Source organism: Plantibacter sp. RU18 (assembly GCF_050613355.1).
Taxonomy (GTDB): domain Bacteria; phylum Actinomycetota; class Actinomycetes; order Actinomycetales; family Microbacteriaceae; genus Plantibacter.
On the sequence record NZ_CP159618.1, the window covers coordinates 2548057 to 2605381 of the forward strand.

General features: G+C 67.4%; 50 protein-coding genes, 3 tRNA genes and 3 pseudogenes (1 of these 56 cut by a window edge). 29 read left to right on the forward strand and 27 right to left on the reverse strand.

Annotated features, from left to right (window positions below):
- Window positions 1-755, forward strand: partial view of a glycosyltransferase family 2 protein gene (locus tag ABMA10_RS12235; protein WP_347867192.1) — the 3' portion only. It extends 16 nt beyond the left edge of the window; 755 of the gene's 771 nt are visible here — the last part of the coding sequence; the start codon falls outside the window, past its left edge; it ends in the stop codon at window positions 753-755.
- Here ABMA10_RS12235 and ABMA10_RS12240 read toward each other — a convergent pair.
- A complete protein-coding gene (locus ABMA10_RS12240; RefSeq protein WP_347867191.1) occupies window positions 749-1975 on the reverse strand; it encodes a glycosyltransferase family 4 protein in 1227 nt (408 codons plus the stop codon). The two genes, ABMA10_RS12235 and ABMA10_RS12240, sit on opposite strands and share 7 nt — an antisense overlap.
- On the reverse strand, window positions 1972-2868 hold the full coding sequence (locus ABMA10_RS12245) for an ATP-grasp fold amidoligase family protein (RefSeq protein ID WP_347867190.1): 897 nt from the start codon (window positions 2866-2868) through the stop codon (window positions 1972-1974). The genes ABMA10_RS12240 and ABMA10_RS12245 overlap by 4 nt, the downstream gene beginning before the upstream one ends.
- 370 nt (window positions 2869-3238) lie before the next feature.
- Between ABMA10_RS12245 and ABMA10_RS12250 the strand changes: the two genes are divergently transcribed.
- On the forward strand, window positions 3239-3508 hold the full coding sequence (locus ABMA10_RS12250) for a hypothetical protein (protein ID WP_347867189.1): 270 nt from the start codon (window positions 3239-3241) through the stop codon (window positions 3506-3508).
- Between the two features lie 96 nt (window positions 3509-3604).
- Here ABMA10_RS12250 and ABMA10_RS12255 read toward each other — a convergent pair whose 3' ends face one another.
- The 7 genes from ABMA10_RS12255 to ABMA10_RS12285 form a co-directional block, all read right to left on the reverse strand.
- Window positions 3605-3832, reverse strand: a complete 228-nt coding sequence (locus tag ABMA10_RS12255; protein WP_347867188.1) for an RNA-binding S4 domain-containing protein — start codon at window positions 3830-3832, stop codon at window positions 3605-3607.
- 169 nt (window positions 3833-4001) lie between these two features.
- Window positions 4002-5018: a LacI family DNA-binding transcriptional regulator gene (locus ABMA10_RS12260; protein ID WP_347867187.1), complete on the reverse strand. Its 1017-nt coding sequence runs from the start codon at window positions 5016-5018 to the stop codon at window positions 4002-4004.
- A 47-nt stretch (window positions 5019-5065) separates the two neighbouring features.
- Complete coding sequence (locus ABMA10_RS12265) at window positions 5066-7333, reverse strand: beta-L-arabinofuranosidase domain-containing protein (RefSeq protein WP_347867186.1); 2268 nt, start codon at window positions 7331-7333, stop codon at window positions 5066-5068.
- A 4-nt stretch (window positions 7334-7337) separates the two neighbouring features.
- On the reverse strand, window positions 7338-9755 hold the full coding sequence (locus ABMA10_RS12270; RefSeq protein WP_431030595.1) for a glycoside hydrolase family 3 N-terminal domain-containing protein: 2418 nt from the start codon (window positions 9753-9755) through the stop codon (window positions 7338-7340).
- Entirely contained in the window at window positions 9752-10645 is an 894-nt protein-coding gene (locus tag ABMA10_RS12275) for a carbohydrate ABC transporter permease (protein ID WP_347867184.1), read from the reverse strand. The genes ABMA10_RS12270 and ABMA10_RS12275 overlap by 4 nt, the downstream gene beginning before the upstream one ends.
- On the reverse strand, window positions 10645-11604 hold the full coding sequence (locus ABMA10_RS12280) for a carbohydrate ABC transporter permease (RefSeq protein WP_347867183.1): 960 nt from the start codon (window positions 11602-11604) through the stop codon (window positions 10645-10647). Before ABMA10_RS12280 ends, ABMA10_RS12275 begins: the two co-directional genes overlap by 1 nt.
- Before the next feature lie 79 nt (window positions 11605-11683).
- Window positions 11684-12949 (reverse strand): ABC transporter substrate-binding protein, encoded by a 1266-nt coding sequence (locus ABMA10_RS12285; RefSeq protein ID WP_347867182.1) that lies wholly within the window; start codon window positions 12947-12949, stop codon window positions 11684-11686.
- Window positions 12950-13208: 259 nt separating this feature from the next.
- Between ABMA10_RS12285 and ABMA10_RS12290 the strand changes: the two genes are divergently transcribed.
- From ABMA10_RS12290 to ABMA10_RS12320, 7 genes and pseudogenes are all read left to right on the forward strand, one after another.
- Window positions 13209-14207 carry a LacI family DNA-binding transcriptional regulator gene (locus tag ABMA10_RS12290; RefSeq protein ID WP_347867181.1) on the forward strand — a complete coding sequence of 333 codons (999 nt, stop codon included), beginning with the start codon at window positions 13209-13211 and terminating at the stop codon, window positions 14205-14207.
- A gap of 31 nt (window positions 14208-14238) precedes the next feature.
- Window positions 14239-16004: pseudogene (locus ABMA10_RS12295) on the forward strand (alpha-galactosidase); the annotation flags it as partial.
- A 264-nt stretch (window positions 16005-16268) separates the two neighbouring features.
- Window positions 16269-16424: a hypothetical protein gene (locus ABMA10_RS12300; protein ID WP_347867178.1), complete on the forward strand. Its 156-nt coding sequence runs from the start codon at window positions 16269-16271 to the stop codon at window positions 16422-16424.
- A 27-nt stretch (window positions 16425-16451) separates the two neighbouring features.
- Complete coding sequence (locus tag ABMA10_RS12305; RefSeq protein ID WP_347867177.1) at window positions 16452-17972, forward strand: alpha-N-arabinofuranosidase; 1521 nt, start codon at window positions 16452-16454, stop codon at window positions 17970-17972.
- Window positions 17966-19243: a glycoside hydrolase family 27 protein gene (locus ABMA10_RS12310; protein ID WP_431030596.1), complete on the forward strand. Its 1278-nt coding sequence runs from the start codon at window positions 17966-17968 to the stop codon at window positions 19241-19243. The genes ABMA10_RS12305 and ABMA10_RS12310 overlap by 7 nt, the downstream gene beginning before the upstream one ends.
- The gene (locus tag ABMA10_RS12315) at window positions 19236-21566 is read left to right on the forward strand and encodes a glycoside hydrolase family 95 protein (RefSeq protein ID WP_347867175.1); all 2331 of its coding nucleotides are present in this window, start codon (window positions 19236-19238) and stop codon (window positions 21564-21566) included. Before ABMA10_RS12310 ends, ABMA10_RS12315 begins: the two co-directional genes overlap by 8 nt.
- Window positions 21567-21924: 358 nt before the next feature.
- Window positions 21925-23355: an alpha/beta hydrolase gene (locus tag ABMA10_RS12320; protein ID WP_347867174.1), complete on the forward strand. Its 1431-nt coding sequence runs from the start codon at window positions 21925-21927 to the stop codon at window positions 23353-23355.
- Window positions 23356-23565: 210 nt separating this feature from the next.
- Here the strand turns inward: ABMA10_RS12320 and ABMA10_RS12325 are convergent, their stop codons facing one another.
- Complete coding sequence (locus ABMA10_RS12325) at window positions 23566-23973, reverse strand: RidA family protein (protein WP_347867173.1); 408 nt, start codon at window positions 23971-23973, stop codon at window positions 23566-23568.
- Between the two features lie 442 nt (window positions 23974-24415).
- On the opposite strand from ABMA10_RS12325, the gene bla reads away from it, so the two are divergent.
- Entirely contained in the window at window positions 24416-25309 is an 894-nt protein-coding gene (gene bla, locus ABMA10_RS12330) for a class A beta-lactamase (RefSeq protein ID WP_347867172.1), read from the forward strand.
- Window positions 25310-25495: 186 nt separating this feature from the next.
- On the opposite strand, the gene ABMA10_RS12335 is transcribed toward bla, so the two are convergent.
- The 9 genes and pseudogenes from ABMA10_RS12335 to ABMA10_RS12375 all read right to left on the reverse strand — a co-directional run bounded on the left by ABMA10_RS12335 (window position 25496) and on the right by ABMA10_RS12375 (window position 32519).
- A complete protein-coding gene (locus ABMA10_RS12335) occupies window positions 25496-26251 on the reverse strand; it encodes a CPBP family intramembrane glutamic endopeptidase (protein ID WP_347867171.1) in 756 nt (251 codons plus the stop codon).
- A 210-nt stretch (window positions 26252-26461) separates the two neighbouring features.
- Window positions 26462-26650: pseudogene (locus ABMA10_RS12340) on the reverse strand (recombinase family protein); the annotation flags it as partial.
- Window positions 26651-26720: 70 nt separating this feature from the next.
- A complete protein-coding gene (locus tag ABMA10_RS12345; protein WP_347867170.1) occupies window positions 26721-27182 on the reverse strand; it encodes an NUDIX domain-containing protein in 462 nt (153 codons plus the stop codon).
- Window positions 27183-27245: 63 nt separating this feature from the next.
- A pseudogene (locus ABMA10_RS12350) lies at window positions 27246-27473 on the reverse strand (IS30 family transposase); the annotation flags it as partial.
- Between the two features lie 70 nt (window positions 27474-27543).
- On the reverse strand, window positions 27544-28353 hold the full coding sequence (gene istB / locus ABMA10_RS12355; RefSeq protein ID WP_347868871.1) for an IS21-like element helper ATPase IstB: 810 nt from the start codon (window positions 28351-28353) through the stop codon (window positions 27544-27546).
- Window positions 28350-29606 (reverse strand): IS21 family transposase, encoded by a 1257-nt coding sequence (gene istA, locus ABMA10_RS12360; RefSeq protein ID WP_347868913.1) that lies wholly within the window; start codon window positions 29604-29606, stop codon window positions 28350-28352. The genes istB and istA overlap by 4 nt, the downstream gene beginning before the upstream one ends.
- Before the next feature lie 64 nt (window positions 29607-29670).
- Window positions 29671-30357, reverse strand: a complete 687-nt coding sequence (locus ABMA10_RS12365) for a transposase (RefSeq protein WP_414693680.1) — start codon at window positions 30355-30357, stop codon at window positions 29671-29673.
- A 103-nt stretch (window positions 30358-30460) separates the two neighbouring features.
- The gene (locus ABMA10_RS12370) at window positions 30461-31564 is read right to left on the reverse strand and encodes an arginase family protein (RefSeq protein WP_431030597.1); all 1104 of its coding nucleotides are present in this window, start codon (window positions 31562-31564) and stop codon (window positions 30461-30463) included.
- A complete protein-coding gene (locus ABMA10_RS12375; RefSeq protein WP_347869171.1) occupies window positions 31494-32519 on the reverse strand; it encodes a LacI family DNA-binding transcriptional regulator in 1026 nt (341 codons plus the stop codon). The genes ABMA10_RS12370 and ABMA10_RS12375 overlap by 71 nt, the downstream gene beginning before the upstream one ends.
- A 180-nt stretch (window positions 32520-32699) precedes the next feature.
- Between ABMA10_RS12375 and ABMA10_RS12380 the strand changes: the two genes are divergently transcribed.
- From ABMA10_RS12380 to ABMA10_RS12420, 9 genes are all read left to right on the forward strand, one after another.
- Window positions 32700-33926, forward strand: coding sequence for a Gfo/Idh/MocA family protein (locus ABMA10_RS12380; protein WP_347869170.1), 1227 nt, complete (start codon window positions 32700-32702; stop codon window positions 33924-33926).
- A gap of 81 nt (window positions 33927-34007) precedes the next feature.
- Window positions 34008-35261 carry a sugar ABC transporter substrate-binding protein gene (locus tag ABMA10_RS12385; RefSeq protein WP_347869169.1) on the forward strand — a complete coding sequence of 418 codons (1254 nt, stop codon included), beginning with the start codon at window positions 34008-34010 and terminating at the stop codon, window positions 35259-35261.
- 5 nt (window positions 35262-35266) lie between these two features.
- Complete coding sequence (locus ABMA10_RS12390) at window positions 35267-36277, forward strand: carbohydrate ABC transporter permease (protein ID WP_347869168.1); 1011 nt, start codon at window positions 35267-35269, stop codon at window positions 36275-36277.
- Between the two features lie 9 nt (window positions 36278-36286).
- Complete coding sequence (locus ABMA10_RS12395) at window positions 36287-37171, forward strand: carbohydrate ABC transporter permease (protein WP_414693679.1); 885 nt, start codon at window positions 36287-36289, stop codon at window positions 37169-37171.
- Window positions 37172-37218: 47 nt separating this feature from the next.
- Complete coding sequence (locus tag ABMA10_RS12400; protein ID WP_347869167.1) at window positions 37219-38001, forward strand: ThuA domain-containing protein; 783 nt, start codon at window positions 37219-37221, stop codon at window positions 37999-38001.
- Complete coding sequence (locus ABMA10_RS12405; RefSeq protein WP_347869166.1) at window positions 37998-39179, forward strand: Gfo/Idh/MocA family protein; 1182 nt, start codon at window positions 37998-38000, stop codon at window positions 39177-39179. Before ABMA10_RS12400 ends, ABMA10_RS12405 begins: the two co-directional genes overlap by 4 nt.
- Window positions 39180-39369: 190 nt before the next feature.
- A complete protein-coding gene (locus ABMA10_RS12410; protein WP_347869165.1) occupies window positions 39370-39816 on the forward strand; it encodes an OsmC family protein in 447 nt (148 codons plus the stop codon).
- Window positions 39817-40182 (forward strand): hypothetical protein, encoded by a 366-nt coding sequence (locus ABMA10_RS12415; protein ID WP_347869164.1) that lies wholly within the window; start codon window positions 39817-39819, stop codon window positions 40180-40182. It begins immediately after the preceding gene.
- 4 nt (window positions 40183-40186) lie between these two features.
- Window positions 40187-40864 carry an ArsR/SmtB family transcription factor gene (locus tag ABMA10_RS12420; RefSeq protein WP_347869163.1) on the forward strand — a complete coding sequence of 226 codons (678 nt, stop codon included), beginning with the start codon at window positions 40187-40189 and terminating at the stop codon, window positions 40862-40864.
- Window positions 40865-40971: 107 nt separating this feature from the next.
- Here the strand turns inward: ABMA10_RS12420 and ABMA10_RS12425 are convergent.
- Window positions 40972-41044 (reverse strand) — tRNA-Val (locus tag ABMA10_RS12425).
- Between the two features lie 180 nt (window positions 41045-41224).
- Between ABMA10_RS12425 and ABMA10_RS12430 the strand changes: the two genes are divergently transcribed.
- Window positions 41225-42034 carry a thymidylate synthase gene (locus ABMA10_RS12430; protein WP_347869162.1) on the forward strand — a complete coding sequence of 270 codons (810 nt, stop codon included), beginning with the start codon at window positions 41225-41227 and terminating at the stop codon, window positions 42032-42034.
- Complete coding sequence (locus ABMA10_RS12435; RefSeq protein WP_347869161.1) at window positions 42031-42552, forward strand: dihydrofolate reductase; 522 nt, start codon at window positions 42031-42033, stop codon at window positions 42550-42552. The genes ABMA10_RS12430 and ABMA10_RS12435 overlap by 4 nt, the downstream gene beginning before the upstream one ends.
- Before the next feature lie 5 nt (window positions 42553-42557).
- Here ABMA10_RS12435 and ABMA10_RS12440 read toward each other — a convergent pair whose 3' ends face one another.
- Window positions 42558-43028 (reverse strand): peroxiredoxin, encoded by a 471-nt coding sequence (locus ABMA10_RS12440; RefSeq protein ID WP_347869160.1) that lies wholly within the window; start codon window positions 43026-43028, stop codon window positions 42558-42560.
- Window positions 43029-43269: 241 nt separating this feature from the next.
- Between ABMA10_RS12440 and aceE the strand changes: the two genes are divergently transcribed.
- The 6 genes from aceE (at window position 43270) to ABMA10_RS12470 (ending at window position 51026) form a co-directional block, all read left to right on the forward strand.
- Window positions 43270-45996 (forward strand): pyruvate dehydrogenase (acetyl-transferring), homodimeric type, encoded by a 2727-nt coding sequence (gene aceE, locus ABMA10_RS12445; protein WP_347869159.1) that lies wholly within the window; start codon window positions 43270-43272, stop codon window positions 45994-45996.
- A gap of 16 nt (window positions 45997-46012) precedes the next feature.
- Entirely contained in the window at window positions 46013-47269 is a 1257-nt protein-coding gene (locus tag ABMA10_RS12450) for a PucR family transcriptional regulator (protein WP_431030598.1), read from the forward strand.
- A gap of 117 nt (window positions 47270-47386) precedes the next feature.
- A complete protein-coding gene (locus ABMA10_RS12455) occupies window positions 47387-48310 on the forward strand; it encodes an ACP S-malonyltransferase (protein WP_347869157.1) in 924 nt (307 codons plus the stop codon).
- A gap of 20 nt (window positions 48311-48330) precedes the next feature.
- The gene (locus ABMA10_RS12460) at window positions 48331-49335 is read left to right on the forward strand and encodes a beta-ketoacyl-ACP synthase III (RefSeq protein ID WP_347869156.1); all 1005 of its coding nucleotides are present in this window, start codon (window positions 48331-48333) and stop codon (window positions 49333-49335) included.
- Between the two features lie 59 nt (window positions 49336-49394).
- A complete protein-coding gene (locus tag ABMA10_RS12465) occupies window positions 49395-49643 on the forward strand; it encodes an acyl carrier protein (RefSeq protein WP_056006457.1) in 249 nt (82 codons plus the stop codon).
- A 144-nt stretch (window positions 49644-49787) separates the two neighbouring features.
- Window positions 49788-51026 carry a beta-ketoacyl-[acyl-carrier-protein] synthase family protein gene (locus ABMA10_RS12470; RefSeq protein ID WP_347869155.1) on the forward strand — a complete coding sequence of 413 codons (1239 nt, stop codon included), beginning with the start codon at window positions 49788-49790 and terminating at the stop codon, window positions 51024-51026.
- 189 nt (window positions 51027-51215) lie between these two features.
- On the opposite strand, the gene ABMA10_RS12475 is transcribed toward ABMA10_RS12470, so the two are convergent.
- Window positions 51216-51719 (reverse strand): DUF3145 domain-containing protein, encoded by a 504-nt coding sequence (locus ABMA10_RS12475; protein ID WP_347869154.1) that lies wholly within the window; start codon window positions 51717-51719, stop codon window positions 51216-51218.
- 218 nt (window positions 51720-51937) lie between these two features.
- On the opposite strand from ABMA10_RS12475, the gene ABMA10_RS12480 reads away from it, so the two are divergent.
- Window positions 51938-52861, forward strand: coding sequence for an ROK family protein (locus tag ABMA10_RS12480; protein ID WP_347869181.1), 924 nt, complete (start codon window positions 51938-51940; stop codon window positions 52859-52861).
- A gap of 115 nt (window positions 52862-52976) precedes the next feature.
- Here ABMA10_RS12480 and ABMA10_RS12485 read toward each other — a convergent pair.
- From ABMA10_RS12485 to ABMA10_RS12495, 3 genes are all read right to left on the reverse strand, one after another.
- A tRNA-Ile gene (locus ABMA10_RS12485) sits at window positions 52977-53051 on the reverse strand.
- A gap of 40 nt (window positions 53052-53091) precedes the next feature.
- Entirely contained in the window at window positions 53092-54300 is a 1209-nt protein-coding gene (locus ABMA10_RS12490) for a glycosyltransferase (protein WP_431031523.1), read from the reverse strand.
- A gap of 192 nt (window positions 54301-54492) precedes the next feature.
- Window positions 54493-55473: a DMT family transporter gene (locus tag ABMA10_RS12495; RefSeq protein WP_347869153.1), complete on the reverse strand. Its 981-nt coding sequence runs from the start codon at window positions 55471-55473 to the stop codon at window positions 54493-54495.
- Between the two features lie 70 nt (window positions 55474-55543).
- Here ABMA10_RS12495 and def point away from each other — a divergent pair, with 70 nt between their 5' ends.
- On the forward strand, window positions 55544-56110 hold the full coding sequence (def, locus tag ABMA10_RS12500) for a peptide deformylase (RefSeq protein WP_347869152.1): 567 nt from the start codon (window positions 55544-55546) through the stop codon (window positions 56108-56110).
- Between the two features lie 170 nt (window positions 56111-56280).
- Here the strand turns inward: def and ABMA10_RS12505 are convergent.
- Together ABMA10_RS12505 and ABMA10_RS12510 are read right to left on the reverse strand one after the other, a co-directional pair.
- Window positions 56281-56353 (reverse strand) — tRNA-Asn (locus tag ABMA10_RS12505).
- A 94-nt stretch (window positions 56354-56447) separates the two neighbouring features.
- Complete coding sequence (locus ABMA10_RS12510) at window positions 56448-57302, reverse strand: ATP-binding cassette domain-containing protein (protein ID WP_347869151.1); 855 nt, start codon at window positions 57300-57302, stop codon at window positions 56448-56450.
- Window positions 57303-57325 lie beyond the last annotated feature (23 nt).

Sequence of the window (57325 nt, forward strand, 5' to 3'; positions counted from 1 at the left end):
ACGACGCTCCGGAAATCGACGCCGAGGCGGTCCTCCGGATCCCGCCCGGCCGACATGGACTCCGGCTCGCAGCAGCGAGAAACGCTGGAGCCGCGGCTGCACTCGCAGCGGGCGCTGAGCTGCTGGTGTTCCTCGACGCGGACTGTGTCCCGGGGCCGTCGATGCTGAGCCGATACCGCGAAGCGGCAGCGCGCCACCCCGCAGCCGTCCTCTGTGGCCCGGTCACCTACCTCGATGCCGGAGTTGACACGACCGATGCGGACACCCTCGCGGCTCGGACCGCCCCACACCCGGCACGCCCGAACCCATCGGAGGGGAGCGAGCGCGTCGCCACCGCCGACGAGTACTCCCTGTTCTGGTCGCTGTCGTTCGCTCTGACCGCTGAGACATGGCGGCACGCCCCGCGCTTCGACGAAGGCTTCGAAGGCTACGGCGGCGAGGACACCGACTTCGCGTGGTCCCTGCGGGTCGTACAGGTGCCCCTGGCCTGGGTGGGTGGAGCCCACGCGTACCACCAGTATCACGAGACGCAGTCGCCACCATGGCAGCATCTCGACGACATCCTGCGGAACGGTGCACACTTCGCGGCCAAATGGGGTCAGTGGCCGATGACAGGTTGGCTCGAGGCGTTCGCTGAGGCCGGTGCCGTGAGTTGGAACGGATCGACGTGGTTCGCCACTGGCGAAGCGGCATCGTCCTACGCCACGGAGTCGTGTCGACCGCTCGGCGGCAGTCCGGCGAAGCGTGATCAGTGAGCGGGCCAGTGCCCAGGAGGCGCGAGGAGGGTGTCGGCTGCAGCCACCAGGGACGCGGCCACGGGGTCCGGTGCAAAGCGCCCGATCTGCTCGAGTGCCCGCCGAGCCCGGGTAGCGGCCGCGCCGATATCCTCGAGCACCCGCTGGAGCGCTTCCGCCAGCCGGTCCGGGGCAGCGGGGGGCACCATCAGGCAGTCCAGCCCGTCCGTGCAGAAGTCGTCATAGCCACTCCCGTGCGTGACGACCAGCGGCGTGCCTGTCGCTTTCACCTCGAGCGCGACGTTGCCGAACCCCTCCCAGCGAGAGGGGCACATCGCGACCGTCGACGCCCGGATCCCTCGATACAGTTCGTCTCCTGCGACATGCCCGAGCCAGACCACGCGCTCCCGAGCGGACGGCGGGACCCACGAGAGCAGTTCGGCCCGGTCGGGTTCGAACCTCGCATCGCCGCTGGAACCGGCGAGCACGAGACGGGTGGTGGGAAAGCGCGCTGACAGCTGCCCGAACGCTCGCATCGCGTCCTCCACGCCCTTGCGACGCTCGAGCCGCCCGAGGAACAGGACCACCGGAGCATCGCCGGTCGGCCACCCGGCCGGGAGGTCTGACCGCTCAGCCGCGTCTCGGATGACGTCGACGTCGATGCAGTTGCGTACGACGACGGCCCTCGGGATCCGTCGGAAGTTCGTCGCTGTCCACTCGAGCATCGCTTCGGAGATCGGGACCAGGCCGGCTGAGCGCTCGATCTGCCGGGTCTCGAGCCGGTTCTGGAGCACGATCGACGCGCGACGCTGTGGCGGGAAGTCCCGGAGCCGGAAGCCGGACACCTCGTTCGACAGGCGCATGCTCGTGGCCAGGTTGGTCAGCAGCGGAGCCTTCCGTGGCAGCTCGGTTCCGAGCGCGTTCCATTCAGGCAGGAACACCCGGTCGTAGGCCGCGCGGGCGTACGCTTCGGCGACCCGCTTCGCCCGGCGTCGGAACGCCGCGATGCCGGTGCCGGACGGGACCTGCTCGGAAGCGACGAGCCGGACACCGTCGAGCCGCGCGTCCGGGTTCAGCGGGCTTTCGCTGAGGACGACCACATCGACATCGACGCCGAGACGCACAAGCGCTGGCAGCAGCGAGGCATAGTGCCGCCCGATCCCACCGGTGTAGGCGGTGACTCCTGCGTACTCGGTCGTGGCCACGAGCCACCGTTGCGAGGCCACTGCGCGCGCGCTCATCGATATCGCCTCGGGACAGTCCAGCCCGCGCCGAAGACGGCGTTGTAGGAGTCGGGTTGGAACGGACTGTCCCCTCCAGCCGGAAAGCTGGTGAGTTCGCCGAAGACGATGCGCCCGTCGACGTCGTACAGGTCGACGCGGACGAAGTCGGTCTCTGCGCCCAGGTGTTCCGAGAGCGAGATCATCTCCGCCAGTCGGGCCGGCGGTGGCGGCTCGACGCTCGCCCAGGGCGGCCCGCCGCTGAGCGGCAGATGCTCCCAGCCGGGGAGGAAGAAGTCCTGGGTCCTGCCGCCGAACCGGCCGGCGTCCACCTGGATGAAACGGCAGCGGCCGTGGAAGACGAAGAACTTCAGATCGTCGGGGATCGCTCCGCCCGGACCCTCGAGGAGTTCCTCCACGATGATGCGTCGAGGCACCTGGCCATAGACCCACTCGCGGTTCGGTCCTTGCCCGTAGAGTTGCGCAATCCAACCACTCGCGAGGTCGATGAGCTGCCGCTTGTCCGCCCGCGCGGGTCGGACGAGCGAGTACTGCCAGCTGCCCGGGTCGGCCGGCATTCGGGCGCCGTCCGGGGCGAGTGGGGACACCACGACCGCCGCACCGCTTCCGTGCGTCGGCTTCACGACGTAGCGATCCGGGAGTTCGAGGCTGGCGAGCGTTTCCGGATCATCGAGGACGGCGAACACATCGGGGAGATACTGCCGGCCGATGACCTCGGCGACATAGTCGCGGACGGCGACCTTGTCGGCGAACGCGACGATCAACGGGCGATGGTCGCGCAGCATCTTGTAGCGCACCTTGTCCCGGAAGGTCTTCGGTGCCCGCGTGCGCCATAGGCGGGTCCACCGGACCAGCCGACTCCGCTCACGCCAGCCGGTTCGCCCAGGCGTCATCCGCGACGGCCTCTACCCGAGCGAGCCGTTCCGGTCCTCTGGCCGTCGGTCTGCATCATGCTGCGCCTTCCTGATCCGCACTGTGCCCGACATCCAGAGTCCGGCTCAGCACCGAGGTTACGCAACTGACTCTCAGCCCTCACAGGCTCGTACCGTTCGGCAGACGGTGCTAACATCGCGCCCGCCCGATGGAGCGGCGCGCGACGACGGAAGCAGGTGCGTATCAGCGACTCGATGCGCCGCGGATCGTTGCACCCGCCTCACGGGTGAGGCGGGTGCAACGCGGCACCAGCACGATTGCGATCGGTTTCTCCCCGGCGCATGGCGTACGGTGGCCGTTCACGAAACATGACCTCATCGAGGACATCACATGGAAAGCAGCACCCTCACGCTCGGCGGCCTCGTCTACGATCTGGACCCGAGCACAATGATCAGCGCCCTGAAGGACACGATGGAGCGCGCGGCGCTCTCCGGGGGTGGGTTCGTCGATCTCGACGTCGTCGGCGAGGATGCTGCAAGCGTGTTCGTCAGCCCCGGTACCTCGATCTACTTCACGACCAACGCCACCGACGGACACGGATCAGATCCGCTGACCGCTGCGGACCTCCGCGCCTGGGAGATGGGCATCGTCGACCTGTAGCGTCACGTCAGCGGCGCCCGGGCCCGACGGCTCGGCCTCTGGCGACTGGAAGGTCGCGGGGCGACCAGGTCCAGCTGCCGACCGAACCGCTCATCCTCACACGGCGACGCGCACCCTGCGCCCGTCGAAGCTGACGATGTCGCCGGGCTGGAGCTGCCGTCCGCGCCGCCGATCGACCTCGCCGTTCACGAGCACCTCGCCGTCGACGATGACTTCTTTCACAGATCCACCCGTGTCGAGGAGTCCGGCGAACTTCAGGAACTGTCCGAGGCGGATGGTCTCGCCGCCGATCGAGATCTCGTCGATCGGATTCGGATTCGTCATGCCGGAATCCTAACGGACTGCGCCCCCGCCCGTGACGGAGGGTGCTGATCACTGTCACCCACCTCAACAGCCCACCGTTCACTGACTGCGCCGAAGATTCCTCTCCCGCCATCAGTCTGCAATCTGTCGATCAGCCGCTCCGATGCGGAGGCCGCAGTACCGTGAGCCGTCAGGTGGAAGCACGGACGATCAGTTCGGTCGGGAGTTCGATCCGCTCGAGCTGCCGCTCGACTGACGCCGCGCCGAGCACGAGTTGCACGGCGCGTTCCGCCATACCGCGCATCGGCTGTCGGACAGAGGTCATCGGTGGCGGCATGAGGCGCGACTGGGGAAGATCGTCGAAGCCGACGATCCGGACATCGTCTGGGATGCGGAGGTGCAACTCGTCTGCGGCACGGTACACCCCGTACGCCATCTCGTCGTTGCAGCTGAAGACTCCGATCGGCGTCCCGCCGTCCCGCAGGCGCTTGCGCATCGAGACGAACGCACTCGCCGACGACCACGGTGACGAGACCTCTTCGACGGTTCCACCGTTCGCGTGTTCGGCGACGGCCGCTCGGAAGCCCGCCTCCCGAGCTCGACCGAAACGGTACTTCGGACGACCGGTGATGATGATGAACCGCTCCGTGCCGCGGCGGGCCAGGTGCCGACCAGCGTCATAGCCGCCCTGCCAGTCCGTGGACCCCACACTCGGGATGTCCCGCGACGGCTGCGAACGCGGATCGAGCAGCACGACCGGGATGTTCGCCGACGCCAGCAGATCCAGTTGCGACACGTTGGGCCTGATGAGACAGACGATTGCGCCGGCCGAGCCCCTGGCGCGGATACGGTTCGGCCAATCGTCGACCATCGAGTCCCGCTCCGGAGTCAGCACGAGGTCGTACCCGGACGATGCCGCGGCCCGTCGAACGCTCGACACCACCGTGTTGGCCCACGGGTCGTCCCACTGGCTCATCGCCAGGTCGAGGAGACGCGGAACAGCCCGCGGCCGGCCCCGCCGCTGACTGCCGCGGTCGTACCCGAGCTCGTGTGCCGCGGCCAGGATTCGGTCCCGGGTGTCCGAGGCCGCATGACGTTGACCCGAGAGCACCCGGGACACCAGTGACACGGAACAGCCGGACCGGGCCGCGACGTCTGCCAAGGTGACCCCGGTGGGTCTGGTCTCATCCTCCGTCGACAGCGACATGAACCCATCGTGGCGCACTTGGCCGGCGACCGCACGCCGGCCCGCGGTCAGTCGGGTCCGACGGCGGACAGGATGCGCACCTCTGCGATCCGAGCCGTTGCACGGCCGACCGGTGCGACGATGTCGAAACGCCGTCGGCCCCACCCCGAGTCGGTCGGAGCCAGGTGGAACTCCGTCCACGACAGCCCATCGCCGTCTCCATGTCGGTCCCCCTCGACCGGACTACCGTCGATCTCGAGGAGGAACGCGGGGTCGGGCACAGTCGTCCCGGTGTGAGAGTGCCACGTCACCCTGACGACCGCTCCGAGCAGGTGTGGATCGATGAGGATGACGGACATGCGTTCGGTCGTCGAGCGCCACTGCGTCGGCCCCGTCGCTCCGTTCGTCGTGGCGGTACCACGGAAGCCGTGGTCGATCTCCGGCTGCTGCTCGCCGAGCGCGACCCGGTCGATCGTGCGGCCCTCGAGCGTCGCCGCGAGGCGATCTCGGGCGATCAATCGCCCACGCCTGGACGACAGCTCTTCCGGATCGGTCGAGTGCACGATCGGGAAGGTGACGGTGTACCGCGCGTCATGGAGTTCAGCGAACCGCTCGAGCTGCAGCGGTCCGCGATCGGAGTCGATGAAGAACGCCCCGTCGGCCGAACGACCTGGCACGGCGCCTCGCTCGAGGATCGGTGCCGACGCCAGGGACACCAGCGCGCCGGTCGCCGTGTGGTTCGCGTGCGGACGCGCCGCCAGCGTCGTCTCGGCGTCGAGCTCGTCCCCACGGAGTGCGAGCACCGACGGCCCCCAGCACACGGCAGCCCAGTCCGAACCGTCCGGGAGGACGTCCAGCCGGCCGCTCATCTGCAGCTCGAAGGCCATCGTGTCCCCGTCCGCCCACGCTCGATCGACGGTCACGTGCCCGACCTCGGTGGTCGTAGCGACCGTCTCACCGTTCACGCGCACCGCGGCGAGTCCTTCGCTCCAGGCCGGAACCCGGATGCGCACCCGCAGTCTGCGTGGCTCCTGCAACCCGAAGGCGAGCGTGACCGCACCGTCATCCGGGAACCGCGTCGCCTGCCGGAGGACGAGACCGAGCTCCGGCAGCTGGACGACCGACGGGGCGAAGAGTTCGACCGAGACCGTGTGCTCATCGGCGGCATACAGGGACTCCCCATGCTTCGCATGACTCTCCATCCCCGTCCCGACGCAGCACCAGAAGCTGTGTTGCGGAGACGAGTAGACGCGGTAGTGGTCCGGCCGCATCGATGTGAAGTAGACGAGACCACCGTGACCAGGATGCTGGGCGGACAGGATGTGGTTGAACAGGACCCGCTCGATCGCGTCCATGATCTGCGGATCGTCGCCCTGTTCGACCAGCCGTCGGCCGAGCTTGATCAGGTTGTAGCTGTTGCAGGTCTCCGGCCCCTCACGGTCCTCGGTCATCGGGGTGAAGTCGTCCAGCTCATGGAAGTGCTCCCGGACGCTGTTCCCACCGATGGCGACCGATCGCCTGGTCAGGATCGTCTCCCAGGCGAAGCGTGCCGCCTCGTCCAATTCGTGATCGTTGCTGCGGGCGGCGAGCGCCGCGAACCCGACGAACTGCGGGATGCGCGTGTTCGCGTGGAGTCCGGTCAGTTCGTCGGATCGCCGTGAGAGCGGTTCCATCAGTGCCACCCCGGTGAACCTCCTCGCCATGTCGAGGTGGCGAGGTTCACCGGTCAGGTCGAAGAGGTCCACGTACGCCTCGTTCATCCCGCCGATCTCGGTCTCGAGCATCAGCTGGAACCGGTCGTCGTCGATCCCCGCCGCCACCTGTTCCCACCAGTCGGCGAGACGGAGCAGGACTGACTTTGCCTGGACGCTCCCGGTCGAACGGACGGCCTCAATGAGTCCTGCGTAGAGCTTGTGGAGGTTGTACCACGGGACCCAACGGCCGTCGCGGAAGGTCGTGTCGGTGATGCCGGCGGCGACCTCATCCCACAGCTCGGCGCTTCGGGGTACACCACCCACGAATCCCGTACCGAGGTGGTCCTGCGCGCGTGCGAGTTCCGAGACGGTGTAGTCCAGACGCTCGTGCAGGATCGTGTCCCCGGTGGAGGCGACCATGAGTGCCGCAGCTGACAGGTAATGCCCTGCGGTGTGGCCGTCGAGGCCTCGGGCCTCCCAGCCGTCGTACGACGGAGCGCGCGGAGCGAGACCCGCTTCTCGGAGGATGGGGGCGAGCAACCGGTCGGGGTCGAGCGCGTGGAGGTAGGCGCGGTCTGCCTCCTGCGCTCGGTGCAGCGGTCCCCCGGTCAGAGTGATCTGCGAGATCGGGACGAATCGCATCGGATCAGGCTCCTCGAACAGTGCGTGCGGTGACAGTGGACCCGGCCTCGACGACTCGCCAGTCGGTGCGCATCTCGCGCGGACCGTCGAGCAGGCGGAGCGGGCCCTCGACCTCCACGGTCGCGGTGACCGGGAGGTCGGCCGACGAGGGGCCGGCCGCCAACACGATGGCGCCCGGCTCGACTCGGCGGCGCCCGTCTGCGCCGGTGAAGGACAAGCGGTCCGACGACAGGAAGAACCGGACCGTCTGGTACGAACCGGCCGGCACCTCGATGCGCGCGAATCCGAGGAGCTCACGGACGGGGCGGACGACCGATGCGACCGTGTCGCTCCCGTACAGCTGCACGACCTCGACGGCGTCGGTGGATCCCTGGTTCTCGACGGTGACGTCGACCTCGACGGCACCGTCGACCTCGAGTCGCAGCGGCGCGTCGATCCCGAGGTACCGCACGTCCCCGGCGGTGAGACCGAAGCCGAACGGGAACAGGGGCGTCGGGTCGAGTGCACTGATGCCGCGGGAGGAGAGTCCGAGGGGTGGTTGCAGGTAGGTGCCCGTCATCGCGGGTGAGCGCGGGATCTGCACCGGCAGACGACCACTCGGCGGCACCCGTCCGGACAGGACACCGACGACGGCCGAAGCGCCCGCTTGACCAGGGAAGAAGGACTGTACGATCGCATCGGCACGCTCGTAGGCGCCCAGCGCGTACGGGCGCCCAGAGAGCACGGTCATGACCACCGGCGTCCCCGCGTCGAGGACGGCGAGCACGAGTTCGTGCTGACCACCCGGCAGGACGAGGTCTTCGGCATCACACCCCTCTCCCGAGGTGCCGTCGCCGAACAGCCCGGCGATGTCCCCCACCGCGAGGATCACCACATCGGCTGAACGAGCCGCGGCGACGGCCTCCACGAGGTCAGAGCCTCCAGCCTCGGTGATCGATGCACCGGCCACGACGACGAACTCCGCATCGCGGTACTCCTCACGGAGCGCGTCGAGGATTGTCGGGATGCTGATCCCGAGGGCATGACCTGGGTACTTCGAGAGGACGTGGTTCGGGAAGGCATAGCAGCCGATGAGGCTGCGGAACTGATCGGCTGCGGGACCGATGACGGCGATCCGGCGAGGTGTGGTCACCGGCAGCACGTCCCGGTTGCGGAGGAGCACCACGGACTCCTCGGCGATCCGGGCGGCGATCCGGCGGTTCTCGTGCCCGTCGAGGTCGATCGTCTCGGCTCCCTCGGGCACGTGCTCGCGTCCGTCGAGCAGACCGAGTTCGATCTTGTGCCGCAGGTGCCGGAGGGCTGCCCGCTCGACGAAGGCTCCGTCGACGGCTCCCGCTCGGACGGCGTCCACGAGCCCCTGGCCGTATCCGGCGGTCTCAGGGAGTTCGACGTCTATCCCGGCCGTCAGCGCGAGGATGCCCGCTTGCGTCGTATCGGCGGCGACGCGGTGCATGGTCGCGAGGAACGGGATGGCCCAGTAGTCCGCGACCACCGTGCCCTCGAACCCCCAGTCGTCACGCAGGACACCGGTGAGCAGCGCCGCGCTCGCACCCGCGGGCACGCCGTCGAGGTCGGTGTACGCGTTCATCACGCTGCGCGCACCGCCGAGCCGCAGGGCGGTCTCGAACGGTGGCAGGACGACGTCCGCGAGCTCGCGCGGTCCGATGCTGACCGGTCCGTGGTTCTTCGCACCGCGTGAAGCCGCATACCCGGCGAAGTGTTTGAGCGTCGCGATCACCCCGACGCGTTCGAGGCCTGCGACGTAGGCGGTCGCAAGCTGCCCGACCAGGTACGGGTCCTCGCCGAGAGTCTCCTCCACGCGTCCCCACCGATAGTCCCGCACCACGTCGAGCACCGGGGCGAGGCCCTGATGGATGCCGATGGCGCGCATGTCGGCGCCGATCGACTCGGCCATCTGCCGGATCAGGTCCTCGTCGAAGGTGGCCGCCCAGGCGAGCGGCGTCGGGAACGCGGTCGCCCCGAACGCCGCGAGCCCGGTGAGGCACTCCTCGTGCGCGATCGCGGCGAGCCCGAAGCGATTGCCCGCGGCGACTCGGCTCTGCAGCTCGCGCAGGCGCGCTGCAGCGACGTCGACCGTGAGCGGTTCAGTGCCGAACACACGCGTGAGTTGACCGAGGCCGCCGGCGAAGCTCGCCTCGGCGATGGGATCCCGGCTCGCCTCGTCGTGCTCGGTGTCCATCGGTTGGTCGACACTTGGCGCGAAATCGCCCGCAGTATCGGTGAACCAGACCGACCCGAGCTGAGCTACCTGTTCCTCGAGCGTCATGGCGTCCAGGAGCGCTCTGGCGCGCTCCTCCACGGATCGGGACGTGTCGTTCCACGGTCCTCGCTCGACGAGCCGCGCGGGCACGGGGCCTGACGCGAGCGGGACCGTCGTGCATCGGTCGTCTTGCAGCGTCATCCCTTGAACGCTCCGTCCATGATGCCGCTGACCATGCGTTTCCCGACAAAGATGAACGCGATGAGGAGCGGGATGGTCGCGAGGAACGAGCCAGCCATGGCCAGTCCCAGGTCGATCGACCGCTGCGACTGCAGCGCCTTGATCGCGATCTGCACGGTGTACATCTCGGGCGACTTCAAGACGATGAACGGCCAGAGGAAGTCGTTCCACGAGGTGACGAACCCGAGGAGGCCGAGGACGAACGCCGCCGGGCGGATCACCGGGAACACGATCCTCCAGAAGATCTGCCAGGTGTTGGCGCCGTCGAGTCGGGCAGCCTGCAGCAATTCGTCGCTCACCGAACTCATGATGTGCTGCCGCATCCAGAAGATGCCGAACGCACTCGCGAGCCCCGGCACGATCAGGGCCTGCAGGGTGTCCACCCAGTCGAGCGCCGAGATGATGAGGTACTGCGGGATGACGCTCAGCTGCGTCGGAACCGTCATGGTCAACACGACGAGGATGAACAGTGCGTTCCGCCCGCGGAACTCGAGCTTCGCGAACGCGAAGCCCGCCAGGGCGCAGAGGAGAGCCGACCCGACACCGATCGTCAGCGCGACGATGAGACTGTTCACCATCGACTGCACGAAGGGGACGGTCTCGAGCACGAGGCCGACGAGGTGGAACAGGTTGTCACCCGGGTACAGCCGCGGCGGGAGTGTCGTCGCCGTCGCCGAGTCCGTCGTCGCGACGACGAACATGAAGTAGAGCGGGAACATGCTGACGACGACGGCGCACGCCAAGAGGACGTAGGTGTACCAGGGAATGCGGCCGATCCGACCGCCGTTTCGTTTGCGTCCAGCGGAGGTCGCACTCGCCATCAGTTGCGCGGAGTTGAGTGATTCGGACATCAGCGGCCTCCACGGGTGCGGGTGGACAGGAAGAAGTTCAGCAGGGCCACGAGGACGACGATCACGAAGAGCGCGACACCGATGGCGGAGCCGTAGCCGAACTCGAACTGACCGAAGCCCTGCTCGTAGAGGAAGAGCGTGAGCGTCTGACACTGACGTGCGGCTCCGCAGGTGAGCCCGGTCGCCGGATTGACCAGCAGTGGCTCGGTGAACACCTGCAACCCACCGATCGTCGAGGTCACGATCGTGAAGACGATGATCGGGCGGAGGGACGGGATCGTGATGTAGATGAACTGCTTCCATCCGCTGGCGCCGTCGACTGCGGCGGCCTCGTACACGTCCCGCGGGATGGCCTGCAATGCGGCCAGGTAGAGCAGGGTCGTGTATCCGGTCCACCGCCAGACCACCATGAGCGCGACGAGGAACCACGAGCCCACCTTGTCGTTGAGGAAGTCGACATGGTCTCCGCCGAAGAAGCCGATGAGGTAGTTGAACAGGCCGTAGTCGCGGTCGAACAGCTGCGCGAAGACGATCGTCGTCGCGGCCACCGAGGTGATGTACGGCACGAGCATCGCCATCCGGAAGCCGGTGGCGAAGCGGAGACGGACGTGGTTCAGCAGGTGGGCGAGCCCGAGCGCGATGAGCAGCTGCGGCACGGTCGAGATGATGAAGATCGCGAAGGTGTTGAGCATCGCGTTCCAGAACCGCGGGTCGGCCGCGAGCCGGGTGAAGTTGTCGAAGCCGATGAAAGTCTGCTGACCGATCGGGTTCCAGTCGAACAAGGACACCACGAAGGTGAACAGGAGCGGGACCAGGCCGAAGACCGCGAAGATCAGGAAGAACGGCGCGATGTACAGGTAGGGGGCGAAACGCTCTGGAAGCGTATTGCGGATGCGCGTCCCGAGCGCTGGGGGCGACTGCTTCGGCAGGAGCCGGGGTGGTGCGGTGAGTGAGGCCACGATGATCCTTCGGGGGCGTTCCGGCGAGAGGGTCCGCCGGAACGCCCCGGGTCGGAGCGGACGGATGGGTGGGCGCGGCTCAGCCGCCGAGGGCGTCCTTGACGGCCTTCATCGCGACATCCCAGGCCTTGTCCGGTGGGGTGTTCCCTGCTTCGACGTCGGTGACGGTGTTGATGAGCGCCGAGCCGATCGTCGCGGTGGCTGGACCGTTGAAGAACGGCTTGAACTCCTGCACGGACTCGCCGAGCACAGCGCCGATCTTCGAGTCGCCGAAGAAGGGGTCCGTGTAGTCGGCGATCGCGTCGGATTCGTAGGCCGAGACCGTGGTGGGGAGGGCGCCGGTGTCGGTGAAGTTCTGCAGCTGCGCCTCAGGCGACTGCATCTCCTTGATGTACGCCCAAGCCGCCTCTGGGTTCGCCGCCCGCTTGGGGATGGCCAGGTAGCTGCCACCCCAGTTGCCGGCGACGCCGGGGACCGTCGTGACGCGCCACTGGCCCGAGGTGTCGGGTGCGTCGGTCTTGATGTTCTTCAGCATCCACGACGGCGCCGCCATCGCGGCGAACGCCCCGTTGGTCTTACCGGTGCTCCAACCGGTGGAGAACGCGGGGACGTTGGCACTGATGCCTGCCTCGATCGCCCTGATCGAGATGTCGAACGCCTCCTCGACCTGAGGGTTGGTGTCATAGATGAGTTCACCGTCCGGGCTGTAGTACTTCTCGCTCACCTGGTTGACGGTCTGGAAGAACACCGAGGTGCCGGCGTTGTCGACGAAGGGTTTGCCCGTGGCAGCGACATACTGTTGGCCGACGGCGATGAAGTCGTCCCAGGTCGGCCAGAGCGCCGCGACCGCTTCCGGCTCGGACGGGAGGCCTGCGGCTTCGAAGAGGTCGGCGCGGTAGGCCATCGACATCCCACCGACGTCGGTCGGCACACCGATCACGGCGTCGTTCTGCGCCACCGCCTGATCCCAGACCCACGGCAGGTAGTCGTCGGCGACGTCGTCCGCGCCGAGCGTGCTGAGGTCGACGAAGTTGTCGGGATTGGCGACGAAGTTCGGGAGGTCGTCACCCTGGATGAGGACGAGGTCAGGGACCTTGCCGCCGGCGAGCGCGGCGGTGAGCGCTTGCGCCGTCTCCTGCGTGCTGCCGACTTCGGTGAGCTTCACGGTGATGTCGGGGTGCGCTTCCTTGTACTTCGCGACGTCAGCCTTCTGGTTGATGCCGGTGAACGACCAGAACTGGAAGGTGTTGGCGTCGCCCGAGCCGGAGCCGGAGCCGGAGCACCCGGTGACGAGAGCGCCGACCATGACGACGACAGTTGCTGTTGCTGCTAGACGGAATTTCACTGGAAATCCCCCTCCTATGCGGGATCGTGTTCCGCGGTGTCGCGCTGCGTTGCGGTCACCGGCCGGAGAGCGATCTCCGGCTCGCGCCGGTCACGGGTGGATGGTGCTGCATCCGTGCTGGTCGGGCGTGGTGATCACCATAGGCAGCGGCGAACAGCAGCACCAGGTCAATATTGCGCAACTCAGAGATCGCTCTCTGAGGATCTGGCAGGCTCGGGTCGTTGCCCTCCGGTGGGTGACGGATCGCGAAGGAGCGAAGATGCGCAAGCCCACCCTGGTGGACGTGGCACGAGAGGCCGGGGTGTCCCGCGCGACCGCGTCGCGCGTCCTCGCCGGGGCCTCGACGGTGGACCAGTCGATGGTCCTCGCGGTCCGACAAGCTGCTGCGCGACTCAGCTACCGGACGAATGTCGCTGCCCGATCGCTCGCTGGCGGCCGCACCGGCGCAGTCGCCATCGTGCTCGCTGCAGGGGAGCTCGACCCGTTCTCCGGGTCCTTCGTCGCGGCACCGCTCAAGGGCGCGACCGCCACCCTGCTCGCCGCCTCCCAGCAGCCGGCGCTGTTCCTGGCCGACCCCTCGCGACTCGACACTCTCGTCGCCTACCTCGCCGCACAGTATGTCGACGGAGCGGTCGTGATCCTGCAGCACGAGATCAGCACGATCACGCAGGCCCTGTCCGCGGTCGACCTGCCGATCGTCTTCGTCGGGCGTCCGATGGGCGAGTCGACCGATGGCGTGCCCTTCGTCGACTCCGACAACTACGCGGGGGGTCGACTGGCGGCGGAGCGGCTCGTCGCCCTCGGCCGCACGCGGATCGGCGTCATCTCCGGTCCGGTCGACATGGCCGCTTCGAGCGACCGGGTCCGCGGCTGGCGCGACGTGCTCACCGAATACGGTCTCGGCACCCGGGCGGTGGCGCGCGGCGACTTCACGATGGCGAGCGGCTCGGCGGCGATGGCCAGGCTCCTCTCACGCCATCCGGATCTCGACGCCGTCTTCGCCGGTTCGGATCTGATGGCCGTCGGCGCGATGCGGGTCCTTGAAGCGAGCGGACGCATCGTGCCCGACGACATCGCGCTCGTCGGCTTCGACGACACCGTCGTCGCGGCGACATCCGAACCGCCGCTCACCTCGGTGCGGCAGCCACTCGAGCAGATGGGGCGGGTCGCGGCCGAGCTCGTCCTCGACCTCGTCGCCGGGCGCTCGGTCCGACCGCACTGGCTCGACACGACCCTCGTGATCAGGGACTCCGCGTGAGCCCGGCGCTCGGCATGATCGGAGAACGACGATGACGGCACACTCCAGACGGGTCATCCACCTGTGGACCGACGAGGTCTCGCTCGTGATCGTGCAGCGAGACGGACGGCTACCGTCGATCACGCATTGGGGCGCACCCCTCGTCGTGTCCGACGTCGAGCTCTCCGATGCGGTCGGCGCCGACAGCCGCGGCGACGTCGACTCGGATGAGCGGCTCGAGCCGAGCATCCTCCCGGAACACGCTCTCGGCTGGTCCGGGCTGTCCGGCATCCGCATGCACCGCGGCTCGTCCGCATGGTCGCCGAAGTCACACGTCAGCTCGGTGCTGGTCGACGGGTCCCCGTTGTCCGACGGGAGCACGGCGCAGCGCCACTCTGGATCAGTGGTCGTCGCAGCCGAAGACGACGAGACGGGCCTCACCATCCTCCTCGAGATCGAGCTGACCAGGGCCGGACTGCTGCGGGTGCGCGCGTCCCTCACCAACACGGGAGACACCGCGCTCGACATCCTCGGTGTCACCCCGGCCCTCGACGTTCCGGACAGTGCACGCGAGATCCTGGACTTCACAGGACGATGGGGTTCCGAAAAGCTGCCGCAACGCCACCCGGTGGTCATGGGTACACATCTGCGCGAGTCGCGGCACGGTCGGCCTGGACTCGACGCCACAACGGTCGTCGCACTCGGAACGCCTGGCTTCGACGGATCGTCCGGCCAGGTGTGGCTCGGTCACGTCGGCTGGAGCGGCAACCACGAGTACGCCGTCGAGCGGACCGATGGGCGTCTCGCCTTCCGCGGCGGTGAACTGCTCCTCCCCGGTGAGGTCCGCCTCGGATGCGGCGAGCAGTACCGATCACCCTGGGTGTACGGCAGCTACGGAATGGGTCTCGATGCAGCAGCCTCGCGCTTCCACCGGTTCCTCCGCGAGCGCTCGCGGGCCTCGCGGCAACCCAGGCCGGTCACGCTGAACGTCTGGGAGGCGGTGATGTTCGACCAGGACTTCGACGCCCTCGCTGAACTCGCCACCCAGGCCGCAGCCCTCGGGGTCGAACGCTACGTCCTCGACGACGGCTGGTTCCGGGGCCGATACGACGACCGCCGCGGTCTCGGCGACTGGACACCCGATCCCGAACGTTGGCCGGACGGTCTGCAGCCACTCGCCCGGCACGTGCACTCGCTCGGGATGGAGTTCGGTCTCTGGTTCGAGCCGGAGATGGCCAACGAGGACTCCGACCTCGCCAGGCAGCACCCCGACTGGATCCTGCGCGCGCGCCGCGACCTGCCGCCCCGCACGAGGCATCAGCAGGTCCTCGACCTCACGAACCCAGCCGCGTTCGACCACGTCCTGCGCGCGATCGACACACTCATCGTCGACCTCGACCTCGCCTACCTGAAGTGGGACCACAACCGCGACCTCGTCGATGCAGGACATCCGTCGACGGGCCAGGCGGCCGTCCACGATCAGACCCTGGCGGTCTACCGACTCCTCGACGAGCTCCGCACCCGGCATCCGTTGCTCGAGATCGAGAGTTGCGCGTCGGCGAAGGGCGCATCGATCTCGGCATCCTGGAACGGACGGACCGGGTGCACACCTCGGACAACCACGATCCGGTCGAGCGTGCTCGCATGCTGCGGTGGACGGGACTGCTGGTGCCGCCTGAGATGCTCGGCTCGCATGTGGCCTCCGCCCGGTCCGCGACCACCGGTCGGACCCACACGCTGCACACGCGGTGCGCAGTCGCGATCCTCGGGCATTTCGGTCTCGAATGGGACCTCCGTGAACTCGGCGATGCCGAACGCACGACACTGGCCCGCTGGATCGCCGTCTTCAGGTCCCACCGGGAGCTCATCGCCACCGGCCGCGTCGTGGGCACCGGCGACTCCGATCCGGATGCTCCGATGCTTCGCGGCGTCGTCGCCGAGGATGGCTCGGCCGGGCTGTTCACCATCTTGTCTCCGCCTCGTTCGGCCGACTCGCGCCGTCGCGTCCGCCTTCCCGGGCTCCGAGCGGACAGGCGATACCGCCTCAGCGTCGCGCAGGACCGCTCCCTCGGCCCCGGCTGGGTGATCCCGCAGTGGTTGCGGGACGCTCCTGCCCTCGACGCCGAACCCCGCGAAGAGGACCTCGTCCTCGGCGGAGCCCTGCTCGCCGTCGCCGGGCTCGACCTCCCGATCTTCAATCCCGATCGCGCGATCACCATCCTCGCGACCGCCGTCTGACCGACCGACCACGACAAGGAAGTCACCATGCACGCCGCCGTCACCATCGACCTCGATCGACCGGGCGCCACCATCAGCCGCCACCTCTACGGCCACTTCGCCGAGCACCTCGGACGCGGCATCTACGACGGATTCTGGGTAGGCGAGGACTCCCCGGTCCCGAATGTCGGAGGGATCCGACTCGACGTCGTCGAAGCGCTCCGCGAGCTCCGGGTGCCGAACCTGCGCTGGCCGGGCGGATGCTTCGCCGACCGGTACCACTGGACGAGCGGCATCGGACCGCTGGATCAGCGTCCGAGACTCATCAACACGCAGTGGGGCGGTACAAGCGAGAGCAACGCCTTCGGAACCCACGAGTTCATGGCGCTGTGCGAGCTCCTCGGTGCGGACCCATACGTGTCGGGAAACCTCGGATCCGGCACCATCCAGGAGATGGCCGACTGGATCGAGTACCTGACAGGGAGCGGACAGACGCCGATGGCCGAACTCCGTCGCTCGAACGGGCGCGATGCGCCGTGGAACGTCCCGTTCTGGGGTCTCGGCAACGAACCGTGGGGCTGCGGCGGCAACCTACGAGCCGGCGCCTACGCCGACCTCGCCCGACAGTTCGGCACCTTCTGCGAGAGCGGCGGGGACGTGCCGTTGTACCGGATCGCGGCGGGGGCCGACGGATTCGACGTCGCGTGGACCGAGACGCTGATGCAGGTCATCCCTGACGTGGCGGGCCATCCGTTTTCGACGACGCCCTGGGAAGCCGTGTCTGTCCACTACTACACGATCGGCGGCAGCTGGAAGGCGAAGGGCAGCGCCACGGGCTTCGACGACGCGCAGTACTGGAGCACGATCGTCGCAGCGCAGGGTGTCGAGAAGCTCCTACGCTCACACGCCGACGTGATGGACGTGTACGACCCGGAGAAGCAGTACGGCATGGTGCTCGACGAGTGGGGCACCTGGTGGGACGTCGAACCGGGCACGCATCCAGGGCACCTCTTCCAACAGAACACCCTCCGGGACGCGATGGTCGCGTCGTTGCACTTCGACGTCTTCCATCGCTTCGCGGACCGCCTGTCGATGGCGAACATCGCCCAGACCGTCAACGTCCTGCAGGCGATGCTGCTGACGGATCCCGACGGCGGCGGGATGGTCCGCACCCCCACGTTCCACGTCTTCGCGATGAACGCGCCACACCACGACGCCGCTGCCCTGCCGACCCACGTCGCCACGCCCAGTCGGACGGTCGAGACCGACGAGATCCCGACGGTCTCCGCCTCCGCGAGCCTCAAGGACGGTACGGTCCACATCTCGCTCACCAACGCCGACCTCACCGAGGCGCGCACCATCGAGGTCGAGGTCCGTGGCGGATCCCTCGGCGAGGTCACGGGGAGGCTCCTCACTGCAGACCGTGCGGACGCGTTCAACCAGCCGAGCGATGCGACAGCGGTGAGTCCGGTGCGGCTCACCGCCATCGATCGGACCGCGAGCGGCCTGCGGGTCACGCTCCCCGCGCACTCGTTCGCGACGCTGACCGCGACGGTCGGTGAATGGTGAACGCCATCGACGCCCGCCGGGCCCAAGCCACCCGACCACCCATGGGCTGGAACAGCTGGGACTGTTTCGGCGGCTCGGTCACGGAGGCCGAGGTGATCGCGAACGCGGAGTACCTCGCCGAGCACCTCCTCCACGTCGGCTGGGACACGGTCGTCGTCGACATCCAGTGGTACGAGCCGGAACCCGGCCTGAGTGACTACGAGCGCACATCGAGAGCAGTTCTCGACGGCTGGGGTCGGCAACTGCCCGCACCGAACCGCTTCCCGTCAGCGACCGACGGTACGTTCCGCTCGCTCGCCGACCGCATCCACGGCCTGGGTCTGCGGTTCGGCGTCCACCTCATGCGCGGCGTACCTCGCGCTGCGGCTGACCTGGACCTCCCCATCCTCGGGTCGTCGGCCACCTGCGGGCAGATCGCCGACCGGGCCTCCGTCTGTTCCTGGAACCCGGACAGCTACGGCGTCGACATGTCGGTCGAGGGCGCTCAGGAGTACTACGACTCCGTGATCGCTCAGCTCGCCTCCTGGGGCGTCGACTTCATCAAGCTCGACGACGTCTTGTACCCGCCGATCGAGGCCGACGAGATCCGGGCGATCTCACGGGCGATCGACGCGACGGGTCGCCCGATCGTGCTCAGCCTGTCACCAGGCAAGCGCCTCTCCACCGAGCATCTGGAGACGCTGAGGGACAGCGCCCAGCTCTGGCGCATCTCGGACGACCTGTGGGACGACTGGGCTGGTCTGCGCGAGCAGTTCCAACGCCTGGCCCGGTGGGCTCCTCTGCAACGCGCCGGAGCGTGGGCCGATGCCGACATGCTGCCGCTCGGCCGGATCGGGATCCGCTCCCATGTCGGCGTCGACCGTCAGAGCTTCCTCACCTCTGCCGAGCAGCGGACGATGCTGACCCTGTGGTGCATCGGTCGATCCCCGCTGATGTTCGGCGGGCATCTGCCGGATACCGCGCCCGAGACGCTCGCGCTCCTGCAGAACCGCGGCGCCCTCGCCCTGTTGGACGCGGAGACGAGCCGCGAGATCATCAGGGACGGGGACCTTGTCGTCTGGGCTGCCGAGCACGGCACGACGCGATGGCGGGCGGTCTTCTGGTTGGGCGAGGAGAGCACGACCTTGCGGGTGCACCTGGCAGACCTCGGCTGTTCCGGCGCCGGTCGCGTCACGGAGGTGTGGAACGGTCATCAGCAGACTGTCACCGACGGCGCGATACCGCTCGGGCTCGAGCCGCACGGTGTGATGCTGCTCCGCATCGATGCGTGAGCGCGTGCGGCGCATCGTCCTCGATGCTCCCGCCGACGGCTTCGTCGAACGGTTCCTGTTGGGGAACGGATCGCTGGGTGCTGCCGTCGACGGGGTGCCCGGCGAGGAGGGGATCGACCTCAACCTCGACACCCTGTGGTCGGGCGGCCCGGATCAACGGGATGCGGCTCGCGCCATCGGCGACGTCGATGCGCTGCGTGCCGCCATCGCCGATGGTGATTTCGCTGCGGCGGAGCAGTTGGCTGGCGGGGTGCGCGGCTCCCGGTTCTCCGAGTCCTATCAGCCGCTCGGTCGGATCTCCGTTCGATCACCGGCCCGAGGCACAGTGGAGGAGTACGAACGCTCGCTCGACCTCACGCATGCGATCGCCGAGACTCGGTACGCCGTTGACGGCGCCCCCGTCAGGCTGAGCGTGTTCGTCTCGGCACCCGACGACGTCCTCGTGATCGAGGTCGAGGGCGTCCTGGTCGATGCGATCGAGCTGGACTTCCGCAGTCCCCATCGCGCGGTGATCGAGCGACGGACGGACGGCGACATCCGTTGGTCGACGGCATCGGGCCGTGCGCCCTCGACGGTCGCCCCGTCCTACCTCCCCGTCCAAGGCGGGGTCGAGTATGCCGATGACCGCCCGGACGGCGACGGACTCGTCGACGCCGGCATGGGCTGGGCAGTCAGCATCGCGACCCAGTCGACAGCGACGGGGAGCCGCATCATCGTCGCTGCAGCGTCGGGGTTCCGCGGCTGGCGGCATCGTCCCTCCGCTGATCTCCCCCGGCTCCAGGAGGACGCGGACGCCCGCGTGCGGCGTGCCGTGCGATCCGAGACGGCTGCCCTGCGGGATCGCCATGTCGCGGGCCACCGGTCGCTGTTCGACAGGGCGTTGCTCGATCTGTCACCCAGCGGAAGCGAGTGGGCGGATCGGTGCGAGAGGTCGTTCGACCTCGGTCGCTACCTCCTCATCGCCAGCTCACGGCTCGGCTCCCAGGCGGCGAACCTCCAGGGCATCTGGAACGATCAGGTCAGGCCGCCGTGGAGCTCGAACTACACCACGAACATCAACGTCCAGATGAACTACTGGCATGCGGAGAGCACGGGTCTCGGGGAACTCGCGACGCCGCTCCTCGAACTCTTGACGGACCTCGTCGAAGCAGGGTCGTCGACGGCTTCGACCGCGTACGGCTTCAACGGTTCCGTCACCCACCACAACACCGACATCTGGCGGTTCACGGAGGCGGTCCCGTTGAGTGCGCACTGGTCCAACTGGCCGAGTGCGCTCCCCTGGCTCGCTGCCCACCTGCACCGGCACCTCGCGGACCACGCCGCCGACCCAGCCGCCGACCCACGGAGCACCACCACGCTCGAACCGATCGTGCGCTTCGTACTCGATCTCCTCGTGGACGACGGATCGGGTGCGCTCGTGAGCAGCCCGTCGACGTCTCCGGAGAACCAGTTCCACAGCGTCGAAGGAGTCGTCGCCGTCTCGGCTGGCAGCACGATGGACCAGGAGCTCGTGCGCGAGTGCCTCAGCGCCTACCTCGTCCTCGCCGAACGCCGCGCCACTGTCGCGGACCTACCGCTCGTCCACGCAGTTCGGAGCGCGCTGCGCCGGCTGGCGCTCCCGGTGATCGGTGCCGACGGTGCGCTGCTCGAGTGGAGCGAGGAACGAGAACCTGTCGAAGTGGGCCACCGCCATCTGTCTCACCTGTACGGGCTCTACCCCGGTACCAGGATCACGGAGACCGCAACTCCCGATGCGTTCCACGCAGCTCGCCTGGCCCTCGAGAAGCGCCTCCGCCACGGAGGCGGGGCGACCGGATGGAGCCGCGCGTGGGTGCTGTGCCTCGCGGCCCGCCTTCGCGATCCGGAACTGGCGGACGCGTCCCTTCGCGGTCTGCTCGACATGCTCGCGTCGGTATCTCTGCTCGACCTGCACCCGGTGGAGACGCCGGACGAGTACGTCTTCCAGATCGACGGAAACTTCGGGACGACCGCGGGGATCGTCGAACTCCTGGTCCAGGGCCACGACGGTGCCATCTCGCTGCTGCCGACACTGCCACCGGGGTGGCCGGCCGGGCGCGCGCACGGTCTCCGCGTGCGAGGCGGGCACACGGTGGCGATGGAGTGGTCCGCACATCGGATCACCTCGGCGTCCCTCGTCCTCGTCGATTCCGACGTGCCCCTCGAGGTCCCCGACGACGGACGGACCGTGACCGTCGTCGGGCCGACGGGACCCGTCGACATCCGGCCGGGATCGCGCGCCCCGACCGGACGACGACGTGTGGTGTGGTCCGGCGCCGGAACCTATGAGATCCGTTTCACGTGAGCCTGTCCGCGGAACCGCGAGGAAGACCTCCGTTCTCATGACGAGTGAGGGCGAAGGAGTCCATCGACGACCGCGACAGTACGCTGACCAGGCAGGTTGACTCGGTTGCGGGAACATGGTGTCGAATCGATGCATGAACGATGATGCGACTCGACAGGCGAGGACCAAGACGGAGACAGGCTCACCAAGCCGATGGGCTCGATGGAGAACGGCAGTGGCCGCGGGTGTACCCGTGTTGCTCCTACTGACAGCGTGTACTGCGGTACCGCAGGACGAATCCGAGTCGGATTCTGACGCGACGACGATGGACTCGTATTACAGTCAGGAATTGGCGTGGGGAGCCTGCGATGACTTCGCCGTGACCGAGTTCCAGGCCGGTGTCCTCGCCGAGGCTCCGGTGGAATGCGCATGGTTGGACGTTCCTCTGGACTACGCAGACCCGCAGGGTGAGAAAGCATCGGTCGCCGTCTCGCGGGTCGCCGCGCGGGGCGAATCGATCGGCCCGCTCGTCTTCAACCCAGGTGGGCCGGGAAGCACTGGCGTCGTCGGGGCGATCGCGCTCGGAATCGGCTTCGCCGACAGCCGTATCGGCGAGAGCTTCGACCTGATCGGCTTCGACCCCCGTGGCGTCGGCGCAACCACTCCGGCAGTCGATTGTTATTCCGCATCGGGCACCACCCGAGGTGACGAGCTGTTCCCGCTCGTCGCCATGCGCCCAGCACTGACCGAAGAGGATACCCGCGCCCTTGTCGAACGCTGTGCAGATGGCTCAGGCGGCATGGGGTCGCTCGCGCACATCGGAACCCGCACCACGGCGAAGGACATGGACGTCTTGCGCGCAGCGCTGGGCGAGAAGAAGCTCTCGTTCCTCGGCCAGAGTTACGGCACTCGCCTCGGCGCCGTCTATGCGGAGGAATTCCCGCAGCATGTTCGCGCCATGGTGCTCGATGGTGCCTTCGATCCGAAGCTCGCCACCGTCGACCGCTTCGCCACGTCCTTTGCCGGGTTCCAGACAGCGTTCGAGTCGATCGCTGCGTCGTGCGCTGTGGACCAGGAGTGCCCGCTCGGCACCGACCCGGCGGACTGGACTGCGAGGTTCCAGTCGATCGTGCAGCCACTCGTCGACAACCCGGTTCCCGCGGGGACGTCCGAGCTCGATTTCGACAAAGCGATCTCGGGTGTCGTCGCGGGCTTCTACGATCCTGCCTTGTGGCCCGACGTCATCGCCGGCATCGCGGAGGTGCAGCACGGCCGCGGAGACATCCTTTTCGACCTGGCCGGTGGCGAACCCGTCGATGAAGAGGCCGAAGCCGACCCCAACTTCCTCGAGGCGCTCTTCGCCATCAACTGCATGGACGAGGAGCGACTCGATGCAGACGAGATCGTCGAATTGAGGGTCCGCACCGCAGAAGTCGCCCCGTTCATGGATCCGGGGGCCGGCATCACCGAGGGTGCGCGAGACGCCTGCGCGGATTGGCCGGCGAAGCCGACGCTCGGCTTCCCCTACGCCCAGGACATCGAGGGCTTGCCCGCCACCCTGGTCGTCTCGATCACCGGTGACGCGGCTACCCCGCACGTCAACGCGATCTCCCTCGCCGAGACCCTCGGCAGTTCACTCCTCACGGTCGAAGGAGATGGGCACACGGTCGTCTCCGCCGGGGCAGCGAATCCGTGCGTCGACGACATCGCAGCGGCGTATCTGATCGATCTGGAGTTGCCGGACGTGATGCCGACGTGCACGGCCACGACGGCAGTCGAGCCCGAGCCGACTGCGGCAGCGCAGGGATGACATCGGCACGCACACGGACCAAACCGCCTCACACGATCGAGCATCGGAGGTTCACGTGCCCGCCGTCAACCACCGCACCGTCTGCATCGACGGACGATCATCTCTGGTCGATGACCCGGCCACCCGGTCCGGTCGCGCGTCCAGTGGGCCGACGACCATCGACAGGACTTCGGGCAGGCGTCATGGTTCGTTCTCGTCCTCGTCGTCTGGTCAGGCGAGGACGGCCGTGGCCTCGATCTCGACCAGCAGCTCCGGAGTCCACAACGCCTGGACGCCGATCACGGTGATCGGAGGAAGCGGGGAGCTGAGACCGTCGGACGCCTGGGCCCGCGCCGTTCCTTCCAGGAGGCCACTCGCCATGTCCGGCGTCCAGCCGACAACGTAGATGGTGAGGCGCGCGATGTCGCCGACGTCCCCTCCCGCGCCCGTCACGCCGACGACCACGTTCTGCAGTGCGGTGTGCACCTGCCCAGCGAGGTCTGTGGAGGTCACCTCACCGGAAGCGGTCACTGATGCTTGTCCTGCGAGCAGCAGCATCCGCGTTCCGGTCGCGAGAGCGACGGGAGCGTAGTCCTCCTGCTGCAGCAGACCATCGGGGTGAGTGAGGTGCACGGTCATGGGGAATCTCCTTCTTCGAGTGCCTGTCGCGAACGACGAGGCGATGGGGTTTCGGGGGGCCAACAGGCGCGACCCGGAAGGGCATCGCTCCTGCTGGTATCCAAGACCCTGTTCCCACCACAGTGTCAAGGAGGGGCCACGTCCCTGCCGCGCGCTCGACGCCACCCGAGTGCGTTCATTCCACTCCGTGTTCCGCGACACGGTCACGCGGCCGAGCCGGACGCCGACAGCCGTGTCACGCTCGTCTTGACGCTGTTCCAGGAACATGCGGTGAACTCGCTGAGGGCCGGATCGATCGGGCGGCCCGACCGGATGAGCAGGGAGCGGACGAATGACGAGCCACGGACGGTGCGACAGCGGGCCGACGAGGGTGCCGACCGGAGCCCGAGCGACGCGCCTTCGTCTACCCCGAGCGCGGGTCCTCGCCGTGGCCGCTGCATCGGTGACGCTCTTGACCCTCGCCGGCTGCGCTCCCGAGGCCGGTCGCTCCTCGAGCGAGACCCCCTCGACCCCGTCGACCCCGTCGATCCCATCGTCGACCGCCGACCCCGCACTGTTCGCCGCGCTCGAGGAGCGGTTCGGCGCCAACCTCGGCGTCTACGCCATCGATACGGCCACCGGAGCGACGGTTGAGTACAACGCCGATGACCGCTTCGGGTTCGCCTCGACGATCAAGGCGCTGGCCGTCGGTGCCGTGCTCGACACCGCTACAGCTGAAGAGCTGCGCGAGCCCATCCCCGTCCACGCCGAGGACCTGGTGCCGTACTCGCCGGTCATCGAGCCGCTCGTCGGGGCCACGGTCACGCTCCTCGACGCGGCCGATGCCGCCGTCCGTTTCAGTGACAACACCGCTGCCAACCTGCTCGTCGAGTACCTGGGCGGGCCAGCCGTCCTCGAACAGCAGCTGCGTGCGGTCGGGGACGCGACGACGAACGTCGACCGGATCGAGCCCGATCTCAACGACGTCGTCCCTGGCGACGATCGAGACACGAGCACGCCGCGGGCTCTGGCCACGACGCTCGCTGCCTACGCCCTCAGCGGCAGGCTGGATCCGGAGGATCGAACCCTGCTGGTCGACCTGCTGCAGAACAACACCACGGGCGACGCGCTTCTCCGTGCAGGGGCGCCGACGGGATGGACGATCGGAGACAAGACGGGTACGGCGAGCTATGGGACGCGGAACGACATCGCGATCGCGTGGCCGCCATCAGGCGAGCCGCCCATCGTGATCGCCGTGCTCACGAACCGCGCCGAGGCCGAGGCCGACGCCGAGCCGGAGGACGCGCTCCTCGCCGAGGCTGCCGCCCTCGTCTTCGAGGCTCTCGCGACGGACTGACGTCTTCGCCAGCGATAGACGTGTCAACCGAATTGCTAGCGTTCGTCGGCGATCCGCACAGCGACTGCAGCGATGTCGGCGAACTTCATGACACGAGCTGAGGACGAGGTCGCTCTCAACCGGCCTCCCGCGACCGATCGTCGCCGGATGCGATGCGACGTCGGGCTGCATTCTGTCGATCACCTGTCAGAGACTTCCTGAGGGCGGTTCGGCGAGGCGTCGTCGGAAAGACGGCCGGTCGGTGACGAGGGGGCGCAGGATCACGGCCGCGGTCGCAAGGAACGCGAAACAGGTGATCGCGACGACGAGGTCCGACAACGGATCCGCGGAGAGAATGGTCGTGAAGTCTGCGGCAGCGTGTAGGAGCACCAGCGGAAGTACCCACCGGAAGCGGTATTGAAACGCCGCCAACGCGATGCCGTAACACGCAGAGACGAGAACGTTGAGGAGAACATCGTCAACTTCTCGCCCAGTCGTCGCGAAGGCTGAGAGGTGCTGCAGACCGAACAAGACACCCGTGACTGCGACGGCGCTGGACGGACCGAAGGAGCGCCGCACCCGCTCCAGCACGACGACACGGCTGATGAGTTCTTCATTCACACCGACGAGCAACAGCGTGAGAGCCCAGAGGCCGAACCCGGGCGGTCGCTCGACGAGACCATTCGGCACCATCCAGAGCAGCACCTCGAGGATGAACGGCACGAGGAACAGTGCGGCGGTTCTTCCCCGCTGCATCGAGAACAGACCGGACACACGCCACAGGCCTCGCGCAGTCACCAGAACGCTGGCGAAGAGGACGCAGACGATGTTGGCGACCAGCCCCAGGTACCAGCCCGAGACTCCCAGAATCGGTGCGAACGAGAGTGCCCCCATGATCACGCCGAAGCGCAGGAGGTGCACTGCCGCGCCGAATCCGAGCGCCCGCCAACGATCAACTGTCACCCGCGCACGCTACCCGTCCGCAGCGACCCGTCCCTGAACGCGCCATAAACAATGGTGGTCTCAACCGGTCAACGCACCAGTGTTTGATTTCAGGCTAGCTGTGGGTCGGTCTCAACTGGTCAACGCGCCACCCATGATTGATCTGGAGGTTCGTGTGTTCACGAAGGATCAAGTCAACGAGTTATGGAACAGGTGGAAGGCCGGAGGGTCAAGCCGGCCCGTCGCCGTGGCGGGGCCGATCCCATCCGAGAGCGATCGCATGTGGATCCCGCGGCCGCCTAGGAGCTCGACGGCGCGAAGGACGTCGATGAGGGAGCGGCCGAGTCGGTTGATGCGCCACACGATCACGGTGTCGCCTGCCCGGCGTATGCGAGCATTTGCAACCGGTCGGCTGGTCAACGTGCCCGCCTGTTGCGACCAAGCCCAGTCCGGCGAACGAGCCTACTCGAACAGTCTCGCTGACGGGTGGTCAGAACCCGAACGTGAGGACCGCTAACCTGCGCCCCTCGCGCAGGGCGTCCAATGCAAGCCGCTCGTGAGCGGGCAGGTTGACCGGCAGATCGTCGAGGCGAAACCACGACAGTTCTGCACACTTGGTTGGTTCTCGGATCAGTGGTTCGCCACCCCAAACGTCGCAGACGAAGAACCAGTCGACGCGCTGTTCCATCGGGTTCTCCGTACCATCGGTACGCTGCATTACAGCCACGGCCGCTAGTGCCTCGAGCGCCACCTGGACGCCAAGTTCTTCCCTCGCCTCGCGGGTTGCGGCAGACGCCGCAGTTTCACCAAGCTCTACATGACCGGCGGCACCCGCTGACCAACAATCGTCCATGTAGCCGGTGTTCTGCCGTCGTTGCAGCAGGACTGATTGATCGCGGCACAGGAAGACATAAGACGCGGGAACAACGGAGAAGTGGCTCCTAGTGGTCAAACCCTATGCCGCTGACCGGAGATCAACATACCCGCCGTAAACGATGGCGGTCTCAACGGGTCAACGCACCCGTGCCAGAGCCCGTGATCTCCGAAGCGACGCCGGGAACTGGTTGAACTCTGGAGTCAGTGCTTGGCGCACCGCGTCGGCCTTGTAGCCGTCGTGAAGGGGCACGACCCGGACGAAGCGTGTGGTCCGCTCGACGAGCGTGGCCACCGCGGAAGGGCGCTTGCCCACCACGAGGTCGCCGTCCCAGTGGCCGACTTCGATTCGGTCCGCGACGATGGCGGGGCTGTTAGCGCCGAGCTAGAACGGACCCCTTTGCGCCGGTCTGGGGTGGACCCCTCTTCGTTGGTTGAGCTTAGTTCTTCTCTGTCTGCTTGATGAGGTCGCGGCGGCCGTGGGTGCGGTAGGAGTCGCCGGAGAGGGTAAGGACTTCGGAGTGGTGGACGAGGCGGTCGATCATCGCTGCCGCGACGACGTCGTCGCCGAACGTCTCACCCCAGCGGCTGAACGGGAGGTTCGAGGTGACCATGATCGAGCCTTGCTCGTAGCGAGATGCGACGAGTTGGAAGAACAGGTTCGCGGCGTCCTGGTCGAAGGGGATGTAGCCAATTTCGTCGATGATGATGAGTTTGTAGCGGCGGATCTTCTTCAGCTCGGCCTCGAGCTGCCCCTGGTGGTGGGCGGCCGCGAGTCTCGCGATCCAGTTGTTCGCGGTGTCGAAGAGGACGGAGTATCCGGCGTGGGTGGCTTTGACGCCGAGCCCGATCGCGAGGTGCGTCTTCCCGATCCCGGGCGGGCCGAGCAGGATCACGTTCTCTGCTTTCGCGACGAACGTCGACGTCGCGAGGTGCGCGAGGACGTCTTTACGCAGAGACGGGAGGTGATCGAGATTGAAGTCCTCGAGGGTCTTGACTGCGGGGAAGTGCGCGGTCCGGATCCGCATCGTCGTCCCGGCGGATTCACGGTCCGCGAGCTGGCGTTCAAGGACGGCTGCGAGATATTCCTCATGCGCCCAGTTCTCGACCCTGGCGCGGTCCGCGAGGTCTTCCCAGACCCGCCCGATCGTCGGGGTCTTGAGAGCTCTGGCGAGATAGGCGATCTTGGATGCAACCTGCTCGGTGGTCTTCGGAATAGGAGCGTCGATCGTGCTGCTCTTGGAGGTCATCGTGCTTCTTTCTCGTATTCGGTTTTGGTGGTGAAATCGACGCCGAATAAGGCGTCGTAGTCGGACAGCGCCCGAAGTTGGACCCGATGCCCGTCCGGGTGCTCACGAACCCCGGAGGGCTTGGGCCGTTGGTAGTGGGCGCGTAGCTTCGCCGCCGCGGTGACGTGCCCGGGATCGGTGATCGTCATCCCGTTGCGCAACGACCGGGCATGCCGTCCCGCGGCCTGTCCGGCGCAGGAGATCGTGACGTCATCAAGCGTCGCGCGAACATCGACGAATCGGCCGATGAACCGAGGATCGACGGAATAGTCGTTCCCATCGAGACGGACGTAATAATCCCGGGCCAGTCTGATCCGATGCGTGAGACCAGTGACAGGGGGCTTCGCCGGAAGTGGGAGCATCGCCGCCCGGTCAGGGACAGCGAGCTCGACGGGACGGGCAGCGATCGCACGGACCTTCCGCTGATTCGCTCTGGTCTCCAACCAGGTCGTCATCTGGGCGTTGAAGTCATCTCGGTCTTGGAAAATCCGGCCGGGCAGGAACGAGGTCTCCAGAAAGCGGTTCGCGCGCTCGACGATGCCCTTCGTCTCCGGGTCTCGTGGCGGGGCCAAACGCAGCCTGGTCGCCAGCGTCCCCACGAACGTCGCCGCGAGGACGGTGGGCTTGCCCAACCCGCCGATCGCAGCCTCTCGATCCCAGAGCAACGATTTCGGCACCCCGCCGAACCTCTGCAGCAGCGACCACATACCCGCAGTGAGATCACCGCCCTGCCGAGACGGCAGCATAATCGCCTCGATCCGCCTGGAGAAGCCGGACACCATCACCAACACCGGCAAGACACGATCCTGGCCCCCGCCGACGGGAACTCGCGCCTCAGGGAACCACAGATCACACTGGATCACCTCACCCGCCTGATACGAGAGCCGATCCGCGGGATCGATGCCTTGATACTCCGGCCGCAGCTCAGACACCCGCTCCCGAAACAACGACGGCGAGAACGTCCAACCGACACGCTCCGCGATCACCGTCGCCGGCATCTTCGGATACTCCATCAACAGCGCACGGATCTGCGGCACGAAGACATCGATCTTCGAACCCCGCGGACCCCGCGACCGATCCGGCGGATCCTCACCCCGCAACGCCCGACGGACCGTGTTCCGCCCGATCCCAAGATCCCTCGCGATCTGCTTGATCGGAACCTTCTCAGAACGATGCAACCGCCGAATCTCTGCCCACGTATCCACTGAAATCATCCTCCTAGCTTGAGCTAGGGGGTCCAATCCAACCTGGCGCTACAGGGTCCGTTCTACTTCGGCGTCAACAGGGGCGGTCCCGGATGGAGGCCATGTTCCGCAGTACGCCCCGCCCGTGTGACTGCTTCGCTCTCCGCGCGTGCCGCACCGATCGGCCGGAGCGCATGCGCCGCGCAGAGCGTTGGCCGAGCTCAGTGCGATTCGAGACGTAGATGCTGCGGTAGATCGTCTCGTGGGACACGCGCATCGCTCCGTCGTCGGGGTGGGCGATCTTCAGCCATCGCGCGATCTGCTGTGGTGACCAGTCCGGCTCCAAGTCATCGCGAACCACCGCGAGCAACTCGAAGTTGCTCTCCAGCAGAGACGGTTTCGGGCGGCGCGCTCGGGTCCATGCGGCCTCATCGGCGGACGTCGCTCGATACCGATCGCGTCCACCGTTCCCGGTGATCTCACGCGATACCGTCGACGCCGATCTGCCGAGGACCGCTGCGATGGCACGATTCGACGAGCCGGCTGCGATCCCTCTCGAGATTTCCTCGCGCTCTAACCCACTGAGATGTCGATCACTCTGGTGCCGCTCGGGTGGGCGGATGCCGCCGTGCCGCGCCAAAAACCCGCGCACGGCCGCCGGACCAGTCCGCAGTGCTCTCGCGATCAGGCGACTCGGCTCACCCCGACTCCACCGCTCCCACGGCTCGCTTTCCTGCTCGCTCGTGTACCCCACACGCACCGCCGGATCGATCCTCAACATCGTGGTGCGTCGACCCGTTGAGACCACCTTTCGCTGGTCAGCGGCTGGGCGATTCCGATGGAGCCGCCCAAGGGAGCCGAACCCTTGACCTTCTCAGTGCGAGTCAGCGTTCGTCGGTTGTGAGTGCTGCTGCGATGGCGGAAACCAGCCTCGGAATGGCGGTGGGGTCCGAGGCGGCATGGGCTGGGTCGAGCTGTGCGATCGACATCCCCCAGCAGTCGGGTGCCTGCAGGAGTTCGAGGAGGGCGCACTCGAGCTGGTCGATCGTAGGGCCGCTGTTGCGTCCATTGACATTCTCGGCGATCGGAGCGTCCAGGAAGTCGAGGACGCCGACGTCGAGATGCACGACGAAGGGCCCGGACGTCATGCGACTTCGCGCCTGACGCGCTGCCGCCTGCGGGTCACCGCAGAGTGCAGTCTGGTCGACGAGCGCGAGGCCGAGATCGGCGACTCGTTCGCGCTCCCAGTCGGTCGCTGCACCTGCCGGGTCGACGCCGAGGTAGACGAGGTTCGATGGATGCAGCACGGGCGCATGGCCGGTTGCGTTCGACAATTCGATCGCAGCGGTGTCGAGGGCCAGCGCGTGTGCCACACCCATCCAACTGAGCGAGCCTTCCTTGGTTGAGCTGGGGGTGTTCAGATCGAAGTGCCGGTCGATGTAGACGATTCGAGGCGTCTGCTCGAGTTGGGCCATGGCTGCGCACATGCCGAAGGCGACCGTGCAGCTGCCGCCGAGGACGAGAAGCCGCCCACCTGCGGCGAAGCGTTCAGCGGCAGCGGCAGACAGCTCGACCATCGCTGCAGCCTCATCGTTCAGGTTCTGGGCATATGGACTCTCGTGGTCAGGAAACCACCTGCGGGTCGTCAGATCGCCCGCGTCGACGACCTCGTTCCCCGCTGCCCGCAACGCCTCAATCAGGCCCGCCTCCCGCAAGGCAGCTGGGGCTCGCTCCACGCCGACGCAATACGCGCCGGCACTGCTCGGCACTCCCAGCACAATGACTCGCATCAAGGCCCCCCTCGGCGGATCATCCATCCGCCACTGCAACCCTCCAGGGCCATCGAACGTGACGCAACCCCCTCGCGGCCGCTCACCGGAGCGATCGATCTCAGCGAGAAGCGGCTGGTTCGGACGACTATGTGTTTCGTCTGTGAGGGGCGGGGGCGAGGGACTCCCCCTCCTTGAAGCCGCCCATGACGAGCTCATGCCTGAGGTCGCCGAGCGTGCCGTCAAGGCGACCGACGAGTGTCTCGACCCCCATCCGGCCCAGCTGAGCGGCAGGCGAGATCATGACTGCGAGCTCGGGGTCGGCGGTCGCCGAGACCTCCATGGTCGATCCGATGAGCACGATTGAGAGGTCGTCCGGCACCGAGACACCGAGTTTCCCAAGCTCGCTCACAAGCCCGACGGCGGCGTGCTCGTTGAGGACGAGCATGGCGGTCGCCTCGGGCACCGTCTCGAGGAGCGTCGGCGCGAACGCACGCCCGCCAGAGGGACTCGCCTCGCAGCGCATCGTCGTCCCGCGCAACCCGCGCGCGGCGCAGACGGCGTGGAAGGTCTCGTCCACGCGAACGACCGGCCCGTACCCTTCGAGCCCCTCGCGCCCGGACTCCTCGAGCAGGACGAAGTCCCGGTGGCCGAGCGCATGCAAGCGATCGATCGACTGCTCGACCATGCCCTCGAAATCGACGTCGACGTAGTCGAGGCCGGAGGGATCGCGATTGCGGCCGATGAGTGTCAACGGCGTCTTCGCCGCGAGCAGCTGGTCGATCCGGTGGTCGTCGAGCTGCACCTCCATGAGGATGACGCCATCGATGAGCCCGTCGGACGTCAACTCGCGCAGTGAGTCGGAGTCGTTCGGCACTGGCCAGAGGACGACCGTGTAGCCGAGCTCGGATGCAGCCTCGGCGGCTCCCGTGAAGAACCGGGCTGCCGTGTCAGAGAGACGATGTTGTAGGACGGGGAACAGGAGCGCGATGATGCGCGTCCGGCGACTCGCCAGCGCCCGAGCCACGGCGTTGCGGCGGAAGTCGAGCTCGAGCATGGCCGTCTCGACCCGGAGCCTGGTACCCGGCGAGACCGGCTTGGAGTCGTTCACCACGAACGAAACGGTGGCCACGGAGACCCCGGCGAGCCCCGCGACGTCACGCATCGTTGCCATGGATCCTCGTTCCTCGGTACCTGTCCGGTCGTCAGTCTCTCACGGATCACCGTTCGGTAAACCGGTTAAATTGCCTCTTGACCTCTGCCGATCGTCGCGGCATGCTTGTCTGCGAAGCGCCCGGTAAACCGGTTAACTTTCCGGTGAGGGCACCACAGCTCGATCGGCGAAGGAGCCGCGATGATCCCCACCGGGCCTGACTCGGACCGCCGTCGAGGCCGTGCGCTCCGCGTCGCGATCGTCGGTTACAGCTTCATGGGCACGATCCACGCGCAAGCGTGGACCACTGCTCCCCGCTTCTTCGACCTCGGCGACGGCGTCGACCTCGTCGCCGTCAGCGGACGCGACGCCGTGGCCGCCCGCGCCTTCGCCGACCGGTTCGACATCGGCGACGTGGAGACCGACTGGCGCTCTCTGCCGAACCGCGGCGACATCGACGTAATCGACATCTGCACCCCCGGACACCTGCACGCGGAGATCGCCATCGCCGCCCTCGACGCCGGCATCCACGTGCTCTGCGAGAAGCCGCTGGCCAACTCCGTAGAGGAGGCCGAGCGGATGGCCGCCGCGGCCGAACGCGCTGCGGGATACGGCGTACAGGCCATGGTCGGCTTCAGCTACCGCCGCACGCCAGCGCTCGCCTACGCCAAGCACCTGATCGACGACGGTCGGCTGGGCATCATCCGCCACATTCGCGCGCAGTACCTCCAGGACTGGATCGTCGACCCCGGGTTCCCGCTGGTGTGGCGCCTGGACGCCGAGCAGGCGGGTTCCGGCGCCCTCGGAGACATCGGCGCCCACATCATCGACCTCACGCGCTTCGTGACGGGACACGAGCTCACGGGCGTGAGCGCACTGTCCTCCACCTTCGTGACCGAGCGCCCGCTTCCGACGGCTTCCAGCGGCCTGAGCGCCACGGCGGACAGCGGATCCGGTGCGGACGAGGGCCGACCGATGGGCCACGTCACCGTCGACGACGCGGTTGTCTTCATCGGGCGTACCGACGGCGGCGCCCTCGCCACATTCGAGGCGACCCGCTTCTCCTCCGGACGGAAGAACGCGATGCGCCTCGAGGTCGACGGATCGCTCGGCTCGATCGCCTTCGACTTCGAACGGCTCAACGAACTCCAGTTCCACGATCACACCCTGCCGGCCGAGGAGGCGGGCTTCCGCCGCATCCTCGTCACCGAGCCAGGGCACCCCTATGCCGCAGCGTGGTGGCCCGCCGGACACGGCCTCGGCTACGAGCACACCTTCGTGCACGAGGTCGCCGACCTCGCCCGCGATCTCATAGCCGGCCGCGCCCCCGAGCCGGGGTTCGCCGACGGCCTCGTCGTGCAGCGCATCCTCGCCGCCGTTGCAACGAGTGCGGCGGCCGACGCCGCGTGGACCCCGATCCCCCACTGACCGAACGACCAGCACCTGCACCACCGCATCCACCACCCGCAGCACTCCATCAACACCGCACCCAGGCAAAGGAGCCATGACATGCGATCCACGAACACCACGAACCCCCGGCAGCCACTCCGCAGGCCGCACGTCCTCGGATCGCTCGCGATCCTCGCGATCACCCCGTTCGCCCTCACCGCCTGCAGTGCTGGCGGCACGGCGACCGGCGGCGACGCGGACACCCTCACCATCCTCGACTACTACAACAACGAACCCGACAAAACCCTCATCGGTGACGCACTCGACCGCTGTGCCAACGAGATCGGCGTCACGATCAAGCGTGAGACCGTGCCTGGCAAGGACCTCATCCAGAAAGTGCTGCAGCAGTCGTCGTCCAAGACCCTGCCGGACGTACTCATGCTCGACAACCCCGACGTGCAGGAGATCGCCGCGACCGGCGGCCTGTCCCCGCTCAGCGACTACGACGTCGACACCGCCGGTTTCGCGCAGGGCATCCTGGACGCCGCGAGCTACGAGGGCGAGGTATACGGACTCGCCCCGACCGTGAACACGCTCGGCCTGTTCTACAACGAGGATCTGCTCGCCGCGAAGGGCATCACCCCGCCGACGACCTGGGACGAGCTGAAGACCGCTGCGGCCGCACTCACCGAGGGTGACACCTATGGTCTGGCATTCAGTTCGATCGCGACCTACGAGGGCAGTTGGCAGTTCCTGCCCTTCATGTGGACCAACGGCGGCGACGAGACGGACCTCACGACCCCCGCGGTCGCCGAAGCACTCCAGCTGCAGGTCGACCTCGTCGACTCCGGCTCCGCGTCCAAGAGCGTCATCAACTGGTCGCAGGCCGACGTCAACGACCAGTTCATGGCCGGCAAGGCCGCGATGATGATCAACGGACCGTGGCAGATCCCGGCGCTCAGCGCGGATGCCGACCTGAAGTACGGCAGCGTCCAGGTACCCGTCAACAAGGCCGGTCAGACGCCGGTCGCACCACTCGGTGGCGAGGTATGGACCGTCCCGGTGACGGGCGACGACGCCAAGCAGGCGAAGGCGGCCACGTTCGTCGAGTGCATCTCGAGCGATGAGAATCAGCTCGCACTCGCCGAGGCCCGCTTCACCGTCCCGACGAAGACCGCGCTCGCCGAGCAGTACGTGGCGAAGGTGCCGGAGATGGCGGCGTTCACCGAGCAGGTCGCGAACGCCCGTTCGCGCACCGGTGAGCTCGGTGAGGACTGGCCAGAGGCCGCGACCGAGATCTACACCGCCATCCAGCTCGCCCTCACCGGGCAGGCGACGCCCACCGAGGCGTTCGAGCAGGCAGCGGCCGGCTGATCCTGATGAGCAGCAGCATCGCCAGAGCGTCGCTCCGGCCCACGGATCCCACGGATCGCACGCAAGCGGTGGACCGCTCCGGCGGAGGTGTCGCCCACGGGCGCACCCCCGCAGGGGGCGGCCGGAAGCACTCCGGCCGGTTCCGGCGCGAGGAGCTCGTGAAGCTCGGCTTCGTCCTCCCCGCGGCCATCTACATCGTCCTGTTCTTCGGCTACCCCGTGGTCAAGAACGTCACGATGAGCCTGCAGGAGTACACGACGAAGACCTTCTTCACCGGCGAGGCGCCGTGGGTGGGGTTCGCGAACTACACGACCGTGTTCGGCTCGCAGCTGTTCACACCGGCCCTGCTCAACACGGCGTTGTTCACGATCGGCTCGATCGCCGGGCAGTTCGTCATCGGACTCGCGCTGGCCGTGTTCTTCAAGCGTCGGTTCCCACTGAGCTCGTTCCTCCGGGCGATGCTGCTGCTCCCCTGGCTGCTGCCGTTGATCGTGTCGAGCGCGACCTGGCGCTCGATCCTCGATCAGGACAGCGGCGTCCTCAACAGCACGCTCGAGTCCATCGGCCTCGCCGGCGTGCCCTGGCTCACGAGTCCGTCGGTCGCGCTGATCGCCGTGGTGCTTGTGAACATCTGGATCGGCATCCCTTTCAACGTCACCATCCTCTACGGCGGCCTGCAGGACATCCCCGACGAGTTGTACGAGGCGGGCGCGCTCGACGGCGCCACCGGTTGGAAGGCGTTCCGTCACATCACTTGGCCGAACCTCCGCCCCGTCGTGAGCGTGGTCCTCGTCCTCGGCGTCGTGTACACGATCAAGGTGCTCGACATCATCCTCGGACTCACGAACGGCGGACCGGCGAACGCGACCCAGACCCTCTCGGTGCGCTCCTACCAGGAGTCGTTCGTGAACTTCGAATTCGGTGTGGGGGCGGCGTTCAGCAACATCCTGATCATCATCTCGCTCATCTTCGCCATCGTGTATCTGCGCGTCAACCGTCGCGCCGTCGACGAGTAAGGACCCACCATGACCACGACCAGCATCGTCACCGGCGGTGCGCAGCGGACACGCCCCTTCGACCCGGCCGGAGTGCGCCGCCGGCCCGGCTCCGGACGGAACCTCGGTTACACGCTCATCGGCATCGTGATCCTCGCGATCATGCTCTTCCCCGTCTACTGGATGGTGAACGCCTCGTTGCAGCCCTCTGGCAACACGCTCACGGGAGACTTCTTCCCGGTCAACCCGAGCTTCGCCGGCTACGAGAAGGCGATCGCCGATCAGGGCGGCCATCTCCTCACGAGCCTCGTGATCTCGCTCGGCACCGTCGTGCTGAGCCTCGCGATCGCAGCACCTGCGGCCTACGCCCTGGCGCAGTTCCGCTTCCGGTGGATCAACGTCGCCCTGCTCGTGATCCTGATCGCGCAAATGATCCCCGGCATCGTGATCGCGAACGCCCTGTACTCGGCGTACAACGACCTCGGCCTGCTGAACTCGATCCCCGGGCTCATCCTCGCCGACGCCTCGCACGCGATCCCCTTCGCGATCCTCATCCTGCGGGCGTCGATGCAGACCATCCCGCCGTCCATCGTCGAAGCCGCCCGGGTGGACGGCGCCGGCCTCGTCCGTGCGTTCGTCTCGATCGTCCTGCCGGTGAGCCGCAACGCGCTGATCACGGCGGGCCTGTTCGCCTTCCTGTTCTCCTGGAGCGACTTCCTGTTCGCCCTCACCCTCACCACCACCGAGGACGTGCGGCCCGTGACGCTCGGCATCTATCAGTACCTCGGGTCGCAGGTATCCAATTGGAGCGCCGTCATGGCGACCGCCGTGCTGTCGTCGCTACCCGCGATCCTGCTCCTCGTCATCGCCCAGCGCTTCATCGCCGCAGGGGCCACCGGCGGTGCCGTGAAATGACCTCGACCGCACCAGACCAACCAGTCCATCCCCGAAGGAGCATCATCATGTCCGACACCCGAGCAACCCCAATCCGCGTCCTCGTCTGGGGCGAGAACCGCCACGAACAGTTGGAGGAGAAGGTCCGCGCGATCTACCCCGACGGCATGCACACGACCATCAAGGAGGGCATCGAGGAGCACCTCGGTGCCGAGGCGATCGTCACCACGACGACGCTCGACGAACCGGAACACGGCCTCACCGAGGAGGTCCTCGCCGCGACCGACGTCCTCGTCTGGTGGGGGCACGCGGCGCACGACGAGGTCGCCGACGAGGTCGTCGACCGGGTCCACCAGCACGTGCTCGCCGGCATGGGCCTGCTCGTGCTGCACTCGGGCCACTGGTCGAAGATCTTCGGCAAGCTCATGGGCACCACGTGCACGCTGCGCTGGCGTTCGGAGGAGGACCGTGAGCTCGTGTGGACGGTCGATCCGACCCACCCGATCGCCCAGGGCATCCCCCACCCCTTCATCATCCCCGCACAGGAGATGTACGGCGAGTTCTTCGACGTGCCGGCGCCCGATGAACTGGTCTTCCTCTCGACGTTCACCGGCGGCGAGGTCTTCCGTTCCGGCATGACCTACAAGCGGGGCTTCGGGAAGATCTTCTTCTTCTCCCCGGGCGACCAGGACTACCCCGTCTACCACCACGAGCACGTCCGACGCGTGCTCGCGAACGGGGTCCGCTGGGCCGTGACCCTGCGCCCGGAGCGGGCCGCCCCGGTGCTGCTGCGCTACGAGACTGAGGACTTCTACAACGGCCGCGGGTACCAGGGAGCGCTCGCACGATGAGTGCGCCGCTGCAGGGGGGCTTCGCGACGCTCGCGGATGCGACGGCCCCCGTCCGAATCGTCCTCGTCGGTGCAGGAGGAATGGGTCGCGCCTGGTTGCGGACCATCCTCGCGAACCCTGATATCGAACTGGTCGGCGTCGTCGACCTCGACACGGCGCTCGCCGAAGCCGCCGTCTCGGATGCCGGGCTGCAGTCGGGCGACGGCGGCGTGGTCGTCGGGACGAGCGTCTCGACGGTCGCCCGTGCGACGGTGGCGGACGCCGTCGTCAACGTCACCGTCCCCGTCGCCCACCACCCGGTGAACACGGAGGCGCTGTTCGCCGGCCTGCCGGTCCTCTGCGAGAAGCCGATCGCGCCGACCGTCGCGCAGGCGCTCTCACTCGCGGCGACGGCAGAGGCCAGTGGGCAGCTGCTCATGACGAGCCAGTCACGGCGCTATTACGCCTCGATCGCCGCGTTCCGGGAGCAGATCGTCTCGCTCGGCAGGCTCGGTGCAGCGACGACCGAGTTCTTCAAAGCACCGCACTTCGGCGGATTCCGAGACGTGATGCCGCACGTGCTGCTCGTCGACATGGCCATCCACGCCTTCGATGCCGCGCGATTCCTCCTCGACAACGACCCGGTCGCGGTCTACTGCGAGGAGTTCAACCCGGCATGGAGCTGGTACGCGGCGGATGCGGCAGCCACGGCGGTCTTCGAGTTCTCGGGGGGTGTGCGCTACACGTACACCGGCAGCTGGTGCGCTGACGGCCTGGAGACGTCCTGGAACGGGACGTGGCGGGTCAACGGCGAACACGGTTCGGCCAGCTGGGACGGCGAGTCCGCGCCGCATCGGCAGCTCGTCCCCGAGGATGGCCAGCCCGCCGACGTCGAGGTGTCGGCGTCGATGGCCGAGGTGCCCGAGGAGGTCGCCGGCTCGCTCGTGGAGTTCGTCGCCTCGCTGCGCGACGGGCGCGTCCCCTCCGGCGAGGTGCACGCGAACGTCCTGAGTCTCGCGATGGTGGAAGCCGCCGTCCGCTCCGCAGAGTCGGGCGAGCGCGTCCTCATCGCCGACGTCCTGGAGCAGGCCTACGCGCAGGCGGCCTCCGACGAACCTCGCGGCGACGTCCGTGGGGCCCTCGTAGCCTGGGGTTCGGCCGCCGCCGGACTCGCCGCCCCGGTCTTCGAACCGCGCTGAGTCGACGCCCGCTCAATGGAGGCATCACAGAGCGCCCGAGCGCCGCACGAGCGCGTCGGACGCATGCTCGTGCGACGCCGCGAGTTCTCGGCGCAGACTGATCGATGCCGGTGTGGGTCGACGTCGAGTTGCGCCAGTGTGCACGCATCGTTCGGCAGCGACCGAAACAGTTCGGCCATAGCCTCATCGCATGACAACGCATCGTTACCAGACGTCCCTGGATTGGGAAGGGCGCACCACCGACTATGACGGCTATGGGCGTCAGCACCGTGTGACCATCGGTGGGAACGAGATCGCGCTGAGCGCAGATGCCGCGTTCCATGGCGATCCAGCTCTTCCCAATCCTGAACAACTCGTTGTCGCTGCGGCGAGCTCATGCCAGCTCCTGTCCTTCCTCGCCGTGGCCGCTCTCGGGGGCGTGGAGGTGCTGACCTACCGCGACGATGCGGCAGGTGAGATGCCGTCCGACATGCGACCTCTGCGGTTGATCCGCATCGTGTTGCGCCCGCACATCGCGGTCGCAGGCTCGACCATCGATCGCGTCGAACGACTCGTCCGCAAGGCCCATGAGCAGTGCTACATCGCGAACAGTCTGTCGACTGAGGTCCTCGTCGAGCCGGTCATCGAGGTGGTCTGAGTGTTCGACATCGAGATCGAGGCACCGCACGGCGCGGCATCGCTGGTCCGTATCGGCCAGGCTCTCGGCGCTGCGGGTGTCGGACTGGAAGGGGGCGGCATGTGGTCCGGCGTCGCCCACTATCTGATCGCGGATCCGGACGCTGCCGTCCGTGCGCTCGCTGCGGCGGGAGTCGGGCCGGTCACGGTGCGCCCGGTGGTCCTTGCAGAACTCGATGCTGACGTTCCGGGCGCGCTCGGCCGGATGATGGCGCACCTCATCGATGCCGGCGTCACGCTGCACATCCAGAACAGCGACCACGACAACCGAAATGTGCTCGTCGTCGACGATGCTCTCCGCGCGCGGAGCGTGCTCGGGCACAATTGACGACATGAACGGGGAACCGGATATCGCCGTGCCGGCGCGAGCGCTCGGCGACACTGCCCGCGGACTCATGGCCTCCGCGCTCCTCGGCCATCGACAGATCCCTGCCGGAGAGCTCGCCCGCATAGCTGGCGTCACGGCATCGACCGCGAGCGAACACCTCCATGTGCTCCTGGCGGCCGGCCTCGTGTCGGTCGAGCACCGCGGACGGGGCCGGTTCTACCGACTCGCGAGCGACGACGTCGCCCGGGTCGTCGAAGCCCTCCAAGTGCTGGCCCCCCGACGCGAAGTACGGTCGTTGGTCCAAGCCACCGTCTCCGCCGAGCTCAGCGCCGGCCGGACCTGCTACGACCATCTCGCGGGCGACCTGGGCCTCCATGTTGCCGACCTGCTCGTCGCCGCCGAGCTCGCCTCGGGCCTTGATGTCGGTGCCACCCTGACTGCACCGCATCCGTTCCCGGACAACCTCGTGACCCAGACCCTGGGTCTGCTTCCCCCGCTCGGCCGCCGTCCATGGATTCGTGGTTGCCTCGATTGGAGCGGGCGGCGAGCACACGTCGCCGGTCAGGTGGGCGCTCAGGTGCTCTCGACCTTGGAAGCCCGCGGGTGGATGGTACGGCGCCCTTCGACGAGGGCCGTCGTGCTCACACCCGCTGGGGGCCCGGGGGTTGCAGTCCCTCACTGAGTCTCTGTCGTCATCGCCTCGGAGTCATGCAGAGCCGTTCGCTTCGTCCCACCGCACGAGGGGCTGAAAGCGAGAGGAGGGCCGCGATGCCGCGGATCGATAAGGAGTGGGCCCTGCCGGGATCGAACCGACGACATCCACGGTGTAAACGTGGCGCTCTACCAGCTGAGCTAAAGGCCCGTTGCACGGGCTGATGACCCGAGCGACCTGTCGATTCTAGCCGGAGCGGGAGGTTCTTCGCCGCACACGGTCGCGCCTTGCATCGCGGAGCGATGATTCAGGGCCAACGGGCACGAGGCGAGACGGAACACGGTGCGACGAAGCAGCGCCGAGGCGGTGGCACGTCGTACCATCGAGGTGATGGATACGACGATCGCAACCCCGTACGAAGACCTCCTGCGCGACACGCTGGAGAACGGCGCCGTCAAGGGCGACCGCACAGGCACCGGCACGCGCAGCGTGTTCGGTCGCCAGCTCCGATTCGACCTCTCAGAGGGCTTCCCGCTCATCACCACGAAGCGCGTGCACTGGAAGTCCATCGCGTACGAACTGCTCTGGTTCCTCCGCGGCGACGGCAACGTACGTTGGTTGCAGGAGCACGGCGTCTCCATCTGGGACGAGTGGGCCGACGAGCAGGGCGAGCTCGGCCCCGTCTACGGTGTGCAGTGGCGCTCCTGGCCCACTCCGGACGGTTCACACATCGATCAGATCTCCCAGGTGATCGAGCAGCTCCGCACCGACCCGAACTCGCGCCGCATCATCGTCTCAGCGTGGAACGTCGCAGACATCCCGAACATGGCACTCGCTCCGTGCCACGCGTTCTTCCAGTTCTACGTCGCCGACGGCAAGCTCTCCTGCCAGTTGTACCAGCGCAGCGCAGACCTCTTCCTCGGCGTCCCGTTCAACATCGCGAGCTACGCACTGCTCACCCATATGGTCGCCGAGCAGGTCGGCCTCGAGGTCGGCGATTTCGTGTGGACCGGCGGCGACTGCCACATCTACGACAACCACGTCGAGCAGGTCACCGAGCAGCTGACCCGCGCTCCGTTCCCAGCGCCGCAGCTGCGTTTCACCACGAAGCGCGACAGCATCTTCGATGTGGAGTACGACGACCTCGAGATCGTCGACTACCAGCACCACCCCGCGATCCGTGCGGCCGTCGCCGTATGAGCCTGGCGCTCATCTGGGCACAGGCGCACGACGGCGTCATCGGAGCGGACGGCGACATGCCGTGGCACGTCCCTGAGGACCTGGCGCACTTCAAAGCACTCACCGGATCCGACACCGTCATCATGGGGCGGCGCACCTGGGACTCCCTGCCACCGCGCTTCCGGCCACTTCCCGGGCGTCGCAACGTCGTCGTGACGCGAGATCGAACCTGGTCGGCGGACGGTGCTGTGGTGGCCCACTCGCTGCAGGACGCCATCAGGACGGGCAGCGGCGACGATGCCACTGTCTGGATCACGGGTGGTGCCGGCCTCTTCGCCGAGGCGCTCCCCCTGGCCGATCGTCTCGAAGTCACCGAACTCGACCTCGCTGTCGCCGGCGACACCTTCGCCCCGACCATCAGCGACGAGTGGCTACCGATCACGATCGATCCTGCACACGGATGGTCATCCTCGCGGACGGGTCTGCCGTACCGTTTCATCCGTTACGGCCGCGCACCTGTCGTCACGATCACCGTCTGAGGGTCTCAGACGGGCTGGCGCAACTCTTCGAGCGCAGCACGATAGGCGGCGAGCGAACGCGCCTCACCGGGTGCCGTGATGAAGCTCTCGCGGATGATGCCCTGCTGATCGATGAGGAAGGTCGCACGGTTCGCGAAGCCCTTTTCCGGCAGGAACACGCCGTACTCCTTCGCGACCTGACCGTGCGGCCAGAAGTCGGCCAGCAACTGGAAGCCGTAGTGCTCCTGTTCCGCCCAGGCGCGCAGCGTGTGCTTCGAGTCGACCGAGATGCCGACGAGCGTGACCTGGTCGTCGGTGAAGAGGCTCAGGTTGTCGCGCAGCTCGCACAGTTCGCCCGTGCAGGTTCCGGAGAACGCCAACGGGAAGAAGACGAGGGCGACGGCCGAACTTCCGCGGAACTGACTGAGTCTGACGAGTTCCCCGAACTGGTTCGCCAGTTCGAAGTCGGGTGCCAGGGTGTCGTTCTCGAGTGCCATCTCAGTCCTTTCAGGCGGGTACGCCTGTTCCGGATCGCCCGAGCGGTGGACGGGCCCGATCCGGTCACACATCCTAACCCCGCACCGGTCCTCGTCCAACCCGAGAGGGTCCTGTCCTTGGTCGCCGTTCGAGCGAGCGACCGGATAGGCTGAAAGGTGGCGCCCGCGTCCATACCCCTTCAGGACGCATGGAGTTCATCATCACAACCAGGCACGATCTGCCACGAGAGAAAGGTCGACGGTGACTGTTCACGACCAGGATCCATACTCGTCCAACCACGTAGACGCCGATCCTGAGGAGACGTCAGAGTGGAATGAGTCGCTCGACGCCCTCGTCGACGAACGTGGCCCCGGCCGCGGTCGCGACATCATGTTGAGCCTCCTCAAGCGCTCCAAGGAGCTGCACCTCGGTGTGCCGATGGTCCCGACCACCGACTACATCAACACGATCGCGTCGGAGAACGAGCCGGACTTCCCGGGCGACGAGGACATCGAGCGCCGCTACCGCGCATGGATCCGTTGGAACGCAGCGATGACCGTGCACCGCGCGCAGCGCCCCGGCATCGGTGTCGGCGGCCACATCTCGACCTATGCTTCCTCCGCCGCCCTCTACGAGGTCGGCTTCAACCACTTCTTCCGCGGCCAGGACGCCCCGGGCGGTGGCGACCAGATCTACATCCAGGGTCACGCCTCCCCCGGCACCTACGCACGCGCCTTCCTCGAGGGCCGTCTCAGCACGGACCAGCTCGACGGCTTCCGCCAGGAGAAGTCGCACGCGCCGCACGGCCTCTCCTCGTATCCGCACCCTCGCCTCATGCCGGACTTCTGGCAGTTCCCGACGGTGTCGATGGGCCTCGGTCCCATCAACGCGATCTACCAGGCACACCTCGCCAAGTACGTCACGAACCGTGGCATCACGGACGCCAGCGACCAGCAGGTCTGGGCGTTCCTCGGCGACGGCGAGATGGACGAGGTCGAGAGCCGTGGCCAGTTGCAGGTCGCCGCGAACGAAGGCCTCGACAACCTCAACTTCGTGATCAACTGCAACCTGCAGCGCCTCGACGGTCCGGTCCGCGGAAACGGCAAGATCATCCAGGAGCTCGAGAGCTACTTCCGCGGTGCCGGCTGGAACGTCATCAAGGTCATCTGGGGTCGCGAGTGGGACGACCTGCTCGACCGCGACACCGACGGCGCACTGCTCAACCTCATGAACGTCACCCCTGACGGCGACTTCCAGACGTACAAGACCGAGGACGGCGCCTACGTCCGCGAGAACTTCTTCGGCCGCGATGAGCGCGCCCGCAAGCTCGTTGAGGACTACAGCGACGAACAGGTCTGGAACCTCAAGCGCGGTGGCCACGACTACCGCAAGGTGTACGCGGCGTTCAAGGCTGCGAGCGAGCACAAGGGCCAGCCGACGGTCATCCTCGCCCACACGATCAAGGGCTACGGCCTCGGCCCGAGCTTCGAGGGCCGCAACGCGACCCACCAGATGAAGAAGATGACGCTCGACAACCTGAAGACCTTCAGGGACACGATGCGCATCCCGATCACCGACTCGCAGCTCGAAGAGAACCCGTACCTCCCGCCGTACTACCACCCTGGTGAGAACGACGAAGCGATCCAGTACCTGCACGAGCGCCGTCGCGCGCTCGGCGGTTACGTCCCCGAGCGTCGCAGCAAGTACACGCAGCTGAACCTGCCGGACGACTCCGCGTACGCCGCGGCGAAGAAGGGCTCAGGCACGCAGGAGATCGCCACGACGATGGCGTTCGTCCGGCTGCTGAAGGACCTCCTGCGCTCGAAGGACTTCGGCAACCGCATCGTCCCGATCATCCCGGACGAAGCGCGCACCTTCGGCATGGACGCGTTCTTCCCGAGCGCGAAGATCTACAACCCGAACGGACAGCACTACACCTCGGTCGACCGCGAACTCCTCCTCGCCTACAAGGAGAGCCCGCAGGGCCAGATCATCCACGTCGGTATCAACGAGGCGGGCGCGGTCGCGGCGTTCTCCGCGGTGGGTACGTCGTACTCGGTGCAGGGCGAGCCCCTCATCCCGGTCTACGTCTTCTACTCGATGTTCGGCTTCCAGCGCACCGCCGACGCCATCTGGGCTGCTGGCGACCAGATGACCCGAGGGTTCATGATCGGCGCCACCGCCGGCCGCACGACGCTCACGGGCGAGGGTCTGCAGCATGCTGACGGCCACTCGCTCCTGCTGTCGTCGTCGAACCCCGCGGTCATCAGTTACGACCCGGCGTACGGCTACGAGATCGCGCGCATCGTGCGCAGCGGTCTCGAGCGCATGTACGGCGGCGAGCACCAGGACCCGAACGTCATGTACTACCTCACGGTCTACAACGAGCCGATGGTCATGCCCGTCGAGCCCGAGGACGTCGACGTGGACGGGATCGTCCGCGGTATCCACCGCATCAGCACCGGCGGCGAGCAGGGCCCGAAGGCTCAGCTCATGGCGTCGGGTGTCGCGGTCCCGTGGGCGATCGAGGCGCAGCAGTTGCTCGCCGACGACTGGGGCGTGTCGGCAGACGTCTGGAGCGTGACGAGCTGGACCGAGCTGCGTCGCGACGGTCTCGCAGCCGACGAGCACAACTTCCTGTATCCGCAGGAGGAGCGTCGTGTGCCGTACGTCACCGCGAAGCTGAGCGACGCCGCCGGCCCGTTCATCGCCGTGACCGACCACATGCACGCCGTGCCGGACCAGATCCGTCAGTTCGTCCCGGGCGACTTCGCGACGCTCGGTGCGGACGACTTCGGCTTCTCCGACACCCGTGCAGCTGCACGTCGCTTCTTCAAGATCGACGGACCGTCGCTCGTCGTCCGCGCCCTCCAGCAGCTCGCTGCACGGGGCGAGGTCGATGCAAGCGTCCCGCAGCAGGCGATCGACCGCTACCGCCTCCACGACGTGAACGCCGGCAGCACCGGCAACGCGGGCGGCGAGAGCTGATCCCATCGATGCCACGGTGACGAAGACGAAGACGAAGGCCGAGACACTCGACTGGCTCCGCCGGATCTCGGGCGAGCTCGCGACCGCGACGCTCAAACGCCTCGAGGACACCCTTCCCTGGTATGCCGAGATGCCACCGGGCCGCCGCTCTGCGGTCGGCCTGGTGGCTCAGGCCGGTATCAGTTCGTTCATCTCGTGGTTCGACGACCCACGATCGACCCCGTGGATCGCCGCCGACGTGTTCGGGGCAGCTCCGCGCGAGCTACTCCGGTCCGTCAGCCTGCAGCAGACGCTGCAACTCATCAAGGTCACCGTCGAGGTCGTCGAGGAGCGAGTCGCGCCCGGCAGCGTCGACCTCCGTGAAGCGATCCTGCTGTACTCACGCGACATCGCATTCGCCTCAGCAGACGTCTACGCACGCGCCGCTGAAGCACGTGGCCTGTGGGACGCCCGTCTCGAAGCACTCGTCGTCGACTCCATCCTGAGTGGCGAGGCCGACGACGAACTGCCCAGCCGGATCGCCGCTCTCGGCTGGCACGGCCACGGCGAGGCGTGCGTCCTCGTCGGGACGACGCCTCGCGTCCTCGACGTCGACATGCTCCGGCGCACGGCACGGCACCTCGACGCAGACGTCCTGATCGGCGTGCAGGGCAATCGCCTGGTCCTCGTCCTCGGCCGCGCCGAGTTGCCCGGCACGGAGCCGGGCGAAGCCGAGACGGACGATGAGGCAGAACAGCTCGCAGCTGACGCGCGCGCCGCAACGGCAGCTGCGGCCCAACTGAGTTTCCTCGACATCGCCGGCAAGCTCGAGCACGGCTTCGGCCCAGGACACCTCGTCCTCGGCCACGCCGTGCCGTCGCTCATCGAGGCGTCACGCAGCGCGAAGGCCGCATTGGCAGGGTTCGCCGTCGCGAAGTCGTGGCGACACGCTCCTCGGCCGGTCGCCGCCGACGACCTCCTTCCCGAGCGTGCTCTCGCCGGTGATACGTTGGCGAAGACCACGCTCATCGAGCGGGTCTATCGACCGCTCAAGGAGTACTCCGGTGAACTCGTCACCACCCTCTGGTGCTACCTCGACAACGGCCGGTCCCTGGAAGCGACCGCCCGTGAACTCTTCGTGCACCCGAACACCGTCCGGTACCGCTTGAAGCGTGTCTCAGAGGTCATCGGGTGGGATGCAACGGGCGCTCGCGAATCCCTCATCCTCCAGGCGGCGCTCATCCTCGGCGCGATCGCCGAGCCAGAGCCCTCGCGGCGACGCTTGCAGTCCTGATGCTTTCGGGGTGCCGGGCGTCCGGGGCTTCACGTTGTGCGGATCGCACAAAGCTTTTTCAAAAGGTTCGTGGTGTTTCTCCACTGCCTCCCGCCCGGAGCTTGGCAGACTAGAGCGGTGATCGTCATTGCCTGCCCTGGACAGGGCTCCCAGACCCCCGGCTTCCTCGACCCGTGGCTGCAGGACGCCACCGCGAGGCAGGCGCTCGAGCGCTACTCCGACGAGGCGGGTCTCGATCTCGTGAAGCACGGCACGGTCTCAGACGCAGACACGATCCGCGATACCGCGGTCGCTCAGCCCCTCATCGTGGCTGCCGGGATCGTCGCGCTCGACGCGCTCCGTGCAGCGCTGCCTGCCGATGCGGCGCCGTTCGGCGGCATCGCCGGCCACTCCGTCGGTGAGATCACCGCCGCTTACGGCGCTGGCATCCTCACGGACAGCGATGCGATGAGCTTCGTGAGCGAGCGCGCCGTCGCGATGGCCGAGGCGGCGTCCGCGACGCCGACCGGCATGAGCGCTGTCCTCGGCGGCGACCCGGACGAGGTCGTCGCACACGTACGCTCCTTCGGCCTCGAGCCCGCCAACTACAACGGCGGGGGGCAGATCGTCGTCGCCGGCGCGCACGACGCCCTGGCACGCCTCGCCGACGAACCGCTCAAGGGCACCCGGGTCATCCCGCTCCAGGTCGCGGGCGCGTTCCACACCAGCTACATGGCTTCGGCACGTGACTGGCTGGCCGGCGCGAGCCGCACCGTCGAACCCCATGACCCGAGCCTCCGCATCTGGACGAACCACGACGGCACCGAGGTGACGTCCGGCACCGCCTTCTTCGACCTCCTCATCGGCCAGGTGGCGTCACCGGTACGCTGGGACCTGTGCATGGAGGCGTTCAGCGCTTCAGGCATCACCGGACTCATCGAGCTCGCTCCAGCCGGAGCGCTCACGGGTCTTGCACATCGCGGCCTGAAGGGTGTGCCGACGGTCGCCATCAAGACCCCCGACGACCTGCCTGCAGCCCTCGACCTCATCGCCCAGCAGTAGCGCAGACGGAGAACCAGCGAATGACCACCCCCACCCTCAAGCAGACGCGCGGTCCGGAGTTCACCCGGATCCTCGGTCTCGGCGCCGCCCGCGGCGACCTCAGCGTCCCGAACGACGACCTCGTCGGCCCGATCAACTCGTCCGACGAGTGGATCCAGCAGCGCACCGGCATCGTCACCCGCACCAGAGCGTCCGCCGGCGTCAGTGCCGTCGACCTCGCAGCAGCGGCGGGAGCCGAAGCGATCCAGTCAGCCGGCATCGCTCCCGAGCAGATCGGCCTCGTCCTCATCGCGACGATCAGCAACGTGCAGCAGTCCCCGTCGATGGCAGCCGTCGTCGCCGACCGCGTCGGTGCGAACCCCGCCGCCGCCTATGACCTCAACGCAGCCTGCGCCGGGTACGCGTACGCCATCGCGCAGGCTGACGCCCTCATCCGGTCAGGTGCGGCGCACTACGCCCTCGTCATCGGTGCCGAGAAGCTCTCCGACATCGTCGACCCGACCGACCGCTCCATCTCGTTCCTCCTCGGGGACGGTGCCGGCGCCGCGGTCGTCGGGCCGAGCGACTTCCCCGGCATCTCCCCCACCGTGTGGGGCTCCGACGGCTCGAAGGCCGACGCTGTCGGGATGAGCGGCACGCTCGTCGAATACCGCGACGGTACAGCCGCGTGGCCGACGCTCCGTCAGGAGGGCCAGACGGTGTTCCGTTGGGCAGTCTGGGAGATGGCCAAGGTCGCCAAGCAGGCGCTCGAGGTCGCCGGCGTCGAAGCGTCCGATCTCGCCGCCTTCATCCCCCACCAGGCGAACATGCGCATCGTCGACGAGTTCGCGAAGCAGCTGAAGCTGCCGGAGAGCGTCGTGATCGCCCGCGACATCGAGACCACCGGCAACACCTCGGCTGCCTCGATCCCCCTCGCCACCCACCGTCTGTTGCAGGGCCACCCTGAGCTCAGCGGCGGCCTCGCACTGCAGATCGGCTTCGGTGCCGGACTCGTGTTCGGCGCGCAGGTCGTCGTCCTGCCGTAGCAGGACGCTCGACGCGACTACACTCGACTACGGTCAAACCTCACTCAAGGAGAAGAACAATGGCATTGTCCACCGAAGAAGTCCTCGCCGGCCTGGCCGAGCTCATCAATGACGAGACCGGCATCGCGACCGACACCGTCGAGCTGGACAAGTCCTTCACCGACGACCTCGACATCGACTCGATCTCCATGATGACCATCGTCGTCAACGCGGAGGAGAAGTTCGACGTGAAGATCCCGGACGAGGAAGTCAAGAACCTGAAGACCGTCGGCGACGCCGTCGATTTCATCGTCAAGGCTCAGGGCTAGTCCCAGCGCGTTGCTGAAGGGTCGGCCGGCAGTTGGCCGGCCGACCCTTCAGCGTTCGGGCCGCGAGCACACCGCTCCTGGCGCGTCTTCGACCGCCCGCAGGGCACGAGGTCACCACCTCATCTCCACAGAAGGTTTGACTCAATGACCACCAAACGCATCGTCATCACCGGTATCGGCGCGACCACGCCGCTCGGCGGCAACGCCACCGATTCCTGGAACAACCTCCTGGCAGGCCAGAGCGGCGCGAGCCGACTCGAGCAGCCGTGGGCCGAGGAGCTCGAGCTCCCCGTCCGTTTCGCCGCCCAGGCAGCCGTCCCGAGCGCCGACGTCCTCGACCGCCGCGAGGTCAAGCGCCTCGACCCGTCGAGCCAGTTCGCGCTCACGGCCGCGCGCGAGGCCTGGCAGGACGCCGGAGCCCCCGAGGTCGACCCCGAGCGCCTCCTCGTCGACTGGGCCACCGGTATCGGCGGCGTCTGGACGCTCCTCGACGCCTGGGACACCCTGCGCGAGAAAGGCCCGCGTCGCGTCCTCCCGATGACGGTCCCGATGCTGATGCCGAACGGCCCCGCTGCAGCGATCGGCATGGACCTCGGCGCCCGCGGCGGAGAGCGCACCGTCGTCTCCGCGTGCGCGTCGAGCACCGAATCCCTCGCCAACGCTTACGACCACCTTCAGGCGGGTCTCGCCGACATCGTCGTCGCAGGCGGGTCGGAAGCCGCCATCCACCCACTGCCGCTCGCGTCCTTCGCCGCCATGCAAGCACTGTCGAAGCGCAACGACGACCCGGCGATCGCCTCACGCCCCTACGACGTCGACCGCGACGGATTCGTCCTCGGCGAAGGTGCGGCAGCACTCATCGTCGAGACCGAAGAGCATGCGCTTGCTCGCGGAGCACGCATCTACGCCGAACTGCTCGGCGGCGCGGTCACCAGCGACGCGTACCACATCACCGCTCCGGACCCCGAGGGTTCGGCAGCGGCACGTGCCATGCGCGCTGCGGTGGAGAACTCAGGGGCCTCGCTGTCCGACGTCGTGCACATCAACGCGCACGCCACGAGCACGCCCGTCGGCGACATCGCCGAGTACAACGCGCTTCGGCGCGTGTTCGGCGCTCAGCTCGACGACATCGCAGTCACCGCGACCAAGGCGTCGACCGGGCACCTGCTCGGCGGCGCCGGCGCGATCGAGGCGGCCTACACGGCGTTGACGCTGCACCACCGCGTCATCCCGCCGACCATCAACCTCGACAACCAGGACCCGGAGATCCCACTCGACGTCGTCACGACGCCGCGGGAGCTCGGCTCCGGCGATCTCCTCGCCATCAGCAACTCCTTCGGATTCGGTGGCCACAACGCCGTCGTGGCGTTCCGCAGCTACTGAGCGTCGCCTCGACGGAACGACGACGGGTCGTGGTGCACTGCACCGCGACCCGTCGTCGTTCCGTGACCAGGATGTCTGCGTTTCGCCACCTCGTGTCAGCCGGGAGCTGGTCACCGACCTCGCACGGTCCACGCCACGCGGACATCCTGTCGTCTGTGAAGTTGTGTCGCGCCGATCCGACGAAGCGTCTCAGCCCACGTTGTGGAGCCAGATGACCGACGAACCCTCGCCGGCATGGCGGAACGGCTCGAGCTCTTCGTCCCAGGGGGCACCGAGCGCCACGCGCAGTTCGCGCTGCAGTTCATCAGCCTGGCCACCCGCGACCTCCATCGCGTACCGGATGCGGTCCTCGGGAACGACGATGTTGCCGATGCTGTCGGTCTGCGCATAGAAGATCCCGAGATCGGGAGTGTGCATCCACCGAGCGCCATCGAAGCCCTGGGCGGGGTCCTCGCTCACCTCATACCGGAGGTGCTCCCAGCCGCGCAACGCGGACGCCAGTGCAGCACCGGTGCCGTGCGGGCCCTCCCAGAAGACTTCGGCCCGCTGCGCACCGCGCAGGATGGGCTGGTCCTCCCAATCAAAGCTGATGGCACGACCAAGAGCGCGACCTGCCGCCCATTCGAGGTGCGGGCAGAGCGCGCGAGGCGAGGAGTGCACGAACAGCACACCCTTCGTCATCGGTGTCGACATGATTCCTCCACTGCGTCCGGGTGCGTCTTCCCCAACGACCCATGCAGTGCGTCCCATGTCGGTGACCGGCGGACCGGCCACCCGTGTATGCAGTTGTACGACTCTCGCCGATAGGAGCATTATGCCCCAAGACCTGGGCAAATGACAACAGTGTCGTTCGGGCTACGCTTGATCCGGAGTGCCCGCCGACGGGCGACTCGCCCAGGAACGGAGCTGTGATGCACGACGCCCTCGCGATCGATATCGGTGGAACCAAGGTCGAGGCGTCCATCGTCGACGCCGAAGGGCGCCTGGTGCCGGGCACCCGGTTCCGGGGACCCACTGGGGCTGCCGCCAGCCGTGATGCTCTGTCCGAGTCGATCATCAGCACCGCACGACGGAGCCTCGATGCCCACCGCGGGACTGTGGCGGGCATCGGCGTCGGATCTGCCGGTCCCATCGGAGTTGCGGACGGGAACATCTCGCCGCTGAACCTCCCCCGTCTCGCCGGCTTCCCGGTCGTGGACGAACTCTCACGTCTGGGCTCCGGCCCCGTGGAGCTCCGCCTCGACGGTACGTGCATCGCCCTTGCCGAGCACTGGCGCGGCGCACTGCACGGAACGCGCAATGCGATGGGGATCGTGGTCTCGACGGGCGTCGGGGGCGGCATCATCCTCGACGGCCGTCTCATCTCCGGGACGTCTGGAAACGCCGGTCACCTCGGCCAGATGCAGCTCCGCGAACGCCGGACCGACGTCACCGGTGCGCCCTGGACGCTCGAAGGCATCGCCTCGGGGACCGCGACCGTCGCCTGGGCGCGCGCCAACGGATGGACGGGCAGCACGGGTGAGCAGCTCGGTACGGCGTACGCCGCTGGGGACTCGCTCGCGATCCGTGCGGTGCGGCGATCTGCGGAAGCTGTCGGCGAGGCCCTGTGCAGCATCACCACCCTGCTCGATCTGGAACGCATCGCCATCGGCGGTGGTTTCTCCCGCGTGTCCATCGACTATCTGGACCTCGTCCGGCAGTCGGCGGCCGAGTCTGCCTTGCACGGGTACGCGCGCGAGCTCGACATCGTGCCGTCCGGACTCGACGCAGACGGGCCGCTCATCGGAGCTGCGGCGCTGATCCTCGCGAACGGCAGGGCGCTCACCGAGGCGTAGTCGGCCGCGATTGGACCCCCGCCCCGGCCATTGAGCTTGTCGAAGTGCCACCTCGACAAGCTCGGCGAGCGACAGCAGGGTGGGACGTGAACCGCCCCGAGTGCGGTGATTCGAGTAGGGCGGGTGGGACTTGAACCCACGCATCGTTCGGTTATGAGCCGAATGCCTTCACCAGCTTGGCTACCGCCCCGTGCAGACCCAGTGTATCGAGCGGCTCGCGCTCGACGTGCTCAGTCGGTCGTGTCGGCGAGCTCTGCGGACACGGTGTGGTTCTCCGTCGTCGGGTCGATGACCTGTTCCCCGCGGTAGAGCGCCTCGAAGGTGTCGAGCGTCCGCTCGATGTCGTGTGCTGAGACGAGTTCGAGCGAGGCGTCCTGGAGACGACGGTACTCCTCGGCTGACGCGGTGAGGACCTTCGTCAACCGCTCGGCGAGGGCTTCGACGTTGCCCGGCTCGAAGAGGTATCCGTTCACCTGGTCGTGGACGAGGTGCGGGAGCGCCATGGCGTCCGCGGCGACCACGGGAAGACCCGAGGCCATCGCCTCCATCGTCGCGATGCTCTGCAGTTCGGCGATGGAGGGCATCGCGAACACACTGGCGTTCGTGTAGGCGTGCTTGAGGTCGGCGTCGCTGACCTTTCCGAGGAACCGGACGCGGTCCTGCAGACCGAGTTGTTCGGTGAGCTGCTCGAGGTTCTTCGACTGGTCGCCGCCGCCGATGACGTCGACGTAGGCGTCGAGTTCCTTCGGTAGGGTCGCCAGTGCACGGAGGAGGACATCGATCTGCTTCTCGCTCGTGATGCGACCCACGAACAGGATGGTGTTTCGCTTCCGGGGTTCGAACGACGGCGTGTACTGGCCGGCTTCGACGCCGCAGGAGATCGCGTGTACACCGGTGAGACCGCTGTACTGCTCGAGGAAGTCGGCTGCCTTCCGCGTCGGCGTTGTGACGGCGAACGCCCGGTCGAAGACACGACGCGCCGCGGCCCACTGGGTGCGGACGAGCCACTCCTGGGTGCGCTCGGGGATGACGGTGAAGTCGAGGATGTTGTCGGGCATGATGTGGTTGGTCGCGACCATGCGGATGCCACGCTGCTCGGCTTCGATCGAGAGCCCGCGCCCGACGACGATGTGCGACTGGAGATGGACGACGTCCGGCTTGACGGAGTCGAGGATCTTCCGGGCATTCCGGCGCATCGACCACGGCATTGCGAAGCGCAGCCAGTCATGCGGGTACCAGCGGAGGCTGAAGAGGCGATGGGCCGTCATCTGCTGCCCCTCGTGGGTTTCCGTCCACGTGCCGAACTTTCGCGAGCCGGCGGGGGCGACGATGTGGACGTCGTGGCCGCGGCGGACGAGACCTGCGGCGAGACGCTCGGCGAACCGGGCGGCACCGTTCACGTCGGGCGAGAAGGTGTCGCAACCGATGACGATCGTCATCGGAGTGCGGTCGGCGGCAGGCCGCGAGGCGTCGGACGGCTGCGCGAGGTGCTGGTCGTCGGGAGAAGTCAAGGTGTCGGTGAGTCCTCTGTACTTGGCCAGTGGTCGGACGGCTGCACGCAACCGCTCACGACCCGGATCGGCGTGGTACGCCACGAACAAGCATACCCGCCGCCCGCTGTGACTCCAGGGTCAGGCGGGCGCGTCGCCGGTGGCGAGGGCTCTGGCGGCCGCAGCGGCGGCCGGAGTCTGGCTGACCTGCGGGTGATGGCACGCAAGTTGGAAGACGCCCCAGACAGCGATCGCTCCGGCGACGACGAAGCCGAGGTCTGCCCAGAGCGGAGCGTTGCTCGCCTCGCCCAGGACGACGATGCCGATGCCGACGGCGATGATCGGGTCGATGACGGTGAGGCCTGCGATCACGAGGTCGGGCGGGCCTGAGGAGTAGGCAGTCTGCACGAAGTACCCGCCGAGCGCACTGGCCGCGATGAGCCCGAGTCCGCACAGCACGGTGAGCCAGTCGAGGTCGCCCTGCTGCAGACGACCGATGATGACCTTCGCGAGCGTCGCGACGAAGCCGTACAGGACTCCGGTGCCGACGATGTAGAAGATCGCGGTGAACCGCGTCCGGAAGAAGAAGAACACCGAGCTGAAGGCGACGAGCACGACTGCGAGCATGATCAGGATCGTGACGAGCTCGCTCTCGGTGATCGGGTGCTCCCCCGCGTAGACGGCAGCGATCGTGACGAAGAGGGCGACACCGCCGACGCAGGCGCCGATCGCGATCACTGAGCGACGGTTCAAGCGGACATGGCTGATTCGACTGTTGACGACCGCCGTGATCACCAGCGCCACCGCGCCGAGGGGCTGGACGAGCGTGATGGGCGCGAGCGAGAGACTCCCCAGTTGGAACACGACAGCGAGCCCGAGCATGACCGTTCCGGTGACCCACGACGGCCGGCTCAACAACGCGAGCAGCTGTGCGACGTTGAGCCCTGCGGTCGCATCGGTGCCACTCGTGGACTCCACCTTCGCGACGCCACGATGCTGGAGCTGAGCCCCGAGTGAGAGGAACATCGCGCCGAGCAAGGCGAGCGGGATGCCGAGCAGCTGCGACGGGTCGCGCGTGAAGTCGTCCGCGAGGTCTGAGAAGTCGATGGCGGGGAGGATCACCCGTCGACTGTACCCCGCGATTCCGCGCATCCTGGCGCGGCAGGCCGAGCCTTCCGGATAGGCTCGACGAATGGCAATTCTCGAGATCTGCGTGACCGGTGACCCGGTTCTCCACTCCGTCGCCCGGCCCGTCACCGTCGTCGACGACGAGCTCCGCCAGCTCGTCTCCGACATGTACGAGACCATGGACCTCGCTCCCGGCGTCGGTCTCGCCGCCCCTCAGGTGGGAGTGCCGCTCCGGCTGTTCGTCTACAGCTACGAGGACGACGATGGTGCAGCCTGGCGCGGTGTCGCGATCAACCCGGTCCTCTGGATCAGCCCCCCGCCGATCGGCGAACTCGACGAGGAGGGCGAGGCGGAGGGGTGCCTCTCCGTTCCGGGCGAACGCCACCCGCTCCGGCGCGCGGAGGCGACGATCCTCACGGGTACCGACCTCGAGGGCGAGCCCGTCGAACTCAAGGTCGTCGGTTGGCGAGCGCGCATCCTCCAACACGAGTTCGATCATCTCAACGGGGTGCTCTACGTCGACCGCCTCGAACTGCCCCACTCCAGGCGCGCCGCCAAGGCGATCAGGAAGTCCGGCTGGGGTGTCCCTGGCATCAGCTGGTTGCCCGGCCGCGACGACCTCGAGGGCTGAGCGGACGCCGCTCCGCATCGCTCGCACAGGTGCCCGGGCATGCAACGAGGCCCGAAGAGTGGAGTCTTCGGGCCTCGTCCATCATTCTACGGGGCCACGTGCCGATTCGCGAAAACGACCCGGAACACGAAGAATCCCTCGGCCCGTGCGGACCGAGGGATTCTGTACAGCTCCTCGAGTTGGACTCGAACCAACAACCTATCGATTAACAGTCGATTGCTCTGCCAATTGAGCTATCGAGGAATACGTTCAACGCCGGGCTTGAAGCTCTTGCCCTCTGCGTTGCAGCGCGTATCTACTGTAGCAAAGGATTCGCAGACGCCAAATCGACACGCGATCAATCGATCCCGACGGCCTCCGGAGTCTCGTACTGCGTCTCGGTCCCCCCGGACGCCGCCAACGCCGCGAGGAACTCGTGCGGCGGATCTGCGAGCATCGCGTCGATCGGTCCGTAACCCACGACCCTCGACTGGTGCAGCGCGAGGACGTCGTCCGTGAGCTCGCGCAGCATCGCGAGATCATGTGTCACGACGATCACGGTGCCGCCGTCGCGGCGGAAGCCTGCGAGCAGTTCCGTCACCGTGTGACGGACGGTGATGTCGATGCCGGCCGTCGGCTCGTCGGCGATGAACACCTTCGGTCCGAGGACGAGGGCGCGTGCGATGGCGATGCGCTGCCGCTGACCACCGCTCAGCTCGTACGGGTACTTGTCCAGGCTGGACAGCGGCATCTGCACGGCGTCGAGCAGCGTCGCCACCCGCACACCGAGCGCCCGCTCGCTGAACTTCTTGTCGCGCGCGAGCACCGGCTCCGAGATGAGTTCCGTGACGGTCAACTCGGGCTTCAGGTGCGCCCCCGCCTCCTGCTCGAGCAGGGACACCTCGAAGGTGAGCTTCGTGAGTTCCTTCCGTCCGACCTTGCGCATCGAACGGCCGAGCATCATCGCGTCGCCGCCCGAGACGAACGGCCGCGGATCGGATGCCCGCCCGCTCAGGTGCCGACCGGAGAGGACACGCAGCAACGTGCTCTTGCCCGAGCCCGAGCTGCCGATGACGCCGAGGGAACCACCGAGCGGGAGCTCGAAGCTGATGCCGTCGAGCGCTCGGTTACTGGGACTCACGCCGTGCGCCGCGTAGTCGACACTCAGGTCGCTCGCGCGAGCGGCCCGATCGTCCTGCTCTGGGTGCTTCATGGGACCTCTCCTGCCGGCACCTG

Bases quoted from the DNA above. Each gene is read 5' to 3' on its own strand.
- ABMA10_RS12240 (WP_347867191.1), bottom strand. From the start codon at position 1,975: ATGAGCGCGCGCGCAGTGGCCTCGCAACGGTGGCTCGTGGCCACGACC.
- ABMA10_RS12245 (WP_347867190.1), bottom strand. From the start codon at position 2,868: ATGACGCCTGGGCGAACCGGCTGGCGTGAGCGGAGTCGGCTGGTCCGG.
- ABMA10_RS12250 (WP_347867189.1), top strand. From the start codon at position 3,239: ATGGAAAGCAGCACCCTCACGCTCGGCGGCCTCGTCTACGATCTGGAC.
- ABMA10_RS12255 (WP_347867188.1), bottom strand. From the start codon at position 3,832: ATGACGAATCCGAATCCGATCGACGAGATCTCGATCGGCGGCGAGACC.
- ABMA10_RS12260 (WP_347867187.1), bottom strand. From the start codon at position 5,018: ATGTCGCTGTCGACGGAGGATGAGACCAGACCCACCGGGGTCACCTTG.
- ABMA10_RS12265 (WP_347867186.1), bottom strand. From the start codon at position 7,333: ATGCGATTCGTCCCGATCTCGCAGATCACTCTGACCGGGGGACCGCTG.
- ABMA10_RS12270 (WP_431030595.1), bottom strand. From the start codon at position 9,755: ATGACGCTGCAAGACGACCGATGCACGACGGTCCCGCTCGCGTCAGGC.
- ABMA10_RS12275 (WP_347867184.1), bottom strand. From the start codon at position 10,645: ATGTCCGAATCACTCAACTCCGCGCAACTGATGGCGAGTGCGACCTCC.
- ABMA10_RS12290 (WP_347867181.1), top strand. From the start codon at position 13,209: ATGCGCAAGCCCACCCTGGTGGACGTGGCACGAGAGGCCGGGGTGTCC.
- ABMA10_RS12305 (WP_347867177.1), top strand. From the start codon at position 16,452: ATGCACGCCGCCGTCACCATCGACCTCGATCGACCGGGCGCCACCATC.
- ABMA10_RS12310 (WP_431030596.1), top strand. From the start codon at position 17,966: ATGGTGAACGCCATCGACGCCCGCCGGGCCCAAGCCACCCGACCACCC.
- ABMA10_RS12315 (WP_347867175.1), top strand. From the start codon at position 19,236: ATGCGTGAGCGCGTGCGGCGCATCGTCCTCGATGCTCCCGCCGACGGC.
- ABMA10_RS12325 (WP_347867173.1), bottom strand. From the start codon at position 23,973: ATGACCGTGCACCTCACTCACCCCGATGGTCTGCTGCAGCAGGAGGAC.
- istB (WP_347868871.1), bottom strand. From the start codon at position 28,353: ATGACCTCCAAGAGCAGCACGATCGACGCTCCTATTCCGAAGACCACC.
- istA (WP_347868913.1), bottom strand. From the start codon at position 29,606: ATGATTTCAGTGGATACGTGGGCAGAGATTCGGCGGTTGCATCGTTCT.
- ABMA10_RS12365 (WP_414693680.1), bottom strand. From the start codon at position 30,357: ATGTTGAGGATCGATCCGGCGGTGCGTGTGGGGTACACGAGCGAGCAG.
- ABMA10_RS12370 (WP_431030597.1), bottom strand. From the start codon at position 31,564: ATGAGCTCGTCATGGGCGGCTTCAAGGAGGGGGAGTCCCTCGCCCCCG.
- ABMA10_RS12375 (WP_347869171.1), bottom strand. From the start codon at position 32,519: ATGGCAACGATGCGTGACGTCGCGGGGCTCGCCGGGGTCTCCGTGGCC.
- ABMA10_RS12380 (WP_347869170.1), top strand. From the start codon at position 32,700: ATGATCCCCACCGGGCCTGACTCGGACCGCCGTCGAGGCCGTGCGCTC.
- ABMA10_RS12385 (WP_347869169.1), top strand. From the start codon at position 34,008: ATGCGATCCACGAACACCACGAACCCCCGGCAGCCACTCCGCAGGCCG.
- ABMA10_RS12390 (WP_347869168.1), top strand. From the start codon at position 35,267: ATGAGCAGCAGCATCGCCAGAGCGTCGCTCCGGCCCACGGATCCCACG.
- ABMA10_RS12395 (WP_414693679.1), top strand. From the start codon at position 36,287: ATGACCACGACCAGCATCGTCACCGGCGGTGCGCAGCGGACACGCCCC.
- ABMA10_RS12400 (WP_347869167.1), top strand. From the start codon at position 37,219: ATGTCCGACACCCGAGCAACCCCAATCCGCGTCCTCGTCTGGGGCGAG.
- ABMA10_RS12405 (WP_347869166.1), top strand. From the start codon at position 37,998: ATGAGTGCGCCGCTGCAGGGGGGCTTCGCGACGCTCGCGGATGCGACG.
- ABMA10_RS12410 (WP_347869165.1), top strand. From the start codon at position 39,370: ATGACAACGCATCGTTACCAGACGTCCCTGGATTGGGAAGGGCGCACC.
- ABMA10_RS12420 (WP_347869163.1), top strand. From the start codon at position 40,187: ATGAACGGGGAACCGGATATCGCCGTGCCGGCGCGAGCGCTCGGCGAC.
- ABMA10_RS12430 (WP_347869162.1), top strand. From the start codon at position 41,225: ATGGATACGACGATCGCAACCCCGTACGAAGACCTCCTGCGCGACACG.
- ABMA10_RS12435 (WP_347869161.1), top strand. From the start codon at position 42,031: ATGAGCCTGGCGCTCATCTGGGCACAGGCGCACGACGGCGTCATCGGA.
- ABMA10_RS12440 (WP_347869160.1), bottom strand. From the start codon at position 43,028: ATGGCACTCGAGAACGACACCCTGGCACCCGACTTCGAACTGGCGAAC.
- ABMA10_RS12460 (WP_347869156.1), top strand. From the start codon at position 48,331: ATGACCACCCCCACCCTCAAGCAGACGCGCGGTCCGGAGTTCACCCGG.
- ABMA10_RS12465 (WP_056006457.1), top strand. From the start codon at position 49,395: ATGGCATTGTCCACCGAAGAAGTCCTCGCCGGCCTGGCCGAGCTCATC.
- ABMA10_RS12470 (WP_347869155.1), top strand. From the start codon at position 49,788: ATGACCACCAAACGCATCGTCATCACCGGTATCGGCGCGACCACGCCG.
- ABMA10_RS12475 (WP_347869154.1), bottom strand. From the start codon at position 51,719: ATGTCGACACCGATGACGAAGGGTGTGCTGTTCGTGCACTCCTCGCCT.
- ABMA10_RS12480 (WP_347869181.1), top strand. From the start codon at position 51,938: ATGCACGACGCCCTCGCGATCGATATCGGTGGAACCAAGGTCGAGGCG.
- ABMA10_RS12490 (WP_431031523.1), bottom strand. From the start codon at position 54,300: ATGACGATCGTCATCGGTTGCGACACCTTCTCGCCCGACGTGAACGGT.
- def (WP_347869152.1), top strand. From the start codon at position 55,544: ATGGCAATTCTCGAGATCTGCGTGACCGGTGACCCGGTTCTCCACTCC.
- ABMA10_RS12510 (WP_347869151.1), bottom strand. From the start codon at position 57,302: ATGAAGCACCCAGAGCAGGACGATCGGGCCGCTCGCGCGAGCGACCTG.